Raw genomic sequence first — 56913 nt, forward strand, 5'->3', positions numbered from 1 at the left:
CGGCGGCCGAGGCCAGGGCGCTGGGCGGCGAGGTGCTGCCGGTGGCGGGCTGGGCCCGCGGCGTGGGCAACACCGCGCTGACCTGCCGCGCCCCCGCCGGTCCCGTGCTGGCGATCACCCCGTTCAACGCCCCGGCGAACCTGCTGGCGCACAAGCTCGGCGCCTCCTTCGCCGCGGGCAACACCACGATCGTCAAGCCGCCCCCGCAGGCGCCCGCGGTCTCGACGGAGCTGGTGCGGATCCTGCTCGACGCCGGGATGCCGGTCGAGGCCGTACAGGTGCTGCACGGCGGCGCCGACGTGGGCGCGCGGCTGTGCGCGGCGCCCGAGATCGCCGTGGTCAGCTTCACCGGCGGCGTGACGGCGGGCGCCGCCGTCGCCCGCGCCGCCGGGCCCAAGCGGGTGCTGCTGGAGCTGGGCGGCAACGCCGCCACGATCGTGTGCGAGGACGCCGACGTGGCCGAGGCGGCGCGGGTCTGCGCGCGCACCGGCAACAGCAACTCGGGGCAGAGCTGCATCTCGGTGCAGCGGGTCTACGTCCAGCGCGGCAGGTTCGAGGAGTTCGTGGCCGCCCTGACCGCCGAGGTGAAGGCCCTGGTCGTGGGTGACCCGCTGGACCCGGCGACGGACGTCGGCTCGATGGTGGACGACGACGCCGCCGCGCGGGTGGCCCGCTGGGCCGGCGAGGCGGCCGGCCAGGGCGCCGTGATCACCACCGGCGGCGGCCGGTCGGGGGCGGTGATGGAGCCGACCGTGGTCGCCGCGCCGCCCGCCGACGCCAGGCTGGTGCGCGAGGAGGTGTTCGGCGCGCTGGTGGCCGTGCTCCCCTATGACGGCTTCGACGAGGTCATCGAGGCGTGCAACAGCAGCAGGTACGGCCTGCAGGCCGGTCTGTTCACGCATGACGTGCGACGGATCGTCCAGGCGTGGCGCGAGTTGGAGGTCGGCGGGCTGGTGGTCAACGGGTCGTCGAACTTCCGCCTCGACCACGTCCCCTTCGGCGGCGTCAAGGACTCCGGCATCGGCCGCGAGTCACCCCGCTGGATGATCGAGGACTTCACCGTGACCAAGACCCTCCTGCTGCGGGGCCTGACCATCTGGGGAGAAGAATGACCGCCACCGCCGCGCACGCGCTCGTCGCGCAGTTGGAGGACCTCGGCGTCTCGCACGTCTTCGGCACCTGCGGCCACACCAACATCGCCGTGCTGGACGCGCTCGCCGACAGCCGGATCCGGTTCGTCATCGCCCGGCACGAGCAGGCCGCCGCGCACGCCGCCGACGGCTACGCCCGTGTGTCGGGAAAGCCGGGCGTGCTGCTCGTCCACGTCGGGCCCGGCCTGACCAACGCCACCACCGGGGTGCTGACCGCGGCGCTCGACTCGGTGCCGCTGGTGGTGATCTCCGGCGACGTCCCCTCCTACTACCACGGGCGGCATCCGCACCAGGAGATCAACCTGCACGCCGACGCCGACCAGGCGGCCGTCTTCCGGCCGTTCGTCAAGCGGGCGTGGAACGTGCACCGGCCCCAGGACCTCGGCCGGGCCGTGGAGCGCGCCTTCTGGACGGCGACGACGGGACGGCCGGGGGCGGTGCTGGTCAACGTGCCCATGGACGTCTTCTCGCGGGCCGCCGAGCCGTACCCGTCCCTCAGCCGCGCCGAGCCGCCCGGTCTGCCGGCGGAGGTCGCCGAGCGGATCGCCGCCGCCCTCGCCGGGGCCGAGCGGCCGCTGATCTACGCGGGCGGCGGGCTGCGCGACGACGCCGAGGCGCTGCTCGGCCTGGCCGAGCACCTCGACATCCCGATCGCCCACTCGCTGATGGCCAAGGGGACCGTGCCCGACGCGCACCCGCTGGTCCTCGGCATGACCGGGTTCTGGGGGCTGGAGCTCACCAACGACTACGCCCGGGACGCCGACGTGGTGCTGGCGCTGGGCACCCGCTTCGCCGAGACCGACTCCAGCTCCTGGGATCCCCGCTTCACCTGGACGCTCGGCGACAAGAGCAGGCTGCTCCAGATCGACCTCGACCCGGCCGAGATCGGCCGCAACTACCCGGCGGAGATCGGCGCGGTCGCCGACGCCGCTCTGGCCATCAGGGCGATCGCCGCGGCGGCCACCGAGCAGCCCGCGGCGAGCCGTCCCGCGCTGCGGGAACGGATCCGCGCGGCCAGGTCGGAGCTGTTCGCCGCCAGCAGGGAACGCGGGCGCGCCGACGACTTCCCGCTGCGGCCCGAGCGCATCCTGGCCGACCTGCGCGACTCGGTGCCCCCGGACACGATCCTCGTCACCGACGTCGGCTGGAACAAGAACGGCGTGGCGCAGTGCTACGAGCTGCCGCCCGAGGGCCGGTTCATCACCCCCGGCGGCGCCTCCACGATGGGCTTCGGCCCCGCCGCGGCCGTCGGCGCGCAGCTCGCCGAGCCGGGCAGGACCGTGGTCGCGCTGATCGGCGACGGCGGCATGAGCGCCCAGCTCCCGGCCGTGCCGCTGGCGGTGGAGGCGGGCGCGCCGGTGATCTTCGTGGTGATGAACAACCGGTCCCACGGCACGATCTCCGACCTGCAGTCCGCGCACTTCGGCCGCAGCCACGGCTGCGACTTCACCGACCCCGCAGGGCGGCCCTACAGCCCGGACTTCGCCGCCCTCGCGCGGGCCTGCGGGGCCGGCGGGCACACCGCCACCGCACCTGAGGACCTCCGTACGGCCCTGCGCAAGGCAGTGGCCGACCGGCGGCCCGCGGTGATCGACGTGCCCATGGTCAACGAGCCCGTCCCCACCCCTGGCCACTGGAACATCAAGGACATCTACCAGAGCGTCTTCCCCGACTGAAACCGTTGCACGTTCGCTCTTTCCTCTGGTGACCCCCGGCCGTATAACTAACGTACTAGTTCGTGCATTAAGCGGCTCTATCCCGAAAAATCCCCCCAAACGAGGTGAACCGTGTTGTCCGCGAGATTCCCCGTCGCCGCCGTGTCGCTCATCATCACGCTGGCCGCCTGCTCGGCGCCCGGACAGCAGTCCGGCACGAAAGCCGATGCCACAGGACCCATCAAGGTCGCCAACATCAACGCGCAGAGCGGCCAGCTCAGCTCGCTCGGCAAATGGGAGAGCAAGGGCGTCAAGCTGGCCGTCGACGAGGCCAACAAGGCCGGCGGCGTCAACGGGCGGCAGATCCAGCTCGACCTGTTCGACGACCAGGGCGACCCCACGGTCGGCACGAACCTCGCCAGAAAAATCGCCGGTGGCGGCTACGTCGCCATGCTCGGCACCGCCGAGAGCGCCGTCACCCTGGCCATGGCGCCGATACTCAAGGACGCCGGCATCCCGAACATCACCTCGGGACAGTCGCCCAAGCTCGCCGCGCTCAAGAGCCCGTTCCTGTTCCTGAACGCGCCGACCAGCGTGACCTACGACGAGACGCTGGCCAAGTACCTCGTCGACGACAAGGGCCACAAGAAGATCGCGCTGATCAGCAACAACGGCACGTACGGCGCGGGCGAGCACGACGCCTTCCTGGCCGCCCTCAAGACCAGGAACGTCACTCCTGTCGCCGACGAGGCCGTCACCCCCGACCAGAAGGACTTCAGCGCCTCCCTCACCGCGATCCGGCAGAAGGACCCCGACGTGCTGTTCATCGGCGCCGAGGAGGTCGAGTCCGGGCTGATCGCCAAGCAGGCCCGCGAGCTGGGGCTGAAGGCGGTCCTGGCGGGCGGCGCGCCGATGGGCACGGACGTGTACGTCACCACCGCGGGGGCGGACAACGCCGAGGGCTCGGTCATCAGCTCGCCGTACCTCAGCAACGACACGAGCGAGGCGAGCAAGACCTTCTCGGCCGCCTACCAGGCCGCGTTCGGCGAGGCCGCCGAGCTGCACGGCGCCAAGGCCTACGACGGCGCCAAGATCCTCATCGAGGCGCTCAAGCAGACCAAGGGCGCCGGCGGCCGGCCGCTCGCCGACGCGATCCGCGCGGTCAAGCGTGACGGCCTGCTCGGCGACTTCGCCTACGACGACTCCGGGGTGGGCATCCACGCCACCCAGATCGGCCTCATCAAGGCCGGGAAGATCGTCGCCGAGTCGGCCGGCTAGGAGAACCGTGCAGGTCTTTCTGCAGACCCTCATCGGCGGCGTCACGTTCGGCGCGGTGTACGCGCTGGTCGCCATGGGCTTCTCGATCGTCTACCGCACCATGGGCCTGGTGAACTTCGCCCACGGCAACGTGGTGATGATCGGCGCCTACGCCGCCTCCAACCTCTACATGTTCGCCAAGCTGCCCTTCCCCGTCGCGGTCGCGGTGGCGATCGCGGTGACCGCGCTGATCGGCCTGGTCATCGAGCGGGTGCTGCGCCCGCTGGAGAACAAGGACTTCGACCTGATGCTGATCGGCACGATCGGCTTCGGGACCGTGCTGGAGGCCGGGGCGATCCGCGTGTTCGGCGCGACCGGCCACGCGGTGCCGTCGCCGGTGGCGACCGCGCCGCTGGACCTCGCCGGGATCAAGATCCCGACCTACAGCCTGGTGGTCATCGGCGTGGCGGCCGCGGCCACCGTGCTGCTGGGGATGTTCCTGCAGCGCACCAAGCGGGGCGCGGCCATGCAGGCGGTCGCGATGGACCACGAGGCGGCCACCGCCGTCGGCATCCACGTCGGCCGCAGCAACGCCATGGCCTTCGCCATCGGCGCGGGCCTGGCGGCGCTGGCCGGCGGGCTCATCGGGCCGATGCTCTACGTCAGCCCCACGATGGGCGGCTCGCTGGGCATCAAGGGCTTCGCCGCCGCGATCTTCGGCGGCTTCGGCAGCATGCGGGGCGCGATCGCCGGTGGCATGGCGTTCGGGCTGCTCGACTCGTTCGCGGCCGGCCATTTCCAGGAGTACTCGGAGCTGGTGACGTTCCTGGTCTTCGCCGCCATCGTGATGGTCCGCCCCACCGGCATCTTCGGAGAGACGACGGTGAACCGAGCGTGAAACGGCTGATCCCCCTCATCGCCGCCGCCGTGGCGGCCTGGCTGCTGCCGTACGGGCTGGGCGGATACGCGATCCACGTCGTCGACGTGGCGATCATCTTCGCGGTCCTCGGCATCGGCCTCGGGCTGGCCATGGGCGTGGCCGGCCAGATCAATCTGGCGCAGATCGCCTTCTTCGGCGTCGGCGCCTACGCCGTCGCCATCCTCACCACCCGCGCCGGGTTCGGCTTCTGGACCGCCGCCGTGCTCGCCCTGCTGGCCGCCGTCCTCGTCGGGCTGCTGGTGGGCCTGCCCGCGCTGCGGATGCAGTCGCACTACCTGGGCATCGTCACGCTCGGGCTGGCGCTGGCCTTCGTCAACTGGATCACCAACGCGACCGTCGCCGGGCGGGCCGAGGGCATCAGCGACATCCCGGTGCCGCCGCTGTTCGGGGTGGACCTGTCCAGCGAGTACCTCTTCTACTACGTCGAACTGGTGGCGTTCGCGCTCGCGCTGGCGTTCGCGCTGTTCCTGACCCACTCGCCGCTCGGCCGCAGGCTGCGCGCCATGCGCGACGACGACCTGGCCGCCGGCGCGCTCGGCGCGGAGATCCCGCTGCTGCGCATGACCGCCTTCGTGCTGTCCGGCCTGTACGGCGGCATCGCCGGAGTCCTGTACGCCGGGCTCATCCGTTTCGTGGCGCCGGAGACGTTCAGCATCGCCAACATGTTCCTGCTGCTGGCCATGGTGATCATCGGCGGCAGGCGGAGCATCCTCGGCTGCGTCGTCGGGGCGGTGGCGCTGTCGCTGGTCAGGGAGGCGCTGCTGGACGTGTCGGCCTACGCCCAGCTCGGCTACGGGACCGTGGTCGTCCTCGTGGTGGTCTTCGCTCCCACCGGTCTGGCCGGGCTGCCCGCCCGGCTCCGGCGCCGCCGGGCCGCCGGGGCCAGAGCCACCTTGGGGCCTTTCCAGCCGTACGAGCGGGCGGATGCCGACGCGAGCACGGGCACGGGCGGTGACCTGCTGGAGATCGATGGGGTGACCATGCGGTTCAAGGGTCTGACCGCGCTCGACCAGGTGTCACTCACGATCACGGCCGGCGAGATCCGCGGTGTGGTGGGGCCCAACGGGTCGGGCAAGACGACCCTGTTCAACGTCGTGAGCGGCTTCTACACACCGACGTCGGGCCGGATCCTGTTCCGGGGGCGGGAGGTCACCGGCGCGGCTCCGTACCGGCTGTCGCTGCTGGGGGTGGCCCGCACGTTCCAGAACCTGCGGCTGTTCGGCGACCTGACCGTCCGGGAGAACGTCCTGGTCGGCCTGGACCGCACGCGGACGCGCTGGGTCTGGCGCTACCTCGCGCTGCCCTGGAGTGTGCTCGGGTTCGAGCGTGCGCTGCGGGAGCGGGCCGGGGAGCTGATCGACCGGTTCGGGCTGCGGGACTTCGCCGACGCCGCCCCGCGCGCGCTGCCGTACGGGATCCAGCGGCGCATCGAGATGGCCCGCGCGATGGCGATGGCGCCCGCGCTGCTGCTGCTCGACGAGCCGGCGGCCGGGCTCAACGGCGAGGAGGTGCGGCAGCTCGCCGAGATCGTCCGTTCGATCAGGGACTCCGGCGTGACGGTCGTGGTGATCGAGCACAACATGGGCCTGGTCATGTCGCTGTGCGACCGGGTCACCGTACTGTCCGGCGGGAAGGTCATCGCCGACGGCGCCCCCGCGGACGTCGCCGTCCAGCCCGACGTGGTCGCGGCCTACCTGGGCGACTCTATGTCCGCCCCGTCCGAGTCCGCCGTCGAGGAGGCCACCAGATGAGCACGCTGATCGTCGAAGGACTGTCGGTGCACTACGGCGGGGTGCGGGCGGCCCACGACGTGAGTTTCACGGTGGAGCCCGGCCAGTCGCTGGGCATCATCGGCGCCAACGGGGCGGGCAAGACCTCCACCCTCAAGGCCGTCATGGGCCTGGCGCCCCGGCAGGCCAGGCGCATCGGGTTCGGCGAGCACGACCTGCTCCGCGCGCCCGCGCACACCCTGGTCCGCCACGGCATCGGCTACGTCCCCGAGGGGCGGCACGTCTTCCCGGGGCTGTCGGTGGAGAAGAACCTGCTGCTGGGCGCCTACACCGGAAACTGGAAGCGGACGCCGATCGGCGAGGTCTACGACCTGTTCCCGGTGCTCGGCGAGATGCGGCACCGCCTGGCCGGGGCGCTGTCCGGGGGTCAGCAGCAGATGCTGGCCATCGGCCGGGCGCTCATGTGCCGCCCCCGGGTGATGCTGCTCGACGAACCGTCGATGGGACTGTCGCCGATCCTGGTCGAGGAGATCGTGACCGCGCTGAAGCGGCTGAACGGCGACGGGCTGAGCATCGTGCTGGTCGAGCAGAACGCCAAGCTCACCTTCGACGTCACCGCCACCTGCCTGGTCATGGAGAACGGCGAGATCGCGGCCACCGGCACCTCGGCCGCCCTGCGGGTCGATCCCCAGGTCCGGCGCATCTACCTCGGCCTGTGACCGCAGCCCCGGCCTGTGAGCCGCCACCTCGGTCGGTGGGTGCTCCTACTCGGCGATCACGGCGACCCGGCCGCTCAGAGCCTCGGTGAGCGGCGGGAAGCGGGTGAGCACCTCGGGGTCGTGACCGGCCACCACCAGGTGCGGCCCGTCGGCGAGCTCGTTGATCCGGTCGAAGGCGCCGTACATGCCGGTCATGCTGTGCAGGATCGGGAACGGCCGGTCGGCTTCGATGTTCTCGTAGAAGTGGCTCGCGTCCGAGGCGATCACCACGTGGCCGCGCGCGGTCCGGATCCGCACCACCTGCATGCCGGCCGTGTGGCCGCCGACCAGGTGGACGCTCAGCCCGGGGACCAGCTCGGCGTCACCGTCGAGCAGGTCCACCCTGCCGTCCTTCTCCGCCTCCCGCAGGTGCGCCACGTCGCCCTCGTCCATCAGCCAGCGTTCCCTGGCGACGCGCCGGGCCCAGGGGCCGGTCCAGTAGTCGAGCTCGGCCCGCTGCAGGACGTACCGGGCGGCGCCGAACTCGCGGGCCGTGCCGGTGTGGTCGTAGTGCAGGTGGGTGAGCACCACGTGATCGACCGAGCCGGCGGGCACGCCCAGCTCGGCCATCGTCTCGGCGGGCGAGGCCAGGTAGTCGAGGCCGTCGATCTTCGCGGCGCGGGCGCGGCTGATGCCGGTGTCGACGACGACGGTGTGCCGGTCGGAGACGGCCAGCCAGGTGTAGTAGGCCGTCGGGTGCGGCTCGCCCGCCCGCTCGTCGTGGCCGTGGAAGTGCTCGCCGCGCAGGGCGTCGCGCCGCGCGTACCGGATGGCGTAGACGCGAAACTCACCGCCCGCGACCGCACCCGCGCCTCCGCTCACGCCTTGCCCACTGCCCACGCCTGCCCGGCCGTCACACCGCGCGCGCCCTTCACGCCCTTCACGCCGTGCTCGCCGTCGCCGTCTGTGCGGGGGTGGTGGTCTTGGCGCCGAGCTGGTCGGTGGGGATCCGGTACGTCTCCCGCGCGGTGGCCACCGCGGCCACATTGATCAGGCACACCACCGCGGTGAGCACCGAGACCCCCAGCCAGCTCCCCCGGCCCGTACCGGCCACCGCCGTGGCGACCGTGGGCGCGAACCCGGCGATGGCGAAGCCGATCTGCGTGCCGATCGCCATCCCCGACAGCCGCACCCGGGTGCTGAACATCTCCCCGTAGAACGACGGCCAGACCCCGCTGGTCGCACTGTGCACGACACCGAACATCAGGATCCCCACCACGAAGATCAGCGGATAGCCACCGGCCGAGATCGCCCAGAGGTAGGCGAAGATCAGCACCGCGCACCCCAGCGAGCCGCCGATGAACACCGGCTTGCGCCCCACCCGGTCCGACAGCGCCCCCCACAGCGGGATCGTGATCACCGCCGCGACATTGGCCAGCACGCCGACCCACAGCATCGGCGCCCGCTCCAGCCCCACCGTGTTGACCGCGTACGACAGCGCGTGCACGGTGAAGATCGTGCTCACCGACGCGATGACCGCGGCCACGACCACCCGCAGCACGTCCGTCCCGTGCTCGCGGAACAGCACGGCCAGCGGCATCTTGGCGACACCGTTCTCGGCGACCTCCCGCTCGAAGGCGGGCGTCTCCTCCAGCGTGCGCCGGATCACGAACCCCACCGCCGCCACCACGATGCTCAGCCAGAACGGCACCCGCCAGCCCCAGCTCAGCAGCTGCTCCTCGGGCAGCGCGGCGATCGGCAGGAAGATCGCGGTCGCGATGATCTGCCCGGCCTGCGTGCCGTTGAGCGTGAAGCTGGTGTAGTAGGCGCGGCGTCCGGCCGGAGCGTGCTCGAGCGTCATGGAGTTGGCGCCCGCCTGCTCACCCGAGACCGAGAACCCCTGCATCAGGCGCAGCACCACCAGCAGCACCGGGGCCAGCACCCCGACCTGGTCGTAGGTGGGCAGGCAGCCGACCAGGAACGTCGACAGGCCCATCAGCACCAGCGTGGAGACCAGCACCTTCTTGCGCCCGAACTTGTCCCCTATGTGGCCGAGCACGAACGCGCCGACGGGCCTGGCCAGGTAGCCGACGCCGAACGTGGCCAGGGCCAGCAGCGTTCCGGTGCCCGGAGCGGACGTGGGGAAGAAGATCTTGCTGAAGACCAGGGCGGCGGCGGTGCCGTAGATGAAGAAGTCGTAGTACTCCAGGGCACTGCCGATCCAGGCGGCGATCGCGGCCTTGCGCGGCTTGCCCTGGGGGGTGGGTGCGTTGGTCACGGGGGCTCCTCCCGGGTGAGATAGCCCCGAAACTAACTCACTGGTTCGTACATTACAAGAGTGTGAATGACCCTTCTCCAGAGCGGCTGTGATCGTGTGCGCCGGTCCGCCCGCAGGTCACGGGGGCGCGCCCGCGCCGCGCAGGTAGGCGACGGTCAGCTCGCCGACCATCGTGCGCAGCCTGGCACGGTGCTCGGGCGCGGTCATGTCGCGGCCGAACAGCGCCCCGAACGTGTGCTGGTTGGCGACCCTGAAGAAACAGAACGCGCTGATCATCATGTGCACGTCGATGGCGTCGGCCTCGGTGACGAAGTCGCCGGACTCCTGCCCCGCGTCGAGGATGCGGGAGATGAGGTCGAGGACGGGCGTGCCCAGGTTGCCCAGCAGCTCGGACTTGCGGATGTGCTCGGCCTCGTGGATGTTCTCGATGCCGACCAGCTTGATGAAGTCGCGGTGTGCGTCGTGGTGGTCGAAGGTCAGCTCCGCCAGTGTGCGGATGGCCTCCACCGGCGCCAGGTGCGCCACGTCGACGGTCCGCTCGGCGGCCCGCACCTCGGTGTAGGCCTTCTCCAGAACGGCGATGTAGAGCTGCTCCTTGCCGCCGAAATAGTAGTAGATCATGCGCTTGGTGGTGCGCGTCCGCTCGGCGATCTCGTCCACCCTGGCCCCGGCGTATCCGTGCCGCGCGAACTCCCGCTGCGCCACCTGGAGGATCTCCGCCTTGGTCCGGTCGGCGTCACGCTGACGTTCGCCACCGGCGCGGGCGAGTGGCTGCGAGGTCATGAGGCTCCATGGTCAGGCCAACGGGGTCACGTTCATCTGAATTGTGGCACGAAGACTCGGTCTGGCAGCGCCGGGAGGAAGCCCCACCCTTCTTAGGAGGTGCGCGATGGCGATCCCGCCGCTCCGCCACCAAACGGCACGGTCTGCCCACCGTCGTGCAGCTCCGGCTCACGCCCGCCCCGGGCCAGGCCGAGGCGCTGGCGGCGGCGGTGTTGTTGTTGTGCAATGAGGCGGCCACCGTCGTGTCCCGCCTGGCGTGGCGGCATCGCGTCTTCGCTGTGGTGGAGTTGCAGTGAGCTGGAATCGCGACGCCCGCACGGTGTCGCTGTGGACTCCCACCGGCCGCGTCACCGTCCCCTACACCGGCCGACCAGAAGACCTCAAAACCATCGACACGCTGCCGCTCGGCGAGGCCGACCTGATCTGCCGACGCGGCGTGTGGCTGCTGCAAGTCACCCTCACCCTGCCCACACCGGCGGTACGCGAGCCGGTCGGCGGCTTCGTCGGCGTGGATCACGGAGTGGCCAACCTGGCGGTCACCTGCGACGGCGCGGTGCTGCCCGGCCCCGCCCTGGCCGGGCCGATCGCCGGCAACGGCCACGTCCGCACCCTGCGCGAGCGGCGCCACCGCCAGCGCCGACGGTTGCAGAGGAAGAGCACCTCTTCGGCGCGGCGGGTGCTGCGCCGTCTGTCGGGGCGTGAGCACCGGATGATGACCGACCTCAACCATCAGATCAGTACGTTTGTGGTGCGTGAAGCCGAACGCACCGGCTGTGGCGTCGCCCTGGAGGATCTGCAGGGTATCCGCGGGCGGGTCAGGGCTCACCGGCTCCAGCGACGCACCCTGCACACCTGGGCCTTCGCCCAGCAGACCGTGTTCACCCGCTACAAGGCCGACCGAGCCGGGATCGCCTTCGTGCTGGTCGGCCCCGCCTACACCTCGCAGACCTGCCCGGACTGCGGGAACGTGGCCAGGGCGAACCGGCCGGCACGGGGCCGGTTCATCTGCACCCGGTGCGGCCTCGCTGGGCACGCCGACCACATCGCAGCCCGCAACATCGCCACACGCGGCGCAGCGGGCTGGGCCGCCATCAACCAGCCACACGCTACCGGCCTCCCCTCACCCAGACGGGACCGCGAGAGCAAACCACCAGCCTCAACCGGCGGTAGTTGATCGTAGATGACCGTTGACTCCCAAGGCGTGCTGTGCGGCCAGGCGGACGGGTGCGTTGGCGGCGCCGTAGCCCTGGTAGCCGCCTACGCGCTGGACGATCTCGAAGAACACCCGCCCGGCCGTGATCGTGTACAGGTGGAGGAACTCGCCGTGCTCGTCCCTGTCGTACAGCAGGCCGAGCTCGCGCAGCTCGGGTGGCACGTCGTACCGGGCGGCCAGATCGTCGTAGTAGTTGGCGGGGACGGGCAGCAGCAGCCCGGGGTGGGCGGCGCGCAGCCGGCGGGCGACGGCCACGATGTCGTCGCAGGCCAGGGCGATGTGCTGCCAGGGGATGTGCTGGGCGCCGACCTGGTTGATGTTGAGCACCATCCGCAGGGCGCCGTCCCCGCTGGACATCGCCTTGCTGCGCAGCAGGCCGTAGGGGTCGGGGACCTCCAGGCTCTCCTGGGGGCGCAGGCCGAGGACGCCGCGGTAGAACAGCGCTGCCTCGTCGAAGTGGTGCCTCGGCTGGGTGAGGGCCACGTGGTCGATGTGCGTGATGCCCCCGGCGACCGGTCCAGGCGCGGCGCCTTCGGTCCTGAAGTCGTCGGTCCAGCTCGAATGGTCGGGATGACCGGTGCGGCAGAAGAAGAGCTCGGTCCCGTCCGGTGCGGCGATCGCGTCCAGCCTGGCCTCGCGCGGGGCCCGGTGGCGGGGCAGCACCGGTGACAGCAGCGACTCGGCGCGCTTCACGGAACCGGCCGGGTCGGGGCTCTCCAGCCCGAGCGCGGCGAGCGCGGGTTCGTCGCCGGTGGCGTTGAGCAGGATCCGGGCCTCTCTCTGCTCCCACAGTTCGACCGGCTTGCCGGTATGCGTGCCGGTGCGTACGAACCCGAGCGCGGCCAGCAGCGTGCTCAGCTCGGGGGCATGCGCGGCCGGCTCGGGCGGTCCTGGCGGGTTGCCGGCCGGGACGGACGGCTCGCCGGACTCTACGGCGGACCCTTCGGCGGCCGGGACGGACAGCTCGGCGAAGGCGAAGCCGGACGGGATGACCGGGGGCGGGATCGGCGGGGTCACGCCGCGCCGCCGGGCGGCGGCCTCCTCCAGCGCGATGAGCGACCGCATGGCGTCCAGCGACGTACGGCCGGCGTCGGCCTGCCGGAAGCCGTCGTTGAACACCTCCAGCGACAGCGGCCCGGCGTACCCGGTCTCCAGCACGTGCGTCACCAGCCCGGCCAGGTCGAAGGTCCCCTGGCCGGGGAAGCAGCGGTAGTGCCTGCTCCACTGCAGCACGTCCATCGCCAGCAGCGGCGCGTCGGCCAGTTGGAGGAAGAACACCTTGTCACCCGGGATCGCCTCGATGCCGATCGGGTCGGAGCCGCGCGACAGGATGTGGAAGCTGTCGAGGCAGGTGCCGAGGTTCGGGTGGTCGGCCATGCGCACGATCCGCCAGGCGTGCAGGTACTCGTTGACGTGCCTGCCCCAGGCCAGCGCCTCGTAGGCGATGCTGATGCCGTGCCCGGCCGCCCGTTCGGCGAGCAGGCGCAGCTGCTCGGCGGCCAGCTCGTCGTCGTCGATCGCGTCGGGCGACACGCTGGAGCAGACCAGCAGCAGGGTGGCGCCGAGGCGTTCCATCACCTCAAACTTGCGCTCTGCCCGGCGCAGGTTGCGGGCCAGCACGTCGCCCGGCACCGCCTCGAAGTCGCGGAAGGGCTGGTAGAGGTCGATGCCGAGGCCGAGGTCCCGGGCCCGGGCGCGTACCTCCTCCGGGCTCAGCGGGGAGACGAGGAGATCGTTCTCGAAGATCTCCACGCCGTCGAAGCCCGCGGCGGAGATGGCGGTCAGCTTCTCCGCCAGCGTCCCGCTGACCGAGACGGTGGCGATGGACTTACGCATGGTGCGATACCTCCCGGTCAGGCGTCGATCAGGTCGGTGAGGTGGGTGAGCATCCGTTCGGGGTCGGGCTCGCGGCCCGTGAACAGGCGGAAGGCATGCGCGGCCTGGAAGACCACCATGCCGCCGCCGTGCATGGTGCGGCAGCCGAGCGCCCCGGCCCGGCGCAGCAGTTCGGTCTCCAGTGGTCGGTAGACGATGTCGGCCACCCACAGCTCAGGGCGCAGCAGCTCCGCGGGGAGCGGCAGCCCGGGGTGCTGTGCCATGCCGGTGGGGGTCGCGTGCACCAGCCCGTCCGCCGTGGCGAGCAGCCCGCCCAGCTCACCCTGGGTCGCGGCGCGGATCCGGTCCGGCCCGAACCGGCCGGCCAGGTCGGCGGCGAGCGAGGCCGCCCGGTCCTCGGCGGCGTCGACCAGCACGACCTGGTCGGCGCCGAGGGTCAGCAGGGCGTGCGCCACCGCGGCCCCCGCTCCGCCCGCGCCCAGCTGCACCACCTGCCGGGTGGGCGCGTCGGGCAGTCCCCTGGCGAACGACTCCGCGAACCCGGTCCAGTCGGTGTTGTGCCCCACGGCCCGCCGCCCCTCGAACACGACGGTGTTGACCGCGCCGAGCATCGCCGCGTCCGCGGACAGCTCGTCCAGGAAGGGGATCACGGTCTGCTTGCACGGGTGGGTGATGTTGAGGCCGTCGAACCCGAGCCGCCGCGCCGTACGGACCAGTTCCCCCGCGGCTTCGGCGCCCAGCCCCAGCTCGCCGATGTCGAGCAGCCGGTAGACGTAGCGCACGCCGTGCGCGTCCGCCTCGCGCTCGTGCAGCGCGGGGCTGAACGACGGGCCGATCCCGGCGCCGATCAGGCCGATCAGATAGGAGCTCATCCGCTCTCACTCTCCTCCGGTGTTCCTCAAATGTACGAACTAGTACGTTCGTACGCTAGACCGGAAGGGATACCACCCGTGAGAGCGGGCCTTCAGGAAGCCCGGACGGGCCGGATCAGGCGGCGCCAGACGTCGATCACCAGGACCGGCCGCATGCCCGCCGACAGGTAGAGGTCGAGCGCGGGCGTGGTGTTGTTGGAGTCGACGTGCAGCAGGGTCGCCCGCCGACCACGCGCCGCGTCGGCGGCGAAGGCGTGCCGGAGCAGGAAGCGCCCCAGCCCCTTCCCCCGATGCTCGGGCAGGACGGCCAGCGTGGCGACATAGCCGCAGTCCTCGTCCGGCACGAACTGGTTGTTGCCGACCACCAGCGCCGCCGGCCGCCCGTCGATCCTGGCGACCGTGAGCTGGCTCCAGTCGGTGACGCTCTGCGCCTGCCGGCGCTCGAGCCAGTGCTCGTAGTCGACCTTGACGAAGCCGAAGTGGTCGGCGAACGCCTCCTGCTGGACCTCGTACGCCTGCCTGCGGACGGCGTCCGTCTCCCCGCTGTGGAGGGTGAGCCCCGGAATCGGGGCGGGCGGCTCGACCGGGCCTTCGTGGTCGATGCGCATGCGGTGGAAGCTGGTGCCGGGCGCGAAGCCGTATCCCTTGGCGAGCGCCTGCTTGCCAGTGTCGGCCCGGTAGATGCCGATGTCGACCGTGGCGGCGTCGTGGCCCCGGGCCAGCGCCAGCTCCCCGGCGCGGTCGAGCACGAGGCGCCACAGCTCGTCCTCGAGCCCCTCGACGCCCGGACGCACCAGGACCTCTATGTCGATCATGTCGCTGTCGCCCTTGGCGCAGGCCCAGGCCCAGCCGACGAGCGCGCCGCCGGCGTCGTGGACGAGCCAGCCGTCCGCGTCGAGGTCGAAGCCCGGCTCCGCCAGCTCGTCGGCGATGTCGTCGACCGTCGCGTCGGGAACGCCGATGACGGCGAGGTCACAGGCCGCGACGAGCTCATGGATGGCGGTGGCGTCTTCGGCCCGTGGACGGCTGAATCTGTGGGCAGCGGACGGCTTCATGGCAGCGATTTTCCCGAATCCGGACGCCCCGCGCCTCCTATTTTCGGCGCGGTGGATAAGCTGAGGCGGTGCTCGACAAGACGCCGTTGCGCATCGACGTCGCCACACCGGACGCCACGACGATCCGGCTGGCGCTCAGCGGCGACCTCGATTTCGACACCGCCGCCGATCTGACGGGGCTGACGTTGGATGCCGGCTACCACCGGCTCGACGTGGATCTGTCGGGGCTGGCCTTCATCGACTCCTCCGGCCTGGCCGCTCTCGTACGACTCCAGCGGCAGGTCGAGGGCGCCGACGCCGTGCTGCGCGTGGTGGCGTTGACGCCCTATCTGCACAACCTGATGCGGATGACCGGGCTCGACAAGCTGTTCAGCCTGCCGCCGGGCTGACCACCTCCTCCTGCGTGGCGGCCCCGGCCGACGGGCCACCGCGCAGGGAGATCATCTTGACGAAGACCGCCAGCCAGCAGGCCACGGCCATGCCGACGCCGCCGAGCATCGGGTAGATCTTGTACTTGCCCGTGGCGTCGAGGGCCCGGCCAACGAACAGCGAGACCACCATGGCCGACGCGCCCTGGACAGTCCGCTGGAACAGCGGCAGGAAGTTGACGCCCGAGATCAGGGCGAAGTTGCGGTTGCGGAACAGCTCGAGCGGCATGGCCGGCTCGACCACCCGTCCTTCGAGGAAGATGGACAGCGCCAGCGAGAGCACGTCGGTCGCGGCCAGGGCGAGGACCTGCCAGGAAGCCCAATCCGCGTTGCCCATAGGTGGCCCTTTGGCGTGCGGCCTGAGCACGTGTGCCGGCATTCGCACGGTGAGGTGGCGCGGGGAGGCGAGGGGTGAGGGTGTCGATATCCAACGGATCGCTCACATGTTCTATCCAAAGAAATCAACCCTTGGTAGCGTTAAGGTCACGCATCGTGGAGGCTGGGGGCGGGGTGCAGGTCGAGCTGCGGGTCGCGCGGTACACGCGTCAATGCCGCCTCCAAGCCGGGGGCGGTGCATGAATAAGCTCACCGCGACCGCCCCCTGCACCGCCCACGCCGCCACCGTGGAGAAGACCGGCGAGGTCGTTTCCGCTGCGCTCCTGACGCAGCGGGTGGCATGGCTGACCGGCTTGGCGCAGGACCTGATCGCCTGCGTCGTCACCGCCCATTGGAATGCGGCTGATCTGGACGCTTTGGCGTCCGGAGTGGGGCTGGACGGGCGGGTGTTGCCGACAAAGGGCTGGATGGCTGTCCGGCGGCTGGGCTGGGGCACGACCCCGGCCGCCGGCATGTACGTCTGCGATCGGGTGCTGCGGTGCGCGCAGGAGCAGGCCGCTCGCTTGTTGCGGCTGGCGTTGCACCGGCGCCGCCTGGTGGCGGCGATCGTGGCGACCTGGCCGCACAACCCGCAGGCACGCACCCGCGCCGAATGGGACGCGCTGCGCGTGCTGCTGCCGGACGGCGTGACCCTAGCGGAAATTCGTAACCGGACCCGGCAGATCCGCGCCTATCGCGACGAGCATGAGGTGTTCCCGGCCGATCTGACCGAACTGGAGGAGCCACCGAACGTTGCGGCGCAGATCGTGCTGGCGGCGGCCGACCGACAACTGGTCACCCTGGAGCGCACCGGCAATCGCAGCGCCCGCCTGCGGGTGCGGCTTCCGCTGGTCGAATCGCCCGCCTCCGGTAAGGACTGGACCTGGCACGTGCTGCCGGTCGCGTTGCCGCCGACCGTGCCGCCGCAGGCCACTCTGTGTGCCCCCACTGTGCGGGTGGCAAGGGGGCGGGTGCGTGTCGATCTGCCGTTCCAGACACTGCTCGGCTTCGCGCCCGCTACTGGTCATGTGATCGGGTGCGGCTTCGACTGGGGCCTCAACGGACTGCTGGTCGGCGTGGCAGGGGAGCTGGCCGATGGCCGGGTGATCAGTGATGGGCGGCCTCTCGCCTACGACGCGAGCGGTGTCTCGGCCAAGCTGCACCGGCTGCGGGCCGAGCGTGAGCACCTGGCCGCCAAGCACCGGCACCTGGAAAAGCTGCTGGCGAGGATCACGCCTGCTGATCCCCGCTACGTCGCATTGAGTACGGCCCGGCAGGTGCTCGGGGTCGAACATGAGCGGCTGTGCGCGCGCATCCGCAACCTGAACAAGGCGCTGGCCTGGTCGGCCGCACGCTGGGCAGTCGACCAGGCCAGCGCCGCCGGGGCGACGGTCATCTACCTGGAAGACCTGACCACCCTGGAAGCGCGCGGACGCCGAGGGAGCGTGAACGCACGCCTTTCGGGGCAGGTACGCGGGCAGATCATCGAGGCGATCCGGCACCTGGCGGCCAAGCACGCCATCGCGGTGGTCACCGTCCCAGCGCGCGGCACCTCCCGATATTGCCCCCGGTGCGGGGACGGCACGTCAGTGCTCAAGCATTGCCCGGCCCCCGATCGGCTCACCGAGCGGGGCTGGAGATGGGCCTACTGCCCGGCCTGCGGCCTGTCGTGTGACCGGGATTGGGCAGCAGCCGAGCGGATCGTCTCACGCGGCCTGCTCGGCCAGCACGCCACCCGCACCCACCGAACCACCGGCACCCGCACCATCCACACCATCGTGGAGGGCAACGTCGCCCGCGCCCGCCGCACCCGCAAACCCACCCGCGCGGCCCGCCGCGCCCGCCGCACCCGAACCGACCTACACCCCCGACCGGCGGCACGCGACAGATCCAAGAACCGCCCCACCCCGAAACGGCCAACCCGCACCGCCAACAACACTATGATCAATTCGGCCGATGACTTGGCCGAGCACGCGATGACCTCCAGCCGTGTGCCCGACCGGCGCACGGTGCCCGCCCCACCGCCCACCGGCGGTGGACAGCGTCCGGCGGGCCATGCACCCAAGCCGGGACGGCACCAGCCGCACCGGACAGGGCATGTCAGGAACTCCCACCATCGGACCGGCCTCCACCACGCCAAAGCCACCCCCGTACTCACCTTCACCGAGCACCGGGGCAGCCCAAAGCAGGCCACGCCCGTCCGAGTTACCTGATTCCTTCAGGGAACTACAGAGAATTCAAGACGCTGTGACGACCCATGACAGACGTGTCAGGCCCCGAGCCTCAGCCCGGGCAGGACGACCATCACCTCGCGTCGTCGTCCGACTGCCTCCGCCACCGCACACCCCCCAGATGAGAGCTTGCTTACTTGCCGACCGGCAAGCATAGAATAAGCTAGATACCCTACTTGCCGGCCGTCAAGTCGAAATAGGTGCACATTGCGGGAAGACACCCGGAGCAGGATCCAGGAGATCGCGCTCAAGCTCTTCACCGAGCAGGGTTACGAGGCGACTTCGCTGCGAGAGATCGCGGAGGAGCTCGGCGTGACGAAGGCCGCGCTCTACTACCACTTCAAGACCAAGGAAGACATCGTCGCCAGTCTGGCCGACATGCGCGTGGCGGACGTCGAGGAGCTTCTGACCTGGTTCAGGAGCCAGCCGAAGACGCCGGAGACGCGCAAGGAGCTCGTCCTGCGCTACGCCGCCAAGCTGACGAACCCCCGCTATCTGGAGGTCGCCCGCTTCATGGAGCGCAACCAGACGGCCATGCGCGACCATCCGAAGATTCTTCGGATGCGCGAGGTGATGCTGGAGCTGACCGACGAGCTCAACGACCCCGGCGATCCGCTGGCCGTGCGCATCAGCCGCTCGATGGCGCTGTTCACGCTGCATGCCGGCAAGTGGATGTCGCAGGACAAGAAGCTGACCGACGAGGAGATCAACGAGGCCGCGGTCGAGGTCGCGCTCCGCCTGATGGAACCCTAGAGACGATTGGGGCGGGCCGGATTGGGCAGAAGGCACTGACGCGTCCGGATGGAGACGGAGGAGGTGCGGTGGAGGCCACGATAGCGCTCCGGCTGCCAAGAGATGCGGCGAGTGTCCCGCTGATCAGGCAGATGTTCGACGGCACACTCAGGTCACTGGGAGTGGAGCCGCAGATCCGCGACGACATCGAGCTCATGCTCACCGAGGCGTGCTCCAACGTCGTCAGGCACGCCGGCCCCAGTGACGAGTACATGGTGAGCGCGGGGGTCTACGACAAGCTCTGCGTCATCCGGGTGATCGACATGGGTGGCGGATTCGACCCGCCCAAGGTCAGCGAGGCGGCCCCCGGCGCCGAGTCCGGCCGGGGGATCCAGATCATGCGCGCGCTGGCCGACGACATCCGCTTCACCAACCGGCACGAGGACGGGTCGGTGGTGTGCCTGGAGAAGCGCCTGCGCTTCGCCCCGGGCGCGGCCGGCCCGCACTTCATGGCGAACTGAACTCCCTCGACCTCCCCGACGGGCGTAGGTGCTCATGCTTCCCCGGAGACCGCGCCCCGAGCCCTCCCAGAACCGGCCCTGCCTCGGACTGCCGGGCGGTCGATCTCGCCAACAGTCCGAGCGTGATCAGGACGACCACGGAGATGAGGAAAACCGCCACGAACGCCAGAATGAGGACGATCACCAGCGAGGCGATCGTGCTGAGTACAGCCAACATCCGCCGGAAATGCCCCGTGAACCGGATCTTATGCGCGAGATTCGGGTAGATCGCGGTTACCGCGGCGTCACATCCAGCCGCCCCGGCAGCATGTCGAGGCGGCGCAGGATGACGCCCTCGCGCAGCGCCCACGGGCAGACCTCCAGCCGATCGACCTCGAACAGGTCCATGGTCGCGTGGGCCACGATGGCCCCCGCGGCCAGCTGGAGGGCCCGCCCGTCGGACACGCCGGACAGCCCGGCCCGCTCGGCCGAGCTCATGGTGGTCAGCTTGACGGCCCAGTCGGCCATGTCCTGGCGCGACAGCGATCGGGAGACGTAGAGGCCGTCGTTGGTGGGCGCGGCCCCGGCGATCCTGGCCAGTTGCTTGAAGGTCTTGGACGTGGCCACGGCCCGATTGGGCTCGCCGTATCTGACGATGCCGCCGACCGTGCGGGCGATCTCGGCGCGTACGTGCCGGCGCAGCTTGCGGACCTCGTCGGCGGTCGGCGGGTCGGCGCCGAACCAGTCGCGGGTGAGCCGGCCCGCGCCGAGCGGCAGCGAGACGGCGACGTCGGGCTCCTCGTCGACCCCGGCGGCGATCTCCAGCGAGCCGCCCCCGATGTCGAAGGCGAGCAGCCGGCCCGAGGACCAGCCGAACCAGCGCCGCACGGCCAGGAACGTCAGCCTGGCCTCGTCGCTGCCGGACAGGACCTCGATGTGCACGCCGCAGCGGTCGTTGATCTGGTCGAGCACGTGCTCGCCGTTGGCGGCCTCGCGCACGGCCGAGGTGGCGAAGGCCAGGAAGTTCTCGACGCCTTTGTCCTCGGCGATGCGCAGCGCCTCCTCCACGAACTCACCGAGCCGCTCGATGCCGTCCGCGGACAGCTCGTTGCTCTCGTCGAGGTGCTCGGTCAGCCGCAGCTCCTCTTTGTGCGAGTAGGCGGGGAGGGGCCGCGCGCCGCGGTGGGCATCGACGACGAGTAGATGGACGGTGTTCGAGCCGATGTCCAGCACGCCGAGTCGCATGGGGAAACGCTACCGGTCAACGGTCTGTACGGCGAAGCCGAGTCCGAAGTGGCCGAGCGGCGCGACTGGTCCACCCGCCGGGGCCATAGTCTGATCGCATGTCACGAACCCTGCGACTGTTGATCACCGGCGGCGGCACCGGTGGTCACACCTATCCGGCCCTGACGACCCTGTCGGCCGTCCAGCGACGTCAGGTGCCGCACGACGTGCTCTGGGTAGGCACCGCGAACGGCCTGGAGGCCAGGATCACCGCCGAGCACGGCATCCCGTTCAAGGCCATCACCACCGGCAAGCTGCGCCGCCGGCCCAATATCCGCGAGCTCGGCACCAACATCGCCGACGTGTTCCGCATCCCGGTGGGCGTGGTCCAGGCGATCGGGCACGCCGCCCGCTACCTGCCCGACGTGGTGCTGTCGACCGGGGGTTACGTGGCGGTGCCGATCGGGGTGGCGGCCAAACTGATCCGCCGGCCGCTGGTCATGCACGAGCAGACCACGGTGGTGGGGCTGGCCAACCGGATCCTGGCCCGGCTGGCGACGCGGATCGCGCTCTCGCACGAGTCGTCCCTGGAATACCTGCCGCCGCCGGCGCGCGCGAAGGCCGTGGTGACCGGCAACCCGATCAGGCCTGAGCTGCTGCAGGGCAACCGGGCCGCGGCCTACGACCTGTTCGGGCTGACGTTCGAGGTGCCGCTGATCTACGTGACGGGCGGCGCGACGGGCAGCAAGCAGATCAACACGCTGATCGCGGAGATCCTGCCGCGGCTGCTGCCGCACGCCCAGATCGTGCACCAGTGCGGGCCCGCGTGGATCGACCAGATGCGCGCCATCGAGCTGCCGCCGGACCTGGCCGAGCGCTACCACCCGGTGCCGTACGTGGGCTCGGAGCTGCCCGACCTGTTCGCCGCGGCCGACGTGGTGATCTCGCGTAGCGGCGCGGGCACGGTGTCGGAGCTGACCGCGATCGGCAAGCCCTCGGTGCTCATCCCGCTGATCCCGACCGGCGGCGACGAGCAACGCAAGAACGCGGGCTACCTGGCCTCCGCGGGCGGGGCCCGCGCGCTGCTGGAGCCGCACCCGACGGGCGAGCAGTTGCTGGCCGAGCTGATGCCGCTGCTGGCCGACCCGGGTCTGCGCGCGACGATGGCCGAGGCGGCCCGCAAACTGGGCCGGGTCGACGCGGCCGACGCCCTGTGCGACGTGCTCCTGGAGGCCGCGCACCTCGGATAGCTCGGGCTCAGGGCTCCAGGTAGCGGAACGCCTCGTGGGCGGAGCTCACGCTCCGCCGCAGCGCCCGCTCCAGCTGGTCGGCGTCCTCCGCGAGCCGGGCGATCTCCGGTACGGCGAAGCCGTCGGCGCCGGCCTCGGAGACCAGCTCCTCATACTGGTGGAGCCGGCCCCGCAGCTCCTCGATCTGGTGGTGGGCCCGGTAGGCGAGCTCGGCTTCGGCCACGTTGGCGGCGTACCGTTCCAGCGCCTCCACCCGGGCCACCACGGCGTCCTCGCTGCTGTCGAGCGCCCGCGCGAGCGGCTCGGCCACGGCGGCGACCTCCGGCGTGATCCCCTCGGACATGGTCTGGCGGTGCTTGGTGCGCAGCGCCGACAGCTTGGCCAGCAGCCGGGCGATCTCCCACTCCTGCGCGGGCAGCATCACGGCGTTGCGCACGTCGTCCAGCAGCCCTTCGACGTTGACCGCCGAGTGCGTCACCGTGGCGACGGCCCGCCTGGCCCGGGCGAGCAGCCTGCGAGAGGACTCGTCGAGGTCGGCGGCGAGCACGTACCGGCCCTCGTACCAGCGCAGTTGCTCGTAGACCTCACGGTCGACGGCCACCCCTTCGTCCTCGTCGAGGTCCTTGCGCAGGAAGACCACGAGCAGGATGGGGACGGCGATGAGGCCGACCAGCACCACGCCGCCTGACATGAGGCCGCCCGCCTTGATCAGCAGGAGGGTCAGCGCGACCAGGGTGATCACCGCGATGACCGCGCGCCCGGACTTGCCGGAGACCCTGGAAGGCCGGGGATCGGGCACCCAGCCGCGGCGCATCCTGATCAGGAGGTGCTCGCTCTCCTTGATCAGCTGGGCGTCATCCTCCGGGACACCTGGATCGACTACCACATCCGCCACAAAAACGGATTTTATGGGATGTCATCCATTCAAGTGGCGGAATGCCTCGTGTGCCGAGGTCACGCTGTCGCGCAGCGTCTCCTCCAGCCGGTCGGCGTCCTCGGTCAGCCGGCCCAGCTCGGGCACCGCCGAGCTGTCGGCACCCGACTCGGCCAGCAGCTCCTCGTAACGCGGCAGTTTGGCGCCGAACCGCTCGATCTGGCGCCGGGCACGGAAGGCGCGCTCGGCCTCGGCCACGTGCCCGGCGTAACGTTCCAGCGCCTCGACGCGGGCGAGCACCGCCTGCTCGCTGCTCGCCAGTGCCTCCCCCAGCGGCTCGGCGACGGCGGCCACCTCGGGCGTGAGCCCTTCGGCGACGACCTCCTCGTGCTCACGCCGCAGCGCCGACAGCTTGGCCAGCAGCCGGGCGATCTCCCACTCCTGCTCCGGCAGCATCACCGCGTTGCGCACGCCGTCCAGCAGGCCCTCGGCGTTGACGCGCGACTCCATGACCGCCTCGACGGCGGCGCGGGCGCGGGCCAGCAGCGCGCGGGAGCCTTCGTCGAGATCCTCGGCGAGCACGAACCGTCCCTCGTACAGGAGGGCGTTCTCGTAGACGTCCAGCTCCTGCGCGCGCCGCCGCGCGACCTCCGCGTCGGTGCGCGGCCTGAGCAGCACGCCGACCACGAGCAGCGCGGCCACGGTCATGACGACCACGAAGGAGGTGTACCGCTCCTCCAGGAAGAAGCCGAACCCGGCGGCGACCGCCAGCAGCGCGGCCACCCCGGCCGCCGCGCTCGCCACGATGCCGAGCGTCGGGTCATACCGCCTTTTGCGGACGGGTGCCCACCCCGTCCGCATGCCCAGCAGCAGCTCGCGGTGGCCGCGCAGCAGCTCCGCGATCTCGTCTGGCACCGCCGGATCCACCATGACCTTCGGACAGGGCACGTAAGGGATCCTATGTGGCGGTCTGTCAGAGTGTCAGCCTTCCAGGTAGCGGAACGCCTCGTGCGCCGAGCTCACGCTCTTGCGCAGCAGCCGCTCCAGGGCGTCGGCGTCCTGGGCGAGCTTCTCGATCTCCGGTACGGCCAGCGCGTCGGCCCCCGACTCGGCCAGGAGCTCCTCGTAGCGCGGCAGCCGGGCCCGCAGCTCCTCGATCTGGCTGCGGGCGTGGTAGGCGCGCTCGGCCTCGGCGACATGCCCGGCGTAACGTTCCAGCGCCTCGACGCGCGCGACGACCGCGGCCTCGCTGTTGGCCAGGGCGCGGTCCAGCGGCTCGACCACGGCCGCCACCTCCGGCGCGATGCCACGGGACAGCAGCACCTTGTGCTCACCGCGCAGGGCCGCGAGTTTGGCCAGCAGCCTGGCGATCTCCCACTCCTGCTCCGGCAGCATCACGGCGTTGCGCGCGTCGTCCAGCAGCCCCTCGGCGTTGACGTGGGAACGCAGCACGCTGCCGATCGCCCGCTGCGCCCTGGCCAGCACCAGTCTGGCCTCCGCGTCGAAGTCGTCGGCCAGCAGGTAGCGCCCGTCGTACCAGCGGGCCTGCTCGTAGACGCCGCGCTCGCGCGGCCGGTCGTGCTGCGGCACCTCGTTGATGGAGGCGATCTTGACCAGCACGATGAAGACGAAGGAACCCAGCAGCACGAACCCGACCGGCGCCGCGTGCGAGGCCAGCAGCACGGACATCAGCGCCACGACCACGGGCGTGGCGGCCAGCAGCATCAGGCTCGACGGGCGCCGCCGGTCGGGCGGTGGTGCGGCGGGGGGCACCCATCCTGCTCTGATCCTGGACAGCAGCGGGGCGTTGGCACGCAACATTCCGGCGACCTCCGGGGGTACTCCCGGATCGACGACCACACCCACGCTCTGTCCTGGCACCCTGGCGCCCCCAACGCTCGTGATGTCCGGATACTACGGAACATTTCCCTTGAGCGGCAGCCTCGTCGAGGACAGTCGGGGGAACCACCAGGCGCGCCCACCGGGCACTTCCATGATCGAAGGCACCAGGACGAGGCGCACAATTGTGGCGTCTACCAGCACCGCAGCGGATAATCGGCGGCCCGTGATCCGCGGCGCGCGATCATGGAACGTGCCGAGGACGCAGAACATGATCGTAGCCGTAGCGGTAAGAGCCTCCTACGGCTCCGTGCGGCGTGCGGCCAGCGCGGCGGCGACGCAGGCGACCGGGATGGCGGGCAGCACGTAGCGGTGGTCGAAGTCGAGTGCCGCCACCGGCGCGACGAGCAGGAACATGGAGAACGCCCACGGCAGCAGGGCCGCGCGGCGGCGGCCGATGGCCCCGGCCGTGCCCGCCAGGAGGATCACGCCGAACAGTGTGCCGTGCAGGAACCACGGATACGGGTAGGCGGCGAGGATCGACCCGAACGGCTCGACCGAGCTCATGCCGCGGATGGCCGGGTCGTACTCCTTGCGCACCTGGCCGATGAGGCTGTGCTCCTCCGGCAGTCGCCACGAGCCGTGCGGGAAGGTCGACATCGCGGTCACCCGCTTGGGGTGCTGCACCGGTTCCCAGGTGAAGGCCAGGGAGGTGTCCTTGACGATCTCGCGCAGGTAGCCGAGCGGCTGCGCGGCGATGGCCTTGACGGCGAACGAGCGGGCCAGGTCGTTGTAGGCGAACCGGTCGCCGGGCAGCCGGTTGAGCGAGGCGCCGGGCGCCCAGACGTACTCGGAGGCGGCGTCGACGACGCTGCCGTTCGGGCAGAGCCTGGCCTCCGCCGCCGGCGGTTTGATGATCGAGCAGTCGGCGAACGTCATCGTGCGGGCCCAGAGGGCGACGCCGTCGCCGCCGCTCAGGGCGAACCTGCCGTGATGCTGGGCGTACCAGCCCGCGTAGGCGAGCAGCGGCAACGCCCCGGCGAGCACCAGGGCGGCGACGCGGCGCCACGGGGTGCGGCGCAGCAGCAGGTAGAGCGCGGCCAGGCCGAGCAGCGGCACCGCGGCCGTGCGGGTCAGCCCGGCCAGCGCGAGCAGCGCCCCGGCGAACGCGGCAGCCCGGGGCGAGACCTCCTGGCGCCACATCAGCACCGTGAGCGCGGCCATGACGAGGAAGATCACCTGCAGGTCCGAGAGCACGGCGTGCTCCAGCCGCAGGAACGCCGGGTCGAACAGCATCGGCACCGCGGCCAGCGCGGCCCCCCAGCCGGGTAATGACCAGCGGCGCAGCAACACGTAGATCAGCACGCCGACGCCCAGGCCCATCGCGTGCTGCACGCCGACGACCAGCTCCACGCTGTGGAAGGGGCGCAGCAGCCACAGGAACCACGAGTAGCCCGCAGGGTGGAAGGCCCCCTGTGGCCGCATGTGCACGGCCGTGTTCAGGTAGGTGAACGAGTCGTACCAGTAGACCTGCGCGGTGTCGTACCCGAGCATGACCAGCACGCGCAGCGCCGCGGCCAGCGCCAGGACGATCCCGAACAGGCGGTGACTCGTCCTCCCCAGGACGGGATCGGCCAGACGGGGCCTCGCGGGCGCCACAAGAGCGGCAACCATGGCATCTCTCCCCCGTGAGAGGCCGGGCGATTCCCGGCCGTAGGGAGGGCAGTCCACCGAGTCGGCGCTAACCTGAGCGTCACCAAAAGTGGTTATGTCCGCGTTATGCCGGCTGGAGCAGACTGTCGGAACTTTCGATCTTCACAGGGGATCTTCACAGGAGGGACGACATTGCGAGTGCTGGTCGCGGAGGACGAGCGCATGCTGGCCGACTCGATCGCCGAGGGGCTGCGGGGCGAGGCGCTGGCCGTCGATGTGGCCTACGACGGCGACGGGGCGCTGGAGCGGCTCGGCGTGCACGACTACGACGTGCTGATCCTGGACCGGGACCTGCCGCTGGTGCACGGCGACGAGGTGTGCCGGGTGGTGGTCGAGCGGGGGTGGCCGGTCAGGGTCCTGATGCTGACCGCCGCCGGGGACGTGCGGTCGAGGGTGGCGGGGCTGTCGCTGGGGGCCGACGACTACCTGCCCAAGCCGTTCGCGTTCGAGGAGTTGGTGGCGCGGGTGCACGCGCTCGGCCGCCGGGCCAGGCGGGCCGACCCGCCGATGCTGGAACGCGCCGGGGTACGGCTGGACTGGGCGCACCGGCAGGTGTTCCGCGAGGGCCGGTACGTGCCGCTGGCCCGCAAGGAGTTCGGCGTGCTGGCCGAGCTGCTGCGGGCGCAGGGCGCGGTGGTGTCGGCCGAGGAGCTGCTGGAGAAGGTGTGGGACGAGCACATCGACCCGTTCACGAACACGGTGCGGACCACGATGATGAAGCTGCGCAGGAAGCTCGGCGACCCACAGGTCATCGAGACCGTGCCGGGATCGGGGTATCGCATCTCATGACGGTCCGTCTCCGCTTCGCCCTGGCCTGTGCCGGGGTGTTCTTCGTTCTCGGCGGCCTGCTGCTGACGGGCATCTACTTCATCGTGCGGCAGAACCTCGAGTACCGTGCCGACCTCCTCACCCCGGCGTCCATCACCGTGCGTAACGGCTGGACCTTGGGCAGGAACGACGACTATTACGAGGTCGCGCGGGATCGGGCGCTCCAGGTCCGCACCGTCTACCAGCGCGAGACCCTGTCCAGCGTGCGCACCATCGGCGCACTCGCCGTGCTGGGGGCCACCGCCGCCGCGTTCGCCCTGGGCTGGCGCGGAGCCGGGTGGGTGCTGAAACCGGTCAAGTCGGTCACCGAGACCGCGCGCCGGGTCGCCCAGAGCCACGACCTGACCGACCGGATCGACTACGAGGGGCCGAGCGACGAGCTCAAGGAGCTGACCGGCATCTTCGACACCATGCTCGGCCGGCTCGCCCGCTCCTTCGACAGCCAGCGGCGCTTCGTCGCCAACGCCTCCCACGAGCTGCGCACCCCGCTGACCATCAACAGGACGCTGGTCGACGTGGCGGTGCGGCGGCCCGACGCGACCGACGACGTCAAGCGGCTCGGCGAGTCGCTGCTGCTGGTCAACGCCCGCAACGAGCGGCTCATCGACGGCCTGCTGGCGCTGGCCGAGGGCGAGCAGGCCGTGCTGGACCGGCGCCCGTTCGACCTGACGGACGTGGCCGAGCACGTGCTGGACCAGGCGGCGGAGGAGGCGGCCGAGCGGGACGTGACGATCCACCGGCTGCTGGACTCCGCGCCGACGACCGGCGAGGCGGTGCTGGTGGAGCGGCTCGTCCAGAACCTGGTGGAGAACGCGATCAGGCACAACCAGCCCAAGGGCGAGGTGTGGGTGACCACCCGGCGGCGCGCCGAGCGGGTGGAGCTGGTCGTGGCCAACACCGGCCTGCACGTGCCGCCGTACGAGATCGAGACGATCTTCGAGCCGTTCCGGCGGCTGCACGGCGACCGGCTGCGCTCCGACCGGGGCAGCGGCCTCGGCCTGTCGATCGTGCGCGTCATCACCGAGGCCCACCGCGGCACGGTCGTCGCCCGGCCGCGCGACGAGGGCGGCCTGACGATCACGATCGAGCTGCCGGTGGACCGGTCGGCCGCCTGAGAGCTGTCTCTAGGGCGTGCGTACCTCGCGCATGACCGCTTCCGGGACGCCCGCCCGCAGGAGGATCTCCCAGCTGTCGGACCGCTCGAAGAACATCGACTCCAGCAGCGGCCGCCACAGTGCCGGATCGACGCCGTCCTTGGCCAGCCCGCCGAGTATCCCGGCCCGGTCCTGGAAGGGCATGGCCGGGCCCTCCAGGGTGAGGGCCCGCAGCACCAGGTCGAGCAGCCGCCGGCTCCTGAGCGTCTGGAAGGCGCTGACCGCGGCGATCGCGTCGGCGTAGAGCGCGACGCGCGCCTCGGCGCTCGACGGGCGGTTCATCAGCACCTCCTCGACCAGGCGGGTGCAGCTCACCACCTGCCCGGACGTCCGCTGCACGACGATCAGGCTCGGGTGCGCCTCGTCGTCGCCGTGCAGCGAGTCGGTCAGCAGGTCGGCGTCGACGTTGAGCAGGTAGGGCCGCTCCTCCAGGGCGTAGGACTTGTAGCGGCCCAGCGTCCTGGTGCGCGCCACGGGCTTCGCCCGGCCGAACCACCAGCCGGCGCCCTCGAACGCCCACGACTCGGCGCTCCCGCCGAGCCGGATGTCCCGCTTGCCACCGTCCACCACCCTGCGCGCGGGCAGGGCGCCGATGAGGCCGGTCCAGCCCTCCCCGCCGAGCTGGCTCTTCCACAGATGCGCGTACGAGCTCCACCGGGCGAAGTCCCCCGAGTCGTGGAGCAGCTCCGAGACGCTGACCGGTTTGTCCGACGCGGCCACCACCAGGAGGGTGAGGTTGGCCGCGTAGGCGGCCAGGCGGCGCGGCACGGGATGCCGCACCGGGCGGAAGGCGAGGAAGGAGCGGCGCGGGCGCTCGTGGAGCGACTCGCGCAGCAGCGCGCCGAGCAGCGTCACACTTCTGGCCCGGACCTCGGCCGGCAGCGCCCCCAGCAGCTCCATGGCGAAGCCGACCGTCGGCCCCCGCTCGGCCAGGCAGGAGAACGACGTGACGGCGTAGAGCAGGTCGTCGTCGACCAGCTGGCCCGCCAGATCGTCGTCGCGGCCGTGCCTCCTGACCAGGTCACGCAGCGCGTACACGGCCAGCCAGGCCACCAGGAACTCACCGAACGTGGCGTGCAGGAACTCGTAGTCCCGCGTGTCGCCCGTGTCGTCGGCGTGCACGAAGAAGAACCGCTCGGTCGCCCGCCGCGCCCAGCCGCCCTCGTCCCGCTGCTCGTCGCCCGGCGCCCCGCACAGGGCGGGCAGGTCCCGGTCGAGGGCGGCCTCCGAGACGACCGCCCGGCCGCGGACGAACATCGACAGCGCCACGGCCCCGAGCCGCACCAGCTCCCGGTCCACCAGCCCGCGCCGGCGGTCGGCCGGCAGCGCCCGCGCCTCGGGGTTCTTGACGATCTCGCGGTCCGCGACGCCCCTGATCAGCGACTCGTAGAGCCGGCCACGGCCGAGAACCGCCTCGTCACGCTGCAGCGCGTTGTCGGCGGCGTCGTGGATGGCCAGCAACAGCAGGAGCAGCGGCTGCCTGGCCAGCTCACCCTGGGCCAGCGCGACGTCGGCGGGCAGCGGGGTCCTGCCGCGCCTGGACAGGACGGGGCGGTTGGTCTCCGCCCAGATCTCCAGCCACTGGCGGACCTGCTCCTTCTCGAACGGCTGGAGCTCGATCGTGAGCACGCCCTGGGGGAACCTGACCCGGTCGGCCACGACGGTCCGGCTGGTCACGATCACCGCGACGGGCCGGCCGAGCCTGGACTGCTCGTCCTGGAACTCCTGGACCTGTTCCAGGTAGTCGTAGCGGTTGGTGTCGGCGGCCTGGAGCAGCTCGTCGAACCCGTCGAGCATGACGACGGGCAGCATCCCCTCCGCCGCCTCCACCAAGTCCTGATATTTCACCTTTTCGGGGAGTACGGGGGAAATGCCCTGCTCGATCTGCGAGATCAGGGACGACTCGGCGGCGACGTCGCGCAGCTCCACCTTGATCGGCAGGAACTCCGAGGCGGCCAGCCGGGCCGCGAGCACCTCGGTCAGCTTGGTCTTCCCCGAGCCCGGCTCGCCCAGCACGACCAGGGGCGCCTGGGTGGCGTGCGGCGAGGTGAGGTGCCCCACCAGGAACGCCTCCGCGTCGGCCAGCTCCAGCCGGCTCTTCCACCAGCTCTTCACGGCCGGCGCGGACTCGCCCGTCATCTCCGCGACCTTGCACCGGGGGCTGATGTACCCCTCGCCGAGCAGCGGCAGCGTGACGTCGTCCGGCGCCTTGCCGACGGCCATGAGCGACTGGTCGAGCGCGGCGGCGGCCAGCCGGACCAGGTGGATCATCGGCCGGTCGCCCACGCGGGGCGGCGCCAGCTCCGCCAGCAGCCGTGCCACGCGCGACAGTCCCGGGGCGAACGTCTGCGTCTCGGTGACCAGGCTCCACATCCGGAACTCGGGGCTGTCCAGGGTGAGCGAGCGGTAGTCCTCGTCGTAGATCCGCAGGGCGTGCGCCGACGGCCCCTCCACGAGCAGCGCGGGGACGCGGACGCGGTCGTCGGCCGAGAGCTCGTCCCACACCGCCACCTCCCGCACGTACACCGCCACGGCCTCCGACATCCGCCGGTAACGGTGTTCGACCGCCTCGCGGGTCTCGGCGTAGGGGCGATGCGGCTCCGGCCTGGGCAGCGGCTCGGTGAGTAACTTCTCCACCAGTTCGGCGAACGCCGCCGCGCGGGTGCCGCCGCCAGTGCCGCCGCCAGTGCCACCGCCGGGGCGGTCCCGGTCGAGCCGGTCCAGCCCGAACGGCAGGCTCGCCTGACCGAGCGCCTCGAAGTAGGCCGAGACGATCACCACGGCGTGGACGGCGGCCAGCCGCTGGGTGCGCGCGAACCGGCCGGCGCCGCTGCGCCATTCGGGCACGCGCCGCACCACGTCGTTGCCGTAGCGGACGGCGTCTTCCTGCAGGTCGCGCAGGCCCAGCGCCAGTTCGGCGCCTCCGGCGAGCGCCCATCCGGTCAGGGCGGCCGTCGCGGCGAAGTCGACCACCTTGACGAGCCTGCTGTCCTTGCAGCCGAGGATCTTCAGAGCCTCGGCGTAGCTCAGGGTCTCCGTCATCACGGTCTCCGAAGAGCGTGGGAATTCCCATCATGTCGCGTTCCATCGCCCTCAGGGAGGGTTTAACCGGATCGTGCTCAGAGAGCGTCGGCGATCTCCGTCAGGGCCGCCGGATCCTCGATCGTGGAAGGGGCGCGGTAGTCGCGTCCGGCCGCGATGTCCCGCATGGTGGCGCGCAGGATCTTGCCGGACCGAGTCTTGGGCAGGCGGGCCACGACCACGGCGCGGCGGAAGGCGGCGACCGGGCCGATGCGATCGCGGACCATGGCGGAAAGCTCGCGCTCGACGTCGGCGGGCTCACGGTCGGCGCCTGCCTTGAGCACCACGAAGCCGAGGGGGAGCTGGCCCTTCAGCTCGTCGTCGACGCCGATCACCGCGCACTCGGCCACGTCCGGGTGGGCCGCGATGACCTCCTCCATCGCGCCCGTGGACAGCCGGTGGCCCGCGACGTTGATGACGTCGTCGATGCGCCCCATGACGAACAGGTAGCCGTCATCGTCGAGGAAGCCGCCGTCGCCGGTCAGGTAGTGGCCGGGATAGCGGGACAGGTACGACTCGATGAAGCGGGCGTCGTCGCGGTAGAGCGTCGGCAGCGCGCCGGGCGGCAGGGGCAGCCTGATCGCCACCGCGCCCTCCGCACCGGGCGGGCACTCCTCCCCCGCCGGGTCCAGCACGCGCACGTCCCAGCCGGGTACGGGCTTGGTCGGCGAGCCCGGCTTGATCGGCAGCGGCTCGATGCCGACGCAGTTGGCCGCGATCGGCCAGCCGGTCTCGGTCTGCCACCAGTGGTCGATGACCGGGATCCCGAGCAGCTCGGACGCCCACTGGTAGGTGTCGGGGTCGAGCCGCTCCCCGGCCATGAACAGGTACCGCAGTCCCGACAAATCCCACTTTTGCGCGAAATTTCCGGATGGGTCGTCTTTCTTGATGGCTCGGAGCGCGGTCGGCGCGGTGAACAGCGTCCGTACGCCGTGCGTGGCCACCACCCGCCAGAACGCCCCCGGGTCGGGCGTCCCGACCGGTTTCCCCTCGTACAGCACGGTCGTGCACCCGGCCAGCAGCGGCGCGTAGACGATGTAGGAGTGGCCGACCACCCACCCCACGTCGGAGGCCGCCCAGTAGACCTCGCCCGGGGCCGCGCCATAGACGTGGGACATGCTCCAGTGCAGCGCGACGGCATGCCCGCCGTTGTCCCGCACGACCCCCTTGGGCACGCCGGTGGTGCCGGAGGTGTAGAGGATGTAGAGCGGATCGGTGGCGGCCACGCTGACGCATCCGGCCGGCGCCGCGTCGCGCACGGCCTCGGCCCAGTCCAGATCCCGCCCCTCGACGAGGTCGGCGGGCGCCTCGGGCCGCTGGAGGATCACGCAGCGCGCCGGCCGGTGCTCGGCCTGCTCAAGGGCGGCGTCGAGCAACGGCTTGTACGGCACGATCCGGGTCGGCTCGATCCCGCAGGAGGCGGAGAGCACCACCTTGGGCTTGGCGTGATCGATGCGTACGGCCAGCTCGTTGGCGGCGAACCCGCCGAACACCACGGAGTGCACGGCGCCGAGCCGGGCGCAGGCCAGCATCCCGATCACCGCCTCGGGCACCATCGGCAGGTAGATCACCACGGTGTCCCCGGCGACCACGCCGAGATCGCGCAGCATCCCGGCCGTCCGCGCCACGGAGTCGAGCAGCTCGGCGTAGCTGTAGCGCCGCACGACCCCGGTCACCGGGCTGTCGTAGATCAACGCGGCCTGCTCACCCCGCCCGCCGGCCACATGCCGATCGACGGCGTTGTGACAGGTGTTCAGCCACCCGTCGACGAACCACCGCCCGTTGTCGAACACGGTCGTGGGGGCCACATCCCACTCGATGCCCTGGGCGGCCTCCCCCCAGAACGCCTCGGGCTCCACGATGCTCCGCTGGTAGACCGCATCATAAGCACTCATAATCCGATCAGATCAGCGCCTCACCCCCGATGGCAAGCACAAACGGAAGCCATGGCCAAGAAGACGCGCGTATCGGCGCCCGGCCCCGTGTGGGTTCAGCGGGCGTGTTCCTGGAGGCCGCCCGCCCCGTGCGGCGGGTGGCGGTGAGTGTGGCCGTGCCGTAACAGATCAGATGGTGGTAAGAGATCAGCCGACGTGGACCTGAGGGCGGCGGCCGGGCTCCGGCTCGGCCAGGCGCAAGACCTCACGCGTGAGCGGCGGCACGTCGCCCCCGCCGAACAGCAGGTATCTCAGCAGCGCCCAGACCGGGTTGCCCTCCGCCCAGTGGAAGTACACATGGGGACGGCGGCCGGTCGTGTCGCGCAGATGCAGCAGGATCGCGGCGATCGTGTTGGCCACCGCCGCGCTCCGCACCGTCAGCACCCCGTAGCCGTGACGCTCCTCGCCCCGCACGACCACCTCGGACTCGAACTCCGAGGTGTCGCCGAGCGTGACCTCCAGGAAGAGCATCGGCTCGTCGTCGGGCAGGTGGTGGTACTGGCGCGTCTCGCGGTCCTTCTCGGCGTACTCGGCCTCGTCGCGCGCGTCGGGCTCGTTGGCGATGATGCGCAGGTCGCCCGGCGGCAGCCCGTCGATCAGCCGCTTGGCCTCCTTGTCGAGCGTCAGCCCCGTCACCCGCAGCTCGGTGGAGCGCGTGGCGCGGGAGATGATCGAGGTCACGATGATCGCGACGACGAAGAACACCGCGATCGACAGGCCGTCGGGGCGTTCGATCACGTTGGCGGCGAAGGTGTAGGCGAGGATGACCGAGATGAGGCCGAACGCCGCCGCCGCGCCCCGCCGCCCGGCGCGCGCGACCGAGATGGTGACGGCGACCGCGGCCGACAGGATCAGCGCGAGCACGCCGGTGGCGTAGGCGCCGCCCTGCGACTCGACGTTCGCGCCGAACAGGATGGTGATGACGAACGAGATCGCGGTGAACACCAGCACCAGCGGTCGTACGGCCCGCGCCCAGTCGGGTGCCATGCCGTAGCGGGGCAGGTAGCGCGGCACGATATTGAGCAGACCCGTCAGCGCCGACGCGCCGGCGAACCAGAGGATGGCGATGGTGCTGATGTCGTAGAGGGTGCCGAACCAGTCGCCCAGGTAGTGATGCGCCAGGTACGCCAGGGCCCGCCCGGCCGCCTGCCCGCCCTCCTCGAACTCCTTGTGCGGGATCAGCACGGCCGTCGCGAACCCGCTGAAGATCAGGAACACGCTCATGATCAACGCGGCCGTGGTGAGCAGCCGCTTGGCGCCCTTGACGCGCTGTTCGAGGTCGCCCTCGATCTGCGGCATGACGGCGACGCCCGTCTCGAACCCGGACAGGCCGAGCGCCAGCTTGGGCAGCGCGACGGCGGACAGCGCGATCATCGCCAGGGGGCTGGAGTGCCCGGCGGTGAGGGCGTCCTGCCAGTCGCCCACCAGCTCCGGGTGGGACATCACCTGGGCTATGGCGGTGCCGACGACGACCACGTTCAGTGCCAGATAGACGGCCACCAGCGCGATGGCCAGGCCGATGGCCTCGCTGAACCCGCGCAGGAAGATCGCGCCGAGCGCGGCGATGAGCAGCAGCGTGATGGGCACCTGCTGACCGGCGAGCGCGTCCGGGAAGAACGGGTTCTGCAGGATGTGGGCGGTCGCGTCGGAGGCCGACAGCGTGATCGTGAAGATGAACGCCGTCGCCACGAACCCGAGCAGCACGAGCACCAGCAGCTTGCCCCACCAGCTCGGCAGCAGCCGTTCGAGCATGGCGATGGAGCCCATGCCGTTGGGGCTCTCGGCCGCCACCACGCGATAGGTGGGCAGCGCGCCGAACAGCGTCAGCGCCACCAGCATGAGCGTGGCGATCGGCGACAGCGCGCCCGCCGCCAGCGCGGCGATGCCCGGCTGGTAGCCGAGGGTGGAGAAGTAGTCGACACCTGTGAGGCACATGACCTGCCACCAGGAGTGACGTTTGCCGGGATGTTCGTCGTGCATCCCGGACGTCGGCTGCAGCCCGTGTAGCAGCCAGCTCCGCATGGTCACCGGTCGGCCCTTTCTCTCCTGGTCAGATCCGGAGACCCTATCCATCGGAGCGGCTCTCGCGCATGCCGGGCCCTACTGGACCGGAAAATCGGCGGACATTTCTTGATTGATCCCGGTACGGTGATTCACCAGGGTGGCTCTTTGGGTGTGCTTCCTTCTCTCATTCTTTAAAATGATCTAGCGTGCCCGCTCTCCACCTCGAAGAGGTCGCGCGGTGTCGCCGCGCGACCTCTCATCAGTTCTGGGGGGTTGGCTTGATGAACGGTTCCGGTGAGATCCTGCTCCGCCGTACGCGGCTGGTCGCGCCCGCGCTGCTGGCCGCCGATCCGCGTACGCCCGAACCCGTCGGCAAGCTGCCCAAGCGGCTGAGCATGCGGCGGGCCGACGTGCCGTCCGGGGTGGCGGCGCTGGAGTTCGAGCTGCTGCAGCTCGGCTTCCTGGTGTCGGCGGACCTGTACCGGGCGCTGGCGGCGCTGTCCATGGCTGAGCTGACGCGGGCCGGGCGGCGGCTGCTGCACCTCCTGCGGTCCGAGGTGGGCGCGTCCGTGACGCACGTACCCCTTTTCCGGAAATTTCCGGACACGGTGCCCGCCGACACCCGTGACTTCTACGTGCGGCGGGTGTTCTCCCTGCTGCTGCAGGAGCCGCACCGGCCGTGCGTCCTGTGCGGGAACGTCGGCACCGTCCACGCCGTCTCGCCGTGCGCGCACCTGGTGTGCCGTTCGTGCTGGGACGGGGCCGACTTCAGCGCCTGCCCCATCTGCCACCGCCGCGTCGACCTGGACGACCCGTTCCTGCTCCCGTCGGAGGGGCACACGATCGTCGACTGCGACGCCGTCACGGCGACCGGTCTGCTGCGGCTCGCGGACGACCCCGCGGCGAGCTGCCGTGACCTGGCCGTGGACCTGATGAACCGCCGCACTCCCCTGCCGCCGCACGACCGGGCCGACCTGGAGGCGCTGCTGGAGGAGTTCTGGCCGGCGTCGGGCGGGTGGCTGCCGGAGACCATCCCGGTCAAGGAGACGCGGGCCGTCGTCCTCGCCGTCGCGCTCCGCCGAGGCGCCCCCGAGCTGCTGCGGAGCCATCTGGAGACGGCCACGGACGTGCTGCGCCTGCTGTACGTGCTGATGGACGCCGACCCCGGGCTGCGGATCCGCCCGCAGCGCCGCGTGTCGCTGCCGCGTGCCGTCCGCCGGGTCCTGCTGTCGTGCCTGGACGCCATGCCGTACATGATCGAGGACCTGTTCCGGTACGGCGAGCAGTGGAAGCGCATGGCCGAGGTGCTGCACCCCCACGAGCACCACGCCCGCTACCCGGACGCCGCGCTGGCGTTCGCCACGCTGCGCGGCACCCGGCTCGACCCGGAGACGGCGTTCGGCCGGACCCTGCTGGAGCGGGCCGCGCATCGGCCGGGGCTGCGGGTGCGTGACGGGCGGGTGCGGGCGACGTCGTTCGCCGGCCGCGTGGAGACGGCGCTGGCCGACGGCCGCCACTCCGACGCGGTCGCCCTGCTGGCCCACCGGCCCGGCGAGCTGATGCGGCGGCTGTCGCACCTGCTCCGCCTCTCCCCGGACCTGCTGGAGACCATGGTCCCCGCCGACCCGGATCTGCCGGAGACCCTGGTGCCCGGCGGCGCTGCGATCGAGGCGGGCGGGTTGGCGCGGGTGGCGGCGCAGGTCGCGCCCGGCGTGCTCCTCGCCACGCTGGGGCAGTTGCGCACGCCGCCGGGCGGGCTGCGGCTGTTCCTGCCGCGCGGTGGCACGGCACGCTTCCACACCCGGCCCGACGACCGGCCGCCCCTGCCGGACGAGGTCGTCCTGACGGCCGAGCGGACGCTGGCCGCCGAGCTGCTGCGCCGTACCGGCGAGCTCCCCGCGCTGCGCCGGGTGCTGCTGGACGAGGGGCTGGCCGACCTGATCGCGCCGACGTCCGAGCGGACGGCGGTCAAGGCACTGGTACGGCTGCCACGCGGCAGCACCCAGCCCATCCCCGGCGGCGACCGGCTCCGGTTCTTCCTCCACTGGGCCGAGCCGAAGGACACCCGGGTGGACCTCGACCTGTCCGTGGCGGTCTTCGACGAGCGCTGGGAGTTCGTCGGGCTGTGCGACTACACGAACCTGACGCTGGGCAAGGCCGTCACGCACTCCGGCGACCTGACGTCGGCGCCCGAGCCGCTGGGGGCGTCGGAGTTCATCGACGTGCACGTGCGGGCGCTACGCGGCCGCTACCTGGTGCCGGTCGTGTTCAGCTACAACGACGTGCCGTTCGAGGGGCTGGTACGCGGGTTCGCCGGGTTCATGGAGCAGCCGGAGGGGCTGTTCGACCCGCTGGCCGTGCGGCAGCGCTTCGACCTGACGGGGCAGGCCAAGATCCTGGTCCCGCTGGTGGCCGACCTGTGGACGCGGACGATGCGGTGGGCGGACCTCAACCTGTCCGCCGCCGGCTACGGGCACAGCGTGGACGGCAGCAGTGACGAGCTGGGCCTGCTGGGCGCGGCGCTCGAGCAGGCGTTCACGCACCGGGTGACGCTGTGGGAGGTGGGCTGCTGGCACGCCGCCGCGCGAGCGGCCGAGGTGCTGGTGCGGCGCCGCGACGGCTCGCTGGCCCGCTACGAGCGGCGGCCGGGCGAGGACGCGGCCGCGTTCGCCGCCCGCCTGATCGCCCGCGCCGACGCCCCCGCGATCGCGGCGCCCGCGTCGTTCGACGGGGTGGAGCTCGCCCTGCTCATCCACGGCGACGTGCCCCTTCCCAGCGGCTGCGCGACGTACGCGCTGCACCCGGACGGCCTCGGCGACGTACGTCTGCTCGGGGCGGCCGACCTGCTGAGCGAACTGTCCCCCGAGCCTGGGAAAGTGTCCGCGTGAGTGATGATCTGATCCTTTCGGTGGTGGTGGGGTCGCGGGCGTACGGCCTGGACACCGACGACTCCGACACCGACCGGCGCGGCGTGTTCGTGGCGCCGACGGAGGACTTCTGGCGGCTGACCAAGCCGGTGACGCACCGCGACGGGCCGCTGCCGGAGCAGTTCTCGTGGGAGGTCGAGCGGTTCTGCGGCCTCGCCCTCAACGCGAACCCCACGGTCCTGGAGTGCCTGTGGTCTCCCCTCACGGAGGTGCTCACGCCGGAGGGTGAGCGGCTGCGCGGCCTGCGCGGGGCGTTCCTGTCGCGGCTGGCGCACGAGACGTTCAGCGGTTACGCCGACGCCCAGTTCCGCCGCCTCGACCCGGCCGCGCCGAAGTGGAAGCAGGCGATGCACATGATCAGGCTGCTGCTGAGCGGCCTGCATCTGGTACGCCACGGCGAGCCCCTGGTCCAGATGGCCGCCTACCGCGACCGGCTGCTGGCGATCAAGCGGGGCGAGGTGGCGTGGGCCGAGGTGGCCGCCTGGCGGGCCGAGTTGACCACCGACCTGGCCGGAGCGCCGAGCGTCCTGCCGGAGGCGCCGGACCGGGAGTCCGTCGAGAAGTACCTCATGGCCGTAAGGAGGGCCCACCTCCAGTGAACCTTCCTGCCTGGCTGCCGGAGATCCCCGGCGAGCAGCCGTACCCGCTGGTGTTCGCCACGGTCAGCGGCGCGCACCTCTACGGCTTCCCCTCGGCCGACTCGGACGTGGACCTGCGGGGCGTACACGTGCTGCCGCTGCGTGAGATCGTCGGCCTGCGCACCGGCCCGGCGACCCTCGACCGGACCTGGACGCGCGACCGCGTCGAGGTGGACCTGGTCACGCACGACCTGGCCAAGTTCTGCGGGCTGCTGCTGAACCGCAACGGCTACGTCCTGGAGCAACTCCTCTCCCCCTTGGTCGTGTCCTCCTCTCCGCTGCACGAGGAGCTGACGGCGCTGGCGCCCGGCTGCCTGACGCGGCACCACGCCCATCACTATCTGGGGTTCGCGCGCACGCAGTGGCGGCTGTTCGAGAAGAACGGGGAGCTCAAGCCGCTGCTCTACACCTTCCGCGTCCTGGCCACCGGTATCCACCTGATGCGCACCGGGGAGCTGGACGCCGATCTGACGCATCTGTTCGGGTACGTCCCGGCTTACGTGCCGGACCTGGTGGCCGCCAAGCGGAACGCCGAACACGGCCGCGCGCCCGCGATCACCGCGGCGGCCGGCGACGTGGCCTCCCTGACCGCCTCACTGGAGGCGGCCAGGGACTCCTCACCGCTGCCGGAGGCCGCCACGGTCAGGGACGCCATGCACGACCTGGTGGTCCGGGCCCGCCTCGCCACCGCGTGAGCGGGACACCGGACCGGGTCAGGCGGACGCGGGCGGGGGTGACAGGACGAGCCTGACGGCGAAGTTCCGGTAGCCGGCCCGCTCGAAGGCCTTGGCCATCGGGACGTTCACGGCGTCGGTGTCGGCGACGATCCGGTCGGCGCCGCGTTCGGCGTGCGTCCGGGTGATCTCCCCGAGCAGGTCGTCGGCGTAGCCGTGGCCGCGGTGCTCGGGCACCACGCCGAGGTAGCCGACGACGGGCCCGCCGCCGTTGGCCGACGGCAGCGCCACGCCGGCGAGGTCGCCGTCCGGCGTGTACGCCAGGCGCCACCAGTCCCGGTCACCGGGCATGCTCCGATAGTCGGCTATGTCCTCGCGGGCCTGTGCCTCGGGATCGGTCGTGGCCAGGGCCTGCTGGGTGTGGTGGTCGAGCGTGCCGACCGCCACGCGGCGGAACACCTCGACGAACGCCTCGTCGTCGGCCTCCGCCCGGAACACCAGCCGGCCCGACGCCACCGGCACCGGCGCGCCGGTGGTCCATTCGTACCGGAGCCGTTCGAGCTCGTCGGTCAGTCCGGCGCCCGCCCCCGCCTGCCACCGCCAGGCGATGGCGGCGGTGATGTCCGGGTTGTCCCGCCAGCCGTTCGCCACGAACACGTGATAGGCGGGCGCTTCGCCGTACTTCTCGTGGGCGTGTCGCAGCAGTTCGGCGGCCAGTCCCACGCGGTCGGGCACCGACGGGTGGACCCAGAGGCAGTCGAGCGCGAGCGGGCGGTCGCCGTCGGGGAGGCCCCACCAGACGGCGCGGGCGAGGATCTGGCCGTCCTGTTCCGCGACCCAGATGCGGTCGTGGTGGTACTGGCCGTTCTTGAGGAAGGTGAGCAGGCGGTCGGGGTCGGCCCAGCTGATGGGCTCGTCGACGGCGCAGTCGAGCAGCAGGTCGAGGTCAGTCTCGACCGTGGAACGGAAAAGCACGGTTCCTCCGAAGAGTTGAAGTGGACGCGCGGAGCGCCCGGAAACCACGGACCATCTCAACGCCTCCCTTCTTCCGGACTTTTCGCGGCGAGTGGGACTTTATCGCAAATGTGGTGTCAGTTCCGACAGGATAAGGACGTGGGCTCCAACGAAGAAGACACGCTTCCGCTCCAGCCTCCCATCCGGCTGCCGTTCGACGGCGAACTGGTGGCGGCCGTACGCGAGACTCCCCTGGCGACCGGCCTGCTGGCCGGCGAAACCGCCGATCCGGCGTTCACGCCCGACGCGGTCGAGGCCCTGCGTGACGGCTCCGACGACAAGGTGCTCCAGGTGTGGGCGGACGCCTGCCGCCTCACGCTGGGCACCGACGAGGCGCTGTTCATGGAGGTGGTACGCCTCTTCCTGGGCGGCGGCCCGCTGACCGACGACGTGCCCGCCGCCCTGACGGACCTCGGCCTGATATCCCAGACGCCGCCGCACACCCTGACCCCGCTCGGCCTCTGGGCGGCCGGACAGGTGATCGGCACGGCGACCGGGCAGGACATCCCGGTCATGGGCGCGCTGGCCGGCCAGGACGCCGGCTCGCTGCTGCACGGCCTGCGCTCCTACCCCGAGCCGGAACGCGACGAGGAGCTGGCCGGCTGGCTGGCCGACCGGGATCGAGGCGAGGCGGCGGCCGAGATCGCGGCCGCGCTGGCCGAGGCGAGCCCGCTGAGCCGGGCGGTCGGCGTGGAACTGCTCGCCACGGGACTCGGCGACGAGGGCACGCGGGTGCTCGACGGGCTGCTCGGCGAGCCGAAGCTGGGCGCCGTCGTGGCCGCCCGGGTGGGCCGCGAGGAACGGCCCCCGACGCCCGAGGAGATCGCGTGGGCGTTCGTGGACATGGCCGCGGCGCTGCTGGAGTTCGGCGGGGAGACGGCCGAGGTCATCAAGTCGGTCTCCCAGGGCATGGAGAAGGACGAGCAGGCGAGCACGATCGCCCTGCTGGCCCTCGGTGACCATCCCTGGACGGAACGGGTGCTGCTGGTGTTCATCGACCACCATCCGGACGAGCGCGTGGTGGCGGCGGCCCGCAAGGCGCTGCGCCGGCACGGCCTGATGGACGCCCGCGGGTAGAGTCTGCCGAGATGACGAATCACACGATCACCCCGCGGCTCGGCACGCTCGGCGCGTACTCCTGCGGCTGCGACGCCGACCTGCCCGACCTCATGTCCGCCGAGCTGCACGCCTCCGAGACCAACCAGTGCACCGCCTGCCTCGGGTCGGCCGAGCAGCCGGTCCTGCCCGGCCTGGCGCCCGGCATCCTGCCCGGCCTCTCGCCCGGACTGATGCGCTCCTGCACGGCCTGCGCGGCCACGGGCCGGCGCAAGGAGCAGATCGTCTGGGAGCTGGCCCACGCCGAGGCCGAACAGGTGATCACCCTGAGTCTGGTGCGGGGTGTGGTGGCGGAGTTCGCCGGTCCGTTCCGACTGTCGGAGGTCGCGGACACGGTCCGATCGGGCCTCGGCCTGCCGCCCGGCCGGCTGCCGGTGGGACCCCGGGTCCGCGACCTGCTGCTGCGGCTGCAGGCGGCGGGCGAGATCACCATGCTGTCGGCTCCGGACGAGCTGCTGGACGGCGCTGACGTGGTCCTCTACCGCGACCCCCAGTGGGCCCGCACCTCCGGCCTCTAACCCGCACCCCTCCCGCCTTCACCCCGAGCCCCGGCCTCAGCCCGCACCCCTCCGGCCTTCAGCCCGCGCCCTCCTGCCCTTTGGACCTCATACGCGGCAGAGGATCTCGCCGTGGGTGATCGACATCCAGCCGTCGTCCGCCGCGGCCCACGTCAGCCAGCCCTCGGAGATGCGCCGCAGATCGTCCGCCGTGGCGGCGCCCGTGGCGAGCGCCTGCTCGGCCAGGGCGGACTGCTTGATCCGGTCGGCCCACATCTCACCCCACCAGGCCCGGTCTTCCGGCGTGGCGAAGCACCAGGTGGACGAGGTGGCGGTGATGTCGTCGAAGCCCGCGGCCCTGGCCCACGACAGCAGGCGCCGCCCGGCGTCCGGCTCGCCGCCGTTGCTCCGCGCCACCCGCCGATACAGCGCCAGCCACTCGTCGAGCTCCGGCAGCAGCGGGTACCACGCGAACGCGGCGTAGTCGCTGTCACGCGCCGCCACCAGTCCGCCCGGCTTGGTCACCCGCCGCATCTCACGCAGCGCCCGTACGGGGTCGCCGACGTGCTGGAGCACCTGGTGGGCGTGGACGACGCAGAACGTGGCGTCGGGATGGTCCAGCGCGTGCACGTCGGCGACGGCGAACTCCACGTTGCCCGCGGCCCCCACTCCAGCCCTGGTCAGCTCCAGCGCGTCCGCGGTCACCTCGGACGCCGTCACGTGCCCGACCCGGCCCGCCAGGTCGGCCGTGATGGTGCCGGGCCCGGCTCCCACGTCCAGCAGCTTCATGTGCGGCTTGAGGTGGGGCAGCAGGTACGCGGCCGAGTTCTCGGCGGTGCGCCACCGGTGGGAGCGCAGTACGGACTCGTGGTGGCCATGGGTGTAGACGGCGTCCATCGAAACTCCTTCGTCTCGCGTCAATGAGACCGACATTAGCCTCAATCTCACCATGCAAGAAGATATGTCTCATTATCTGAGCATGATCTGGTACTGATCATGTCGTTGACGCTCGTAGACTTTGTCGCGACACATTTCGCATGCGGAGAGGGCACTGGTCGTGGGAGAGGTCCGGCCGATCGTTCAGGTGGGAGACCCGGTGCTGCACGCACCCTGCGAGCCGGTCACCCGGTTCGACGGGGCACTGGCGGCGCTGGTGGACGACATGTTCGCGAGCATGTACGCGGCCGAGGGCGTGGGCCTGGCCGCCAACCAGATCGGCGTTCCGCTGCGGGTGTTCGTCTACGACTGCCCCGACGAGAACGGCGAGCGGCACAAGGGCGTCGTGGTCAACCCGACGCTCGATCTGCCCGGACTCGGCGAGCGGCACCTCGACGCGGGCGAAGAGGGCTGCCTGTCGGTCCTGGGCCAGTACGCCCCGCTCCCCCGCCCCGACCACGCCACCGTGCACGGCTTCGACGCCGACGGCGCGCCGGTCACCGTCGAGGGCACCGGCATGCTGTCCCGCTGTCTCCAGCACGAGACGGACCACCTCGACGGTTACCTCTACATCGACCGCCTCCCGGCCAAGCGCCGCAAGCAGGTCCTGGCCGCGTACGAGCAGTCCCGCCCTGTGGGGCTGGGCTCGACGACGGCCCACCAGACGCCGTAACGGCGGCACCACCCCAGTCCGGTCGGACCAGACTCCCAAGATTTTGGACACTTCACTCCAAGAGCCTCGATAGGCGCCGACCGGCTGGCCAGAGTCGGCTGCATGACCGACATCTCCTCCATTCCGGGGACGCGACAGCGAACACCCGCCGATCCCGGCACGCCGCCTGCCGCTGGCCTGACCACCCGCCCTCCGTTGACCGCGAGAGCTACGCCGGAAGGCGTACCGCACGCATCGCCCGCGAGACGACGACAATCTCCTCGCCGTGCCTCAACCTGCTCAAGTAGGAAGCACATCGCGCCCGAATTCGCCCGCACAGCCGCGGATCGCGCCATACGGTCCACACAGCGAATCGCCGCGGGACCTCACTCCGGGCGCGCGCATCGATGAGGCATTGGAGACAGGTGCTGTGACCGCTATACGGTTCTCGGTGCTGGGGCCCTTACGGGTGGATCGCGACGGGATGACGATCTCCGTCCCGGGTGGCAAGATCCGGACTCTGCTCGCGACGCTCCTGCTCCGGCCCAACCAGGTCGTCCCGCTAGACCTCCTCACCGAACGGCTGTGGGGCCACCGGCCGCCAAGACAGCCGCGCCGGGCCCTGCGGACCGACCTCGCCCGCCTGCGCCGGAGCCCGGATCTGCGTTCGTTGATCCTGACCGAGCCGGGCGGCTATGTCGCCCGGCTCCGGCCCGAGCAGCTCGATCTCCTCGAATTCCAGGAGCTGGTCCGGGCGGCCGACCACGCGAAGGCGCCCGCGCCGCGCGGCCGGCTCCTCCACGACGCCCTGCGGCTGTGGCGCGGGCCGGTGTGCGCCGACGTCGACTCCGAGACGCTCCACCGGATCGACGTCCCGCCCCTCGCCGAGCAACGCCTTCATGTCCTCGAACGCCGCATCGACATCGACGCCCAGCTCGGCAAGGACGCCGAGCTGACCGTGGAACTGCGGGCCTTGACCGCCGAGCATCCCTTACGGGAACGGTTCTGGGCCCAGTTGATGACCGCCCTCTACCGGAGCGGGCGGCGAGCCGAGGCCCTGGAGGCGTACCGCACCGTCTCCCGCCTCCTCAAGGAGAAGCACGGCATCGGCCCCAACGCCGAGCTGCGCCGACTCCGCCAGGCCATACTCACAGGCCGCTACCAGAGCGAAGAGCACCTCGGCGCTTCGCGGGCCGGAGCCGGCCAGCAAGGCCGCGAATACCCGGCCGAGCGAGCCGAACCGGCCGAGCGAGCCGAGCGGGCCGAGCGGGCCGAGGGGGCTGAGCCTTCCGGGCGGGCCGCGGCCCAAGAGTCCCGTCGAGAGCGGGGGAGCCTGCCGGAGGACGCGCCCACGTTCGGGGTGCTGTTGCGGGCATGGCGGAAGCGGGCGCGGCTGACGCAGGAGCAGTTGGCCGAACGTGCCGGTCTGAATGCCCGGACGGTACGCCGCTGGGAGCGCGGCGCCGCGCCCCGTGGGTCCTCCGTCCAGTTGCTGGCGGAGGCGCTGGACCTGGACGGCGCGGAACAGGCCGTGCTGGCCGGGGCGGCCGACGCCCTCGCGGCGGAGGCCGCGCGGGTCGTACCGGACCAGGACCGTCAGAGCCCCGGACCCCCGAGGCAGTTGCCCGCCGACGTGCCCGTGTTCGTCGGGCGGGCGAGCGATCTGGCCGCTTTGATCGGTGAGGCGGAGACGACGGCGGTAGTGATCATCGCTATCGACGGCATGGCGGGGATCGGCCAGACGACCCCGCTCCAGGGGCTGAGCCGGCTGGCCGGCGCTCTGGGCGATCCGCGCCAGGCGAGCTCCCACCACCAACGGGCCCTGGGCTTGGCGACGGAGCTCGGCGGACCCGACGATCAGGCCCGCGCCCACGACGGCCCCGCCCACGCCTGCCGGGCACTGGCCCAGGACGAACAGGCCCGCCGGCACTGGCGTGCCGCCCTGCGCATCCTGACCGCGCTCGGCCTCGATCGTACCGAGGACGAGGAGGCCACCACCGAGGGCATCCGCGCCCACCTCGCCCACCTCGACCGTCTGGAGTGTGCCCGGTCCGGCTCCGAGGCTCTGGCTCGGCCGCACGCCGGCTCCGGGTCGCCGACGATCTGAGGCGGCGGGTCTGAAGGGGCGATCTCAGGCTGCGATCTGAGGCGGCGGGCGCGCGGACCCACTACCGTGGGAGTGTGATCACGGTGGAGGACGTGCGGCGGCTGGCGAGCACGCTCCCGCGCTCGTCGGAGCATCTCATCAGAGACCGCGTCAAGTTCCGCGTCGGCTCGATCGTCTACGTGGCCTTCTCGCATGACGAGACCCTCATGGGCTTCGGCTTCCCCAAGGAGGAGCGGGCCGCCCTGGTGGCGGCCGAGCCGGAGAAGTTCCAGTTGCCGCGCGAGTCCGACCTGCGGTTCAACTGGGTCGTCGCGCGGATGGCCGCCATCGACGCCGACGAGATGCGGGAGCTGGTCATCGAGGCGTGGCGGCTGGCGGTCCCGAAGAAGGTCTACGCCGCCTACATCAGCTCAGCCGGTCCACACCGAGTGCGCTGATCAGCAGGCGTTCCTTGCGGTTGCCGAGCAGGCGGGCCGTCCAGTCGACGAAGCCTCCGTCGCCCACTTCCACGCCGTCGGCGTAGATCTTGAAGCACAGCCCCGAGTAGTAGCCACGCCCGGACTCGCGTCCCGGGTCGTCCGTCGCGTCCAGCCCGGCCGTCACGTGCGCGAAGCGGGGGTCGAGGACGGTGACGCGGACCTCCGGCTCGGCGATGCCGCAGGCCCGGACGGCGTCCGTCAGCAGGCGCAGGTGCTCGGCCAGGTGACGGCGTTCGAACGCGAGGTTCCCGGTGTCGCGGTCGGCCGACACCAGCGCGAACAGCCCGAAATGCGGGTACGCGCCCGCGCCCGCGAAGTGCTGCGCCCGCACCACGCGCTGCAAGGCGGCGAGCCGGACCGGGCCGGCCGAGTCGCGCCGCCGGACGGCCGCCTCCAGAGCGAGGGCGTTCGTCGGGTCGGCCGCGACCTCGGTGTTCCTGATCGTGCTGATCACCTTGTTCTGGTCCACGGTGGCCGGCGCCGAGTGCGCCCCGAGCGGCGCGACGGGTGACAGCGTGACCAGCTCGAATGCGGCCGGTACGACCGACAGCACCGCGTCCTCGGCCCGGCGCAGGCGCTCGAACGGCACCACGGACGGCCCCACGAACCGGTCACTGGTGTAGCGGCGGAGCACGTCGGCCGGTGCCAGAGCACGCGCCCTCACCCGCATGACTTCGAGCAGCAGCGTGGTGAGGTCGGCGCCGGACAGCCGCTCGGCCAGCACGTCGAGGATCTCGGGACCGCCCGCCTGCCGGAGCACCCGCCGCAAAGCCATTGAATCATCGCCCATCAGACAAGCATCATCATGATCGTGGCCGAACGCGACTGGATTACCTGGCACGACCATTACGACACGCCCGGCTCCTCCCTGGGCAGACGCCTGGCCGTGGTGCGCGAACACGTCCGGCTGGCTCTCGACGCCGGCGCCGAACGGGTGGTGAGCCTGTGCGCCGGGCAGGGCCGCGACCTGCTGCCGGTGCTGGCCGCCCACCCCCACCGGGACCGCGTACGCGCCAGACTGGTGGAGCTCGACGAGGGCAACGCCCGGATCGCCGAGCGCGCCGCGCCCGGCGGCGTCGAGGTGGTGTGCGGCGACGCCGCGCTGACCGGCGCCTACGTGGGCGCCGTCCCCGCCGACCTGGTTCTCGCCTGCGGGATCTTCGGCAACATCGGCGACGCCGACATCCGGCGTACGGTCGCCACGCTGCCCCAGCTCTGCGCGCCCGGAGCGACCGTGATCTGGACCAGGGGGCGGCACGCGCCCGACCTGCTGCCGGCGATCTGCGAGTGGTTCGAGGAGGACGGGTTCGAGCGGGTCGGCCTGGACAGCGACGGCCGCTACGGCGTCGGCGTACACCGCTACACCGGCCCGCCCAGGCCGCTGGAGCCGGGCGTGCGGATGTTCACCTTCCTCTAGGACACGCTGCGGTAGAGGCCCTGGGTCAGTTGCGTGACGCGCTTGACGGAGGAGCTCCAGGTGCCTCCCGCGGGGTGGGCCGTGAGCACGGCCATGATGAACCGGTCGTCCTTGCCCAGCAGGCCCGTGGTGTGCAGCACGGGACGGCCGTAGTCGGGCACGCCGGACCCGGTGGCCCGCGACGCGACCCCGCTGATCGACAGGTCGGCCCCGGGGGCCCGCAGCGGGACCGGGTTCGCGGCGGCCCCGGTGCCGCACTTGGTGGGCGGGACGTCGCCGAACCCCGACCAGCCCTGCTTGACCGCCCACGGCTTGGGCACCGCGCGCGGGATGCCGAAGTACTGGTCGAACCCGTCGGTGCCGCACGGCGTGGAGTTGCGCAGGTGCCCGAGGATCGTGTCCCGCACCCTGGGCGCCGCCGTGTCGAGCAGGTAGCGGTACGTACGCACGATGTCGTACGCGCTCAGTGACGTGTAGCCCCAGAACCCGGGCTTGGACGCGGGCGGCGGCGCGGTGTCGGATAGCCCGAGCCGGCGCGCCATCCGCTCGACGATCGCGCCCTTGCCGTCACGGTTCCAGAACGTGGTGGCCGCGTGGTCGTCGCTGGAGCGCAGCATGACCTTGAGCAGCCGGGCGTCGTTCGCCGGGACGGTCTTCCGCCTCTCCAGGTAGTCGATGGCGATCAGGAGCTTGACGACCGAGGCCGAGCGGAACTTGCGGTGCGCGTTGCGGGTGGCGACGAACTTCCCGGCCTTCCTGTCGTAGACCAGCCACGATGCCGTGGTGCCGGCCGGCACGGCCGGGGGCTGGGCCGTACGGGGGCCGGACGACGCGGCGGCGGCCGAGGGCCCGGCGACGCAGACGGCTGCGAGGGGTACGGCTGCCACGACGGCGGCCCAGGGCTTGGTTCGCATCCGACATAACTACCAGAGTCTTGACGTTCCAACAGAATCGGGTATAAACACAGATGAAACCACACTGAAACGGCGGTGAATCAACATCATGTACGCCGAGGAGCGGCAGCAGGAGATCCTTCGCAGGGCCCGGGCCGCGGGCCGTGTCGACGTGGTGTCGCTGGCCGACGAGCTCGACGTGACCACCGAGACGATCCGCCGCGACCTGACCGCGCTGGAGCGGGCGGGCGTGCTGCGCAGGGTGCACGGCGGCGCGATCCCCGTGGAGCGGATGGGGTTCGAGCCCGCGCTCGCCACCCGCGACGAGGTGATGACCGCGGAGAAGGAGCGCATCGCCAAGGCCGCCCTGGCCGAACTGCCGGAGGACGGCTCGGTCATCATCGACGCGGGCACCACCACCGGCCGTCTGGTGCCGATCCTGCCCGCCGACCGGGAGCTCACGGTCGTGGTCAACTCGCCGCCGCTGGCGACCGTGCTGGCCACCCGCGCCAACCTGAGCGTCATCATGCTCGGCGGCCGGGTGCGCGGCCGGACGCTGGCCACCGTGGACGACTGGGCACTGCGGCCGCTGTCACAGCTGCACGTGGACGTGGCGTTCATGGCGACGAACGGCTGCTCGGCCGCCAAGGGCCTGACCACGCCGGATCCGGCGGAGGCGGCGATCAAGCGGGCCATGGTGACGGCCGCGGAGCGCAGCGTGCTGCTGGCCGATCACACCAAGTTCACCAACACCTACCTCGCGAGCTTCGCCGAGCTGAACGAGATCGACGTGGTGATCACCGACACGGGCCTCGACCTCGCTCTGGCCGCCGAGCTGTCCGCGGCCGGCCCGGAGGTGGTCCGCGCATGATCCTCACGCTGACGCTCAACCCCAGCCTGGACCGCACGATCGAGATCGCCTCGCTCGACCGGGGCGCCGTCATCCGGGCCGCCGCCGCCCGCCTGGACCCCGGCGGCAAGGGCGTGAACGTCTCCCGCGTCCTGCTCGCCAACGCGGTCGCGTCGCGGGCCGTGGTGCCGTTCGGCGGCGACGAGGGCAGGCAGCTCGTCCGCCTGCTCGCCCTCGAAGGGCTCGACATGGTGACGGTCCCGGTGACCGGCACGACCCGCTCGAACGTCACCCTGGCCGAGCCCGACGGCACCATCACCAAGATCAACGAACCTGGCACCGCCCTGTCCCCCGGCGAGCTCGACACGATCGCCGACACCGTATTGGCCGCCGCGCACGAGGCCGACTGGGTGGTGGCCTCCGGCAGCCTGCCGCCGGAGGTGCCCGCCGACGTCTACGCCAGACTCTGCCGGCGCTTCGCCGGGGCGGGCATCCACGTCGCCGTCGACACCAGCGGCCCGGCACTGGCCAGCGCGCTCGCCGCCGGCCCCGCCCTCGTCAAGCCCAACCTGGACGAGCTCGCCGACGCCACCGGCATGCCGATCCGCTGTGTCGGCGACGTGGTGGAGGCCGCCGGCAAGCTCCGGGCGGCGGGCGCGCGCACGGTCCTGGCCAGCCTCGGCGCCGACGGCGCGGTGCTCGTCCAGGACAACGGCATCTGGTACGGCCACGCCACGGTGACGGAGCCGCGCAGCTCGGTCGGGGCCGGGGACGCCATGCTGGCGGGGTTCCTCGCCGGCGGCGCGACCGGCGAGGAAGCGCTGGTCGAGGCGCTGGCCTGGGGCGCGGCGGCGGTCTGCCTGCCGGGCAGCCGGATGCCGGGGCCGGCCGACATCCGCCGCGACGGCGTCCGCACCGGCCCGCCCCTCCTGACCCGCCCCCTGGAATCCCCCGCCGACCCCACCTGACTTCGACATACCAGGCACCTTGCTCACCCCCCAAAGGAGCACGTCCAATGGCCGAAACCTACACACCCCCGGTCTACGGGACCGGGGCCAAGGCCACCATCCAGCGCATCGGCGGCCACCTGGCCGGCATGATCATGCCGAACATCGGCGCGTTCATCGCCTGGGGGCTGATCACCGCGCTGTTCATCCCCACCGGCTGGCTGCCGAACGCGGCGCTGGCCGCGATGGTCGACCCGATCATCAAGATGCTGCTGCCCATCCTCATCGCCTACACCGGCGGCCGGATGGTCCACGGGCAACGCGGCGCGGTGGTGGGCGCGGTCGCGGCGATGGGGGTGATCGTGGGTTCGGACATCCCGATGTTCCTCGGCGCCATGATCATCGGCCCCCTCACCGCCCTGATCCTGAAATATGTGGACAAGTTCACGGAGGATCGCACCAAGTCCGGCTTCGAGATGCTCGTCGACAACTTCACCGCGGGCATCGTCGGCGCCGTCATGGCCATCGCGGGGGTGTGGGCCATCGGCCCGATCGTCCGCGTCGTGACCACGGCCGCGGGCAACGCGGTCGAGTGGCTCATCGTCAACAACCTGCTGCCCATCGCCTCGGTCCTGATCGAACCGGCCAAGGTGCTGTTCCTGAACAACGCGGTCAACCACGGCGTGCTCGGGCCGCTCGGCGTCGCCGAGTCCGTCAAGGCCGGCAAGTCGATCCTGTTCATGCTGGAGTCGAACCCGGGTCCCGGGCTCGGCCTGCTCATCGCGTACCTGCTGTTCGGCCCGCGCCCGCTGCGCCCGAGCACGCCCGCCGCGATGATCATCCACTTCTTCGGCGGAATCCACGAGATCTACTTCCCGTACGTCCTGATGAAGCCGCGACTCATCCTCGGAGTCATCGCGGGCGGCGCGGCCGGCGTGTTCACGTTCATGATCACCGGTGCCGGACTGGTGGCGACGCCTTCGCCGGGCAGCATCTTCGCCTACATCGCGGTGACGCCGAAGGGCGGCTGGCTCGGCGTGATCGCCGGCATCGTCGTCGCCACGGCCGTGTCGTTCGCGGTCTCCTCGCTCCTGCTCGGCTTCGGCCGCGGCGAGAAGGAGGAAGCGCCGGAGGAGGCCGTCGCCCCCGAACCCCTGGCGGACCGCATCGAGGAGACTCACGAAAGCGGCGAGAACGACCGCGAGACCCAGACCCAGCCCGTCGCCAAGGAGGCGTGAACCCATGGCCAGCATCGACAGCAAGGACATTCACAAGATCATCGTGGCCTGCGACGCGGGCATGGGCAGCAGCGTCATGCTCGCCAGCCAGTTGCGCAAGCAGCTCAAGAACACCGGCGTCACCGTGGAGCACACCCCGGTGAACGAGATCCCGGCCGACGCCGACGTGGTGGTCTGCCACTCCGGGCTGGCCGCCAGGGCCCGGGCCTCGGCGCCGGACAAGGTGCTGGTGCCGTTCCAGATCTTCCTCGGCGACCCGGCAGTGACGAAGCTGGTCGCCACCATCAAGAACGGCGGCACGGTCGATGCGTGACGACCTGCTCGATCCGCGCGCCGTACTCCTGCACGAGCGCGCGGCCGACCGGGACGAGGCGATCAGGAGGTGCGGGCGCGCCCTGGTGGACGTGGGCGCGGTCGCCGAGCCGTACATCGAGGCCATGCTCGAACGCGAACAGACCATCTCCACGTACGTCGGCGAGGGCGTGGCCATCCCGCACGGCACCGCGGCGGCCAAGGAGGTCGTCCTGCACGACGCGATCTGCGTCGTGCGCTTCCCGGACGGCGTCGACTGGGGCGGCGAGCCCGTCACCCTCTGCGTCGGCATCGCCGCGAAGGACAACGGGCACGTGCAGCTGCTGGCGGCGCTCGCCGACATCCTGCTCGACCCCGAACGCGCCAGGACACTCCGCGAGGCGACGGAGGTCGGCCAAGTGATGAAGGAGCTGACGTGAAAGTCGCCCGATTCCACGCCCCAGGGGACATCCGCGTGGAGGACGCGCCGGAGCCGGTCGCCGGTCCCGGCGAGCTGAAGATCCGGGTACGCAACTGCTCGACCTGCGGCACCGACGTGAAGATCTTCAAGCACGGCCACCACCACATCCGCCCGCCCCGCGTGATGGGCCACGAGATCGCCGGCGAGGTCGTCGGCACGGGCGAACGCGTCCAGGTGATCGCGGCGATCCCGTGCGGCACCTGCGAGGAGTGCCGCCGCGGCCGCCGCACCGTCTGCCCGAACCAGGAGTCGATGGGTTACCACTACGACGGCGGTTTCGCCGAGTACATGGTGATCCCGGCGAAGGTACGGGCCGTGGACGGCGTCAATGTCATCCCGTCCGGCGTCGGGTTCGCCGAGGCGTCGGTGGCCGAGCCGCTCGCCTGCGTGCTGAACGGCCAGTCACTGGCCCGGGTCGGCGCGGGCGACGACGTGGTCGTCATGGGCGCGGGCCCGATCGGCTGCCTGCACGTACGGCTGGCCCGGGCACGGGGGGCCGCGCGGGTGTTCCTGGTCGACGTGAACGCCGAGCGGCTCGCGATGGCGGCGGATCTGGTCCGCCCGGACGCGGTCGTCGACACCGACGCGGTGGACCAGGTGCTCAAGCTGACCGGTGGCCGCGGCGCCGACGTGGTGATCACCGCGGCGGCGTCCGGCGCGGCCCAGGAACAGGCCCTGCGGATGGCGGCCCGCCAGGCCCGGATCAGCTTCTTCGGCGGCCTGCCCAAGGACGCCCCGATCATCGCCCTGGACTCGAACCTGGTGCACTACCGCGAGCTGACCATCGTCGGCGCGAACGGCTCCAGCCCCGCGCACAACGCCGAGGCGCTCTGGCTGATCGCCGAGGGTCTGGTGCCGGTGGCGGACCTGATCACCCATCGGCTGCCGCTCTCCCAGGTGCTCGACGGGATCGACCTCGTCAGCCGGGGCGCGGCCATCAAGGTCACGATCGAGCCCTGAGGGGGGTTTGTGATGGCACAACGTACGGTGACGGTGGCATCGGCGAGCGGTCTGCACGCGCGGCCCGCGAAGCTGTTCGTCCAGGAGGCGGTGCGGCTGGGGGTGCCGGTGCGGATCCGGGTGGGCGAGAAGTCGGTCCCCGCGAACAGCATGCTGGGCGTCCTGTCGCTCGGCGCCACCAAGGGCACCGAGGTGACCCTGGAGTCGGACGCGCCGGACGCGGACGCGGCGCTGGACACCCTGGTGGCCCTGCTCGCCCAGGACCTCGACGCGGAAGAGGCCCTCGATGGCTGACCCCACCCAGCCTGCCCCGCCGGGCGCCGGGCTGGCGGGGCTGGGGGTGAGTCAGGGGCGGGCCGCGGGGCCGGTGGTGCGCATGGCGCCGCCGCCCGTACTGCCCGACCCCCGGCAGGTCGCCGATCCGGGCGCGGAGGCCGCGATGGTGGTGAAGGCGCTGGAGTCGGTCACCGCGGACCTGCGGCAACGCGCCGCCACCGCCGCGCGGGACGCGAGAGGCGGCGACAACGCGGCCCCAGCGGGAGACGACGCGGCGGAGATTCTCGACGCGCTCGCCATGATCGCCGACGACCCGATGCTGCGTGAGGACGCCGAGGCCGCCGTCCACGGCGGTCTGGACGCCCCGCATGCCCTCGACGCCGCCTTCACCCACCACCGCGACACGCTGGCCGCGCTGGGCGGCTACCTCGCGGAACGCGCCGCCGACCTGGACGATCTCAAACACCGCGCCATCGCCGCCTGCCTGGGCCTGCCGATGCCCGGCATCCCCGCCCCCGGCCACCCGTACGTCCTGGTGGCCGACGACCTATCCCCCGCCGACACAGCGGGGCTGGGCACGGACGTGGTGGCGCTGGTGACCGAGAAGGGCGGCCCGACCAGCCACACCGCGATCCTGGCACGTGGCCGCGGCCTGCCCGCCGTAGTCGCCTGCGCGGGCATCACCGCCCTGGCCGACGGCACGGTCATCTCGGTCGACGGCAAGACGGGCCAGATCGGCGTCGGCCTGACCGACGAGGCCGTGGCCGAGCTCCGCCGGAACGACCGCGAGGAGCGCGACCGCCTGGCGAAGAGCAGCGGCCCGGGCAGGACGGCCGACGGCCACCCGGTCAAGCTGCTGCTCAACATCGGCTCGGCCGCCGACCTCCGGCCGGGCGCGGAAGGAGTCGGACTGTTCAGGACCGAGTTCCTGTTCCTGGACCGCAAGCAGGCCCCGTCGTTCGAGGAGCAGGTGGCCGCCTACGCCGAGGTGTTCGCGCGGGCCGAGATGGTCGTGGTGCGCACGCTCGACGCGGGCACGGACAAGCCGCTGCCGTTCCTCGGCCTGCCCCCGGAGCCGAACCCGGCGCTCGGCATCCGGGGTCTGCGGGTGGACCGCGTGCTGCCTGACGTACTGGACACGCAACTCGACGCGATAGCGGAGGCGGCCCGCATGACGAGCGCCGACGCGTGGGTGATGGCCCCGATGGTCACCACCCCGGCCGAGGCCGCCGCATTCGCCCGCCGGGCCCGCGCCCGGGGTCTGACACGGGTCGGTGCGATGGTCGAGGTGCCCGCCGCCGCCCTGCTGGCCGACCGGCTGCTGGAGGAGGTGGACTTCCTCAGCATCGGCACCAACGACCTCAGCCAGTACACGTTCGCGGCCGACCGTCAGCACCCCGGCCTGGCCGACCTCCTGGACCCGTGGCAACCCGCCCTGCTGAAGCTCATTGCCTTCTGCGCGGACGCGGGCCGCGCCGCCGGCAAGCCGGTCGGCGTCTGCGGCGAGGCCGCCGGAGACCCCCAGCTCGCTCCGGTACTGGTGGGGTTGGGGGTGACGAGCCTGTCCATGGCGGCGGTGTGCGTGCCGTCCGTACGCGAAGAGCTGTCCCGGCACGCCCTGGAGGACTGCCGGAAGCTCGCCGCGCAGGCCCGGTGACGGTCAGGGGCGCCGGCGGAGGGTCGCGTCGGACAGCTCCGGAGGCTGCCAGCCCTCGTCGCCGGGGTTGATGGTGACACCCGGTGACACGATGGCGTCGATCCTGTCGAGCACGTCGTCGCTGAGCCGCACGTCGGTGGCGGTGAGCTGGCTCTCCAGGTGTTCCATCGTGCGCGGGCCGATGATGGCCGAGGTGACCGCCGGGTGCCTGATCGTGAACGCCAGGGACAGCTCGATCAGCGTGAGCCCGGCCTCCTCGGCCAGCACGGCGAGCTGTTCGACGGCGTCGAGCTTGCGCTGGTTGGCCTCCAGCTTCATGTCGTAGCGGGCGGGCAGCCGGGCGGCCCTGCGGCTCTCGGGCTGCTCCTGGCCCTTGCGGTAGCGGCCGGTCAGCCAGCCGCCCGCCAGCGGGCTCCAGACGATGGCGCCCATGCCGTACTTCTGGACGGTGGGCAGCAGGCTGGCCTCGATGCCGCGGGCGAGCAGGGAGTACGGGGGCTGTTCGCAGACGAAGCGTTCGAGGTTGCGCCGCTCGGCCGCCCACTGGGCCTCGACCACGCGGTGCGCGGGGAAGGTGGAGCTGCCGAGGTAGCGGACCTTGCCCTGCCGGACGAGGTCGGTGAGGGCGCCGAGTGTCTCCTCGATGTCGGTGGCGGGGTCGGGGCGGTGGATCTGGTAGAGATCGATCCAGTCGGTGCCGAGGCGGCGCAGGCTGTTCTCGACGGCCTGGAAGATCCAGCGCCGCGAGTTGCCGCCCTCGTTGGGGCCCTCGCCCATGGCGCCGTGACACTTGGTGGCCAGGACGACCTCGTCACGCCTGCCCGACTTGGCAAGGGCCCGGCCGACGAACTCCTCCGACTCGCCCCGCGAGTAGACGTCGGCGGTGTCGATGAAGTTGATGCCCGAGTCGAGGGCGCGGTCGATGATGCGGGCCGATTCGTCGGCCGACTCCTCGCCGAACCCGCCGAACATCATCGCGCCGAGACACAGGGGACTGACTTTGAGACCGGTACGTCCAAGAATGCGATATTCCGTCATTCCCTCACTCTTGCATGACGGCCTCGTCGATCGGCGCATCACCGGAGACGAGTTCCAGCACCTGCCGGACGCGCGCCCCGGTGGACAGCAGCGCCACGATGACGGCCGCCACGTCGTCGCGCGGGACGGTGCCGCGAGGAACCGAGGGCGCCAGAAGTACCCGGCCCGTGCCGGGGTCGTCGGTCAGCCC

General features: G+C 71.5%; 53 protein-coding genes (2 of these 53 running past the window's edge). 32 read left to right on the forward strand and 21 right to left on the reverse strand.

What is annotated here, in order from left to right; translation table 11 throughout:
- The 6 genes from ACGFNP_RS02435 to ACGFNP_RS02460 all read left to right on the forward strand — a co-directional run.
- Window positions 1-1112, forward strand: the 3' portion of a protein-coding gene (locus ACGFNP_RS02435) for an aldehyde dehydrogenase family protein (RefSeq protein WP_393313902.1). 337 nt of this gene lie to the left of the window's left edge; only the last 1112 of its 1449 coding nucleotides appear in the window; the start codon falls outside the window, past its left edge; it ends in the stop codon at window positions 1110-1112.
- A complete protein-coding gene (locus tag ACGFNP_RS02440) occupies window positions 1109-2827 on the forward strand; it encodes a thiamine pyrophosphate-binding protein (RefSeq protein WP_393313905.1) in 1719 nt (572 codons plus the stop codon). Before ACGFNP_RS02435 ends, ACGFNP_RS02440 begins: the two co-directional genes overlap by 4 nt.
- Before the next feature lie 114 nt (window positions 2828-2941).
- Window positions 2942-4084 carry an ABC transporter substrate-binding protein gene (locus tag ACGFNP_RS02445; RefSeq protein ID WP_358334254.1) on the forward strand — a complete coding sequence of 381 codons (1143 nt, stop codon included), beginning with the start codon at window positions 2942-2944 and terminating at the stop codon, window positions 4082-4084.
- A 7-nt stretch (window positions 4085-4091) separates the two neighbouring features.
- A complete protein-coding gene (locus tag ACGFNP_RS02450) occupies window positions 4092-4961 on the forward strand; it encodes a branched-chain amino acid ABC transporter permease (RefSeq protein ID WP_393313909.1) in 870 nt (289 codons plus the stop codon).
- The gene (locus tag ACGFNP_RS02455) at window positions 4958-6754 is read left to right on the forward strand and encodes an ATP-binding cassette domain-containing protein (RefSeq protein ID WP_393313912.1); all 1797 of its coding nucleotides are present in this window, start codon (window positions 4958-4960) and stop codon (window positions 6752-6754) included. Before ACGFNP_RS02450 ends, ACGFNP_RS02455 begins: the two co-directional genes overlap by 4 nt.
- Window positions 6751-7452 carry an ABC transporter ATP-binding protein gene (locus tag ACGFNP_RS02460; protein WP_358334263.1) on the forward strand — a complete coding sequence of 234 codons (702 nt, stop codon included), beginning with the start codon at window positions 6751-6753 and terminating at the stop codon, window positions 7450-7452. Before ACGFNP_RS02455 ends, ACGFNP_RS02460 begins: the two co-directional genes overlap by 4 nt.
- Window positions 7453-7497: 45 nt before the next feature.
- Here the strand turns inward: ACGFNP_RS02460 and ACGFNP_RS02465 are convergent, their stop codons facing one another.
- From ACGFNP_RS02465 to ACGFNP_RS02475, 3 genes are all read right to left on the reverse strand, one after another.
- Window positions 7498-8313, reverse strand: a complete 816-nt coding sequence (locus ACGFNP_RS02465; RefSeq protein WP_393313915.1) for an N-acyl homoserine lactonase family protein — start codon at window positions 8311-8313, stop codon at window positions 7498-7500.
- A gap of 58 nt (window positions 8314-8371) precedes the next feature.
- Window positions 8372-9709: an MFS transporter gene (locus tag ACGFNP_RS02470; protein WP_358334269.1), complete on the reverse strand. Its 1338-nt coding sequence runs from the start codon at window positions 9707-9709 to the stop codon at window positions 8372-8374.
- 117 nt (window positions 9710-9826) lie between these two features.
- Complete coding sequence (locus ACGFNP_RS02475) at window positions 9827-10492, reverse strand: TetR/AcrR family transcriptional regulator (protein WP_358334272.1); 666 nt, start codon at window positions 10490-10492, stop codon at window positions 9827-9829.
- Window positions 10493-10647: 155 nt separating this feature from the next.
- Here ACGFNP_RS02475 and ACGFNP_RS02480 point away from each other — a divergent pair, with 155 nt between their 5' ends.
- Together ACGFNP_RS02480 and ACGFNP_RS02485 are read left to right on the forward strand one after the other, a co-directional pair.
- Window positions 10648-10788, forward strand: coding sequence for a hypothetical protein (locus ACGFNP_RS02480; protein ID WP_393313919.1), 141 nt, complete (start codon window positions 10648-10650; stop codon window positions 10786-10788).
- On the forward strand, window positions 10785-11666 hold the full coding sequence (locus tag ACGFNP_RS02485; RefSeq protein WP_393313922.1) for an RNA-guided endonuclease InsQ/TnpB family protein: 882 nt from the start codon (window positions 10785-10787) through the stop codon (window positions 11664-11666). Before ACGFNP_RS02480 ends, ACGFNP_RS02485 begins: the two co-directional genes overlap by 4 nt.
- Here the strand turns inward: ACGFNP_RS02485 and ACGFNP_RS02490 are convergent.
- The 3 genes from ACGFNP_RS02490 to ACGFNP_RS02500 form a co-directional block, all read right to left on the reverse strand.
- On the reverse strand, window positions 11649-13541 hold the full coding sequence (locus ACGFNP_RS02490; RefSeq protein WP_393313925.1) for a bifunctional sugar phosphate isomerase/epimerase/4-hydroxyphenylpyruvate dioxygenase family protein: 1893 nt from the start codon (window positions 13539-13541) through the stop codon (window positions 11649-11651). The genes ACGFNP_RS02485 and ACGFNP_RS02490 overlap by 18 nt on opposite strands.
- 17 nt (window positions 13542-13558) lie before the next feature.
- Window positions 13559-14413, reverse strand: a complete 855-nt coding sequence (locus ACGFNP_RS02495) for a shikimate dehydrogenase (protein ID WP_393313928.1) — start codon at window positions 14411-14413, stop codon at window positions 13559-13561.
- Window positions 14414-14505: 92 nt separating this feature from the next.
- Window positions 14506-15468 carry a GNAT family N-acetyltransferase gene (locus tag ACGFNP_RS02500; RefSeq protein ID WP_393313931.1) on the reverse strand — a complete coding sequence of 321 codons (963 nt, stop codon included), beginning with the start codon at window positions 15466-15468 and terminating at the stop codon, window positions 14506-14508.
- Window positions 15469-15536: 68 nt separating this feature from the next.
- Here ACGFNP_RS02500 and ACGFNP_RS02505 point away from each other — a divergent pair, with 68 nt between their 5' ends.
- Window positions 15537-15857, forward strand: coding sequence for an STAS domain-containing protein (locus ACGFNP_RS02505; protein ID WP_358341899.1), 321 nt, complete (start codon window positions 15537-15539; stop codon window positions 15855-15857).
- On the opposite strand, the gene ACGFNP_RS02510 is transcribed toward ACGFNP_RS02505, so the two are convergent.
- A complete protein-coding gene (locus ACGFNP_RS02510) occupies window positions 15838-16233 on the reverse strand; it encodes a hypothetical protein (protein WP_358341902.1) in 396 nt (131 codons plus the stop codon). The genes ACGFNP_RS02505 and ACGFNP_RS02510 overlap by 20 nt on opposite strands.
- 238 nt (window positions 16234-16471) lie before the next feature.
- Here ACGFNP_RS02510 and ACGFNP_RS02515 point away from each other — a divergent pair, with 238 nt between their 5' ends.
- The 3 genes from ACGFNP_RS02515 to ACGFNP_RS02525 all read left to right on the forward strand — a co-directional run bounded on the left by ACGFNP_RS02515 (window position 16472) and on the right by ACGFNP_RS02525 (window position 19755).
- Entirely contained in the window at window positions 16472-18484 is a 2013-nt protein-coding gene (locus ACGFNP_RS02515; RefSeq protein WP_393313935.1) for a zinc ribbon domain-containing protein, read from the forward strand.
- A 225-nt stretch (window positions 18485-18709) separates the two neighbouring features.
- Window positions 18710-19255 (forward strand): helix-turn-helix domain-containing protein, encoded by a 546-nt coding sequence (locus ACGFNP_RS02520; protein WP_358341908.1) that lies wholly within the window; start codon window positions 18710-18712, stop codon window positions 19253-19255.
- 68 nt (window positions 19256-19323) lie between these two features.
- A complete protein-coding gene (locus tag ACGFNP_RS02525) occupies window positions 19324-19755 on the forward strand; it encodes an ATP-binding protein (RefSeq protein WP_358341911.1) in 432 nt (143 codons plus the stop codon).
- 273 nt (window positions 19756-20028) lie between these two features.
- Here ACGFNP_RS02525 and ACGFNP_RS02530 read toward each other — a convergent pair whose 3' ends face one another.
- Complete coding sequence (locus tag ACGFNP_RS02530) at window positions 20029-20979, reverse strand: Ppx/GppA phosphatase family protein (protein ID WP_358341913.1); 951 nt, start codon at window positions 20977-20979, stop codon at window positions 20029-20031.
- A gap of 98 nt (window positions 20980-21077) precedes the next feature.
- On the opposite strand from ACGFNP_RS02530, the gene ACGFNP_RS02535 reads away from it, so the two are divergent.
- Window positions 21078-22208 (forward strand): UDP-N-acetylglucosamine--N-acetylmuramyl-(pentapeptide) pyrophosphoryl-undecaprenol N-acetylglucosamine transferase, encoded by a 1131-nt coding sequence (locus tag ACGFNP_RS02535; RefSeq protein WP_358341916.1) that lies wholly within the window; start codon window positions 21078-21080, stop codon window positions 22206-22208.
- A 7-nt stretch (window positions 22209-22215) separates the two neighbouring features.
- Here the strand turns inward: ACGFNP_RS02535 and ACGFNP_RS02540 are convergent, their stop codons facing one another.
- From ACGFNP_RS02540 to ACGFNP_RS02555, 4 genes are all read right to left on the reverse strand, one after another.
- Window positions 22216-23103 carry a hypothetical protein gene (locus tag ACGFNP_RS02540; RefSeq protein WP_358341919.1) on the reverse strand — a complete coding sequence of 296 codons (888 nt, stop codon included), beginning with the start codon at window positions 23101-23103 and terminating at the stop codon, window positions 22216-22218.
- Between the two features lie 21 nt (window positions 23104-23124).
- Window positions 23125-24030 carry a hypothetical protein gene (locus ACGFNP_RS02545; protein WP_393313940.1) on the reverse strand — a complete coding sequence of 302 codons (906 nt, stop codon included), beginning with the start codon at window positions 24028-24030 and terminating at the stop codon, window positions 23125-23127.
- A gap of 33 nt (window positions 24031-24063) precedes the next feature.
- A complete protein-coding gene (locus ACGFNP_RS02550) occupies window positions 24064-24948 on the reverse strand; it encodes a hypothetical protein (protein ID WP_393313943.1) in 885 nt (294 codons plus the stop codon).
- Between the two features lie 273 nt (window positions 24949-25221).
- On the reverse strand, window positions 25222-26595 hold the full coding sequence (locus ACGFNP_RS02555) for a hypothetical protein (RefSeq protein WP_393313946.1): 1374 nt from the start codon (window positions 26593-26595) through the stop codon (window positions 25222-25224).
- A gap of 171 nt (window positions 26596-26766) precedes the next feature.
- Between ACGFNP_RS02555 and ACGFNP_RS02560 the strand changes: the two genes are divergently transcribed.
- Complete coding sequence (locus ACGFNP_RS02560; protein ID WP_393313949.1) at window positions 26767-27423, forward strand: response regulator transcription factor; 657 nt, start codon at window positions 26767-26769, stop codon at window positions 27421-27423.
- The gene (locus ACGFNP_RS02565; protein ID WP_358341934.1) at window positions 27420-28577 is read left to right on the forward strand and encodes a HAMP domain-containing sensor histidine kinase; all 1158 of its coding nucleotides are present in this window, start codon (window positions 27420-27422) and stop codon (window positions 28575-28577) included. Before ACGFNP_RS02560 ends, ACGFNP_RS02565 begins: the two co-directional genes overlap by 4 nt.
- A 9-nt stretch (window positions 28578-28586) precedes the next feature.
- On the opposite strand, the gene ACGFNP_RS02570 is transcribed toward ACGFNP_RS02565, so the two are convergent.
- From ACGFNP_RS02570 to ACGFNP_RS02580, 3 genes are all read right to left on the reverse strand, one after another.
- The gene (locus ACGFNP_RS02570; protein ID WP_393313953.1) at window positions 28587-31658 is read right to left on the reverse strand and encodes an NACHT domain-containing protein; all 3072 of its coding nucleotides are present in this window, start codon (window positions 31656-31658) and stop codon (window positions 28587-28589) included.
- A 77-nt stretch (window positions 31659-31735) separates the two neighbouring features.
- Window positions 31736-33592 (reverse strand): propionyl-CoA synthetase, encoded by a 1857-nt coding sequence (locus tag ACGFNP_RS02575; protein ID WP_393313956.1) that lies wholly within the window; start codon window positions 33590-33592, stop codon window positions 31736-31738.
- A 186-nt stretch (window positions 33593-33778) separates the two neighbouring features.
- Window positions 33779-35653, reverse strand: a complete 1875-nt coding sequence (locus ACGFNP_RS02580) for an amino acid transporter (protein ID WP_393316571.1) — start codon at window positions 35651-35653, stop codon at window positions 33779-33781.
- A 263-nt stretch (window positions 35654-35916) separates the two neighbouring features.
- On the opposite strand from ACGFNP_RS02580, the gene ACGFNP_RS02585 reads away from it, so the two are divergent.
- From ACGFNP_RS02585 to ACGFNP_RS02595, 3 genes are read left to right on the forward strand one after another with little or no spacing between them, the layout of a single operon-like run.
- Window positions 35917-38523: an MXAN_6230/SCO0854 family RING domain-containing protein gene (locus ACGFNP_RS02585; RefSeq protein ID WP_393313959.1), complete on the forward strand. Its 2607-nt coding sequence runs from the start codon at window positions 35917-35919 to the stop codon at window positions 38521-38523.
- Window positions 38520-39161: a DNA polymerase beta superfamily protein gene (locus ACGFNP_RS02590; protein WP_393313962.1), complete on the forward strand. Its 642-nt coding sequence runs from the start codon at window positions 38520-38522 to the stop codon at window positions 39159-39161. The genes ACGFNP_RS02585 and ACGFNP_RS02590 overlap by 4 nt, the downstream gene beginning before the upstream one ends.
- A complete protein-coding gene (locus ACGFNP_RS02595) occupies window positions 39158-39895 on the forward strand; it encodes a DNA polymerase beta superfamily protein (RefSeq protein WP_393313965.1) in 738 nt (245 codons plus the stop codon). The genes ACGFNP_RS02590 and ACGFNP_RS02595 overlap by 4 nt, the downstream gene beginning before the upstream one ends.
- A gap of 18 nt (window positions 39896-39913) precedes the next feature.
- Here ACGFNP_RS02595 and ACGFNP_RS02600 read toward each other — a convergent pair whose 3' ends face one another.
- On the reverse strand, window positions 39914-40849 hold the full coding sequence (locus ACGFNP_RS02600; protein WP_393313968.1) for a GNAT family N-acetyltransferase: 936 nt from the start codon (window positions 40847-40849) through the stop codon (window positions 39914-39916).
- Window positions 40850-40987: 138 nt separating this feature from the next.
- On the opposite strand from ACGFNP_RS02600, the gene ACGFNP_RS02605 reads away from it, so the two are divergent.
- Together ACGFNP_RS02605 and ACGFNP_RS02610 are read left to right on the forward strand one after the other, a co-directional pair.
- Window positions 40988-41965: a hypothetical protein gene (locus tag ACGFNP_RS02605; protein ID WP_393313971.1), complete on the forward strand. Its 978-nt coding sequence runs from the start codon at window positions 40988-40990 to the stop codon at window positions 41963-41965.
- A gap of 11 nt (window positions 41966-41976) precedes the next feature.
- Window positions 41977-42522 carry a hypothetical protein gene (locus tag ACGFNP_RS02610; RefSeq protein ID WP_358341956.1) on the forward strand — a complete coding sequence of 182 codons (546 nt, stop codon included), beginning with the start codon at window positions 41977-41979 and terminating at the stop codon, window positions 42520-42522.
- Window positions 42523-42609: 87 nt separating this feature from the next.
- Here the strand turns inward: ACGFNP_RS02610 and ACGFNP_RS02615 are convergent, their stop codons facing one another.
- Entirely contained in the window at window positions 42610-43398 is a 789-nt protein-coding gene (locus ACGFNP_RS02615) for a class I SAM-dependent methyltransferase (RefSeq protein ID WP_393313975.1), read from the reverse strand.
- 160 nt (window positions 43399-43558) lie between these two features.
- Here ACGFNP_RS02615 and def point away from each other — a divergent pair, with 160 nt between their 5' ends.
- The 3 genes from def (at window position 43559) to ACGFNP_RS02630 (ending at window position 46633) form a co-directional block, all read left to right on the forward strand.
- Window positions 43559-44110: a peptide deformylase gene (def, locus tag ACGFNP_RS02620; protein WP_393313978.1), complete on the forward strand. Its 552-nt coding sequence runs from the start codon at window positions 43559-43561 to the stop codon at window positions 44108-44110.
- A gap of 409 nt (window positions 44111-44519) precedes the next feature.
- Window positions 44520-46196, forward strand: a complete 1677-nt coding sequence (locus ACGFNP_RS02625) for a BTAD domain-containing putative transcriptional regulator (RefSeq protein WP_393313981.1) — start codon at window positions 44520-44522, stop codon at window positions 46194-46196.
- A 74-nt stretch (window positions 46197-46270) separates the two neighbouring features.
- Window positions 46271-46633: an MmcQ/YjbR family DNA-binding protein gene (locus tag ACGFNP_RS02630; protein WP_358341968.1), complete on the forward strand. Its 363-nt coding sequence runs from the start codon at window positions 46271-46273 to the stop codon at window positions 46631-46633.
- Here the strand turns inward: ACGFNP_RS02630 and ACGFNP_RS02635 are convergent.
- A complete protein-coding gene (locus ACGFNP_RS02635; protein WP_393313984.1) occupies window positions 46602-47465 on the reverse strand; it encodes a hypothetical protein in 864 nt (287 codons plus the stop codon). The two genes, ACGFNP_RS02630 and ACGFNP_RS02635, sit on opposite strands and share 32 nt — an antisense overlap.
- 21 nt (window positions 47466-47486) lie before the next feature.
- Between ACGFNP_RS02635 and ACGFNP_RS02640 the strand changes: the two genes are divergently transcribed.
- Window positions 47487-48092: an SAM-dependent methyltransferase gene (locus ACGFNP_RS02640; protein ID WP_393313987.1), complete on the forward strand. Its 606-nt coding sequence runs from the start codon at window positions 47487-47489 to the stop codon at window positions 48090-48092.
- Here ACGFNP_RS02640 and ACGFNP_RS02645 read toward each other — a convergent pair.
- Complete coding sequence (locus ACGFNP_RS02645) at window positions 48089-49006, reverse strand: hypothetical protein (RefSeq protein ID WP_393313990.1); 918 nt, start codon at window positions 49004-49006, stop codon at window positions 48089-48091. The two genes, ACGFNP_RS02640 and ACGFNP_RS02645, sit on opposite strands and share 4 nt — an antisense overlap.
- Before the next feature lie 88 nt (window positions 49007-49094).
- Between ACGFNP_RS02645 and ACGFNP_RS02650 the strand changes: the two genes are divergently transcribed.
- From ACGFNP_RS02650 to ptsP, 8 genes are read left to right on the forward strand one after another with little or no spacing between them, the layout of a single operon-like run.
- Window positions 49095-49856, forward strand: a complete 762-nt coding sequence (locus ACGFNP_RS02650; RefSeq protein WP_358341979.1) for a DeoR/GlpR family DNA-binding transcription regulator — start codon at window positions 49095-49097, stop codon at window positions 49854-49856.
- Window positions 49853-50803 (forward strand): 1-phosphofructokinase, encoded by a 951-nt coding sequence (gene pfkB, locus ACGFNP_RS02655; protein WP_358341981.1) that lies wholly within the window; start codon window positions 49853-49855, stop codon window positions 50801-50803. The genes ACGFNP_RS02650 and pfkB overlap by 4 nt, the downstream gene beginning before the upstream one ends.
- A gap of 47 nt (window positions 50804-50850) precedes the next feature.
- Window positions 50851-52020, forward strand: coding sequence for a PTS mannitol transporter subunit IICB (locus tag ACGFNP_RS02660; RefSeq protein ID WP_358341983.1), 1170 nt, complete (start codon window positions 50851-50853; stop codon window positions 52018-52020).
- Window positions 52021-52024: 4 nt separating this feature from the next.
- Window positions 52025-52333, forward strand: coding sequence for a PTS lactose transporter subunit IIB (locus ACGFNP_RS02665; RefSeq protein WP_358341985.1), 309 nt, complete (start codon window positions 52025-52027; stop codon window positions 52331-52333).
- Window positions 52326-52751 carry a PTS sugar transporter subunit IIA gene (locus ACGFNP_RS02670; protein ID WP_358341988.1) on the forward strand — a complete coding sequence of 142 codons (426 nt, stop codon included), beginning with the start codon at window positions 52326-52328 and terminating at the stop codon, window positions 52749-52751. Before ACGFNP_RS02665 ends, ACGFNP_RS02670 begins: the two co-directional genes overlap by 8 nt.
- Window positions 52748-53752: a zinc-dependent dehydrogenase gene (locus ACGFNP_RS02675; protein ID WP_393313995.1), complete on the forward strand. Its 1005-nt coding sequence runs from the start codon at window positions 52748-52750 to the stop codon at window positions 53750-53752. Before ACGFNP_RS02670 ends, ACGFNP_RS02675 begins: the two co-directional genes overlap by 4 nt.
- Window positions 53753-53764: 12 nt before the next feature.
- The gene (locus ACGFNP_RS02680; RefSeq protein ID WP_358341994.1) at window positions 53765-54046 is read left to right on the forward strand and encodes an HPr family phosphocarrier protein; all 282 of its coding nucleotides are present in this window, start codon (window positions 53765-53767) and stop codon (window positions 54044-54046) included.
- On the forward strand, window positions 54039-55685 hold the full coding sequence (gene ptsP, locus ACGFNP_RS02685) for a phosphoenolpyruvate--protein phosphotransferase (RefSeq protein ID WP_393313999.1): 1647 nt from the start codon (window positions 54039-54041) through the stop codon (window positions 55683-55685). The genes ACGFNP_RS02680 and ptsP overlap by 8 nt, the downstream gene beginning before the upstream one ends.
- 3 nt (window positions 55686-55688) lie before the next feature.
- Here ptsP and ACGFNP_RS02690 read toward each other — a convergent pair whose 3' ends face one another.
- Both ACGFNP_RS02690 and ACGFNP_RS02695 read right to left on the reverse strand, forming a co-directional pair.
- Window positions 55689-56723, reverse strand: a complete 1035-nt coding sequence (locus ACGFNP_RS02690; RefSeq protein WP_358342000.1) for an aldo/keto reductase — start codon at window positions 56721-56723, stop codon at window positions 55689-55691.
- 4 nt (window positions 56724-56727) lie between these two features.
- Window positions 56728-56913, reverse strand: the final stretch of a protein-coding gene (locus ACGFNP_RS02695; RefSeq protein ID WP_358342002.1) for an SDR family oxidoreductase. 456 nt of this gene lie beyond the right edge of the window; 186 of the gene's 642 nt are visible here — the last part of the coding sequence; the start codon falls outside the window, past its right edge; the stop codon is at window positions 56728-56730.

Source organism: Nonomuraea sp. NPDC049269 (assembly GCF_043197155.1).
In the GTDB taxonomy this organism is placed as follows: Bacteria; Actinomycetota; Actinomycetes; order Streptosporangiales; family Streptosporangiaceae; genus Nonomuraea.

Coding starts and splice junctions, on each gene's coding strand:
- ACGFNP_RS02475 (WP_358334272.1), bottom strand. CDS start 10,492: ATGACCTCGCAGCCACTCGCCCGCGCCGGTGGCGAACGTCAGCGTGAC.
- ACGFNP_RS02645 (WP_393313990.1), bottom strand. CDS start 49,006: ATGCGAACCAAGCCCTGGGCCGCCGTCGTGGCAGCCGTACCCCTCGCA.
- ACGFNP_RS02680 (WP_358341994.1), top strand. CDS start 53,765: ATGGCACAACGTACGGTGACGGTGGCATCGGCGAGCGGTCTGCACGCG.
- ptsP (WP_393313999.1), top strand. CDS start 54,039: ATGGCTGACCCCACCCAGCCTGCCCCGCCGGGCGCCGGGCTGGCGGGG.
- ACGFNP_RS02490 (WP_393313925.1), bottom strand. CDS start 13,541: ATGCGTAAGTCCATCGCCACCGTCTCGGTCAGCGGGACGCTGGCGGAG.
- ACGFNP_RS02530 (WP_358341913.1), bottom strand. CDS start 20,979: ATGCGACTCGGCGTGCTGGACATCGGCTCGAACACCGTCCATCTACTC.
- ACGFNP_RS02500 (WP_393313931.1), bottom strand. CDS start 15,468: ATGAAGCCGTCCGCTGCCCACAGATTCAGCCGTCCACGGGCCGAAGAC.
- ACGFNP_RS02565 (WP_358341934.1), top strand. CDS start 27,420: ATGACGGTCCGTCTCCGCTTCGCCCTGGCCTGTGCCGGGGTGTTCTTC.
- ACGFNP_RS02440 (WP_393313905.1), top strand. CDS start 1,109: ATGACCGCCACCGCCGCGCACGCGCTCGTCGCGCAGTTGGAGGACCTC.
- ACGFNP_RS02535 (WP_358341916.1), top strand. CDS start 21,078: ATGTCACGAACCCTGCGACTGTTGATCACCGGCGGCGGCACCGGTGGT.
- ACGFNP_RS02690 (WP_358342000.1), bottom strand. CDS start 56,723: ATGACGGAATATCGCATTCTTGGACGTACCGGTCTCAAAGTCAGTCCC.
- ACGFNP_RS02660 (WP_358341983.1), top strand. CDS start 50,851: ATGGCCGAAACCTACACACCCCCGGTCTACGGGACCGGGGCCAAGGCC.
- ACGFNP_RS02510 (WP_358341902.1), bottom strand. CDS start 16,233: ATGGGCAACGCGGATTGGGCTTCCTGGCAGGTCCTCGCCCTGGCCGCG.
- ACGFNP_RS02460 (WP_358334263.1), top strand. CDS start 6,751: ATGAGCACGCTGATCGTCGAAGGACTGTCGGTGCACTACGGCGGGGTG.
- ACGFNP_RS02610 (WP_358341956.1), top strand. CDS start 41,977: ATGACGAATCACACGATCACCCCGCGGCTCGGCACGCTCGGCGCGTAC.
- ACGFNP_RS02575 (WP_393313956.1), bottom strand. CDS start 33,592: ATGAGTGCTTATGATGCGGTCTACCAGCGGAGCATCGTGGAGCCCGAG.
- ACGFNP_RS02650 (WP_358341979.1), top strand. CDS start 49,095: ATGTACGCCGAGGAGCGGCAGCAGGAGATCCTTCGCAGGGCCCGGGCC.
- ACGFNP_RS02635 (WP_393313984.1), bottom strand. CDS start 47,465: ATGGGCGATGATTCAATGGCTTTGCGGCGGGTGCTCCGGCAGGCGGGC.
- pfkB (WP_358341981.1), top strand. CDS start 49,853: ATGATCCTCACGCTGACGCTCAACCCCAGCCTGGACCGCACGATCGAG.
- ACGFNP_RS02670 (WP_358341988.1), top strand. CDS start 52,326: ATGCGTGACGACCTGCTCGATCCGCGCGCCGTACTCCTGCACGAGCGC.
- ACGFNP_RS02585 (WP_393313959.1), top strand. CDS start 35,917: ATGAACGGTTCCGGTGAGATCCTGCTCCGCCGTACGCGGCTGGTCGCG.
- ACGFNP_RS02665 (WP_358341985.1), top strand. CDS start 52,025: ATGGCCAGCATCGACAGCAAGGACATTCACAAGATCATCGTGGCCTGC.
- ACGFNP_RS02495 (WP_393313928.1), bottom strand. CDS start 14,413: ATGAGCTCCTATCTGATCGGCCTGATCGGCGCCGGGATCGGCCCGTCG.
- ACGFNP_RS02515 (WP_393313935.1), top strand. CDS start 16,472: ATGAATAAGCTCACCGCGACCGCCCCCTGCACCGCCCACGCCGCCACC.
- ACGFNP_RS02570 (WP_393313953.1), bottom strand. CDS start 31,658: ATGACGGAGACCCTGAGCTACGCCGAGGCTCTGAAGATCCTCGGCTGC.
- ACGFNP_RS02615 (WP_393313975.1), bottom strand. CDS start 43,398: ATGGACGCCGTCTACACCCATGGCCACCACGAGTCCGTACTGCGCTCC.
- ACGFNP_RS02580 (WP_393316571.1), bottom strand. CDS start 35,653: ATGCGGAGCTGGCTGCTACACGGGCTGCAGCCGACGTCCGGGATGCAC.
- ACGFNP_RS02555 (WP_393313946.1), bottom strand. CDS start 26,595: ATGGTTGCCGCTCTTGTGGCGCCCGCGAGGCCCCGTCTGGCCGATCCC.